We start from the raw sequence: 57,084 nt of genomic DNA on the forward strand, positions 1-57,084 counted from the left end.
GTAAGGATCAGTGACGGGACCATCGACGTTACGGATCAGCCATGCCGGTCGTGCAAAGACGACAATTCATTGCATTGCTCGGCGCGACCGGGCTGGCCGGCGCCCTGCCGCGTCCGGCGATGGCCGCCGCCCCTGCCCTGCGGATCGGGCTGAAGGCCCTGCCCGGCGCGATCAACCCGCTGACCGTCAATGATCTGGTCGCGCGTCAGGTCCTCGGCTCGATGTATGAGAGCCTGACCACGGTCGATCCCCAGGGCCGCATCCTCCCCGGCCTCGCCACCGCCTGGGAGGGGTCGGAGGATGCCCGCCGCTGGCGCTTGACCATCCGCGACAACGTCACCTTCCACACCGGCCGCCCCCTGACCGCCGCCGACGTCAAGCGCAGCTTCGAGGCGGCCCTGGCCGGTGATGGCGCCAACTTCGCGGTGCTGGCCCTGTCCAAGGTGCGGGGCTTTCGCGAGTTGCGGGCGAAGACCGCCACCGGGCTGTCGGGCATCACCGTGGTCGACGACCGGACGCTGGAGGTGGTCTGCGACGAACCCTGCGCCGTCTTCCCCTTCGCCCGGCTGAACATCGTCGATGTGGAAGCGGCGGAAAAGGCCGGCCCGGACTGGTTCCGCACCATGTCGGCCGGTACCGGACCCTACCGGCTGGTGCGGTCGAACGACGGCATCCGCATGGATGTGGAGGCCAATCCCGGTTGGCGCGGCGGTGCGGTGCCGTTCGAGCGGGTGTCCTTCCTCGCCACCGGCATCGGCAACGACGGCATCACGCTGTTCAACGACAGCCAGATCGACTTCACCTTCGTCGACACCGACGCGCTGCGCGGGGTGATGGACGATCCCGGCTTCAAACGCTGGCTGTCGAACGTGCCGCGCATGCAGACGCGTGTGGTCGCGCTCGATCCCCGCCGGGTGAAGGCCTTCGCCGATCTGCGGGTGCGCCGGGCGATGTCGCTGCTGATCGACCGCACCGCGATGGCGGAGCGCTTCTTCCGCGGGGTGGCGACCGTCCACAACGGCATCGTTCCGCCGGCGCTGCTGTCGAACGAAAGGCTGGAGCCGCTGGCCTACCATCCGATGCTGGCGAAGCAGCTGCTGGAGGAGGCGGGATATCCGGAGGGCCGCGGCATGGATCCCTTCCAGGTCGCGGTCATTCCGGAATACCGGCGGGAGTTCGTCTATTACGTCTCGCAATGGAACAACGCCGGCATTCCGGCGAAGCTGGTGATCTCTCCGCGCCAGGAGTTCATCTCGCGGTCCCGCCGACGCGACTATGATTCCTTCCTGTTCGGCTGGACCGCCACCTACCCCGACCCGATGAACTTCCTGGACGAGCTGTTCAGCAGCCGCAGCCGCTTCAATCCGGTCGGCTGGTCGAATCCGAAGTTCGATGCTCTGATCGAACAGGCGATGGCCATCCCCGATCCCAGCCGCCGTGCCGAGGTCTACAAGGACGCCGAATGTCTGGTGATGAACGAACTGCCGGTGATTCCGCTGGTGGTGCCGGACTATGTCGCGCTGCGCGGCAATGTGCTGAGCGAGAATTTCATCACCCCGTTCGGCGGCCTGAACTTCGGCTGAGCCGGCGCGGGGCAGGGCAGGGTGACCGCATGAAAAAAGCCCCTGTCCGCTGCCGGACAGGGGCTTTTCGTTGAAGCCGGTGCCGCGTCAGGCGGCGCCCTGCGACCGTGCTTCGCGCAGACAGTCGGCCGGCTTGGCCTCACGGAGACAATCGGCCTTCGCAGCTTCGCGGAGACAGTCCGCAGTCTTCGCTTCCCGCAGGCAATCAGCCTTCGCAGCCTCACGGAGGCAGTCTGCGGTCTTCGCCTCACGCAGGCAATCGGCCGGCTTGGCTTCACGCAGGCAGTCGGCTTGCGCAGCTTCGCGCAGACAATCCGCAGCCTTCGCCTCACGCAGGCAGTCGACCGTCGCCGCCTCGCGCAGGCAGTCAGCCTTCGCGGCTTCCCGCAGGCAGTCAGCACCGGCGAACAGGCGGGCGCTGTCGGTGCGGGCGGCGGCCATCCGCTCGGCCGGAACGGCGACGCCGTTGTGATGCAGGTATTCGCCATAGACCGCCTCGCAGAAGCGGAAATAGGCGCGGGTGTCGGCGACGATGAACTCGTGCCACAGATCGTCGCAGGCGGCGGACTGCGGGACGATGTCGCGGTCCGGATGCTCGGCGCAGGCCAGCAGGAAGTCCTTCAGCTGGGCCAATGCGATCCCGGACGTGCTGCGGGTCATGCCTGAGGCGACGGCGCGTTCGACCACATAGCCGAAGTCGAAGCCGGCGATGATGTCACGGGCACGGGTGATGTCGGTCGTGGTGGCGCCGCGCATGGGATCCTCCGAGGTTGCTTCTTTTTCCGCCCTTGGACAGGGTTGCAGGACTGTCCTCGGGCGCAGCCCGATTGTTGTGCCACAGCACAGCGGGATATGTGAGATAATTTTGGTACTAAACATCCGGCTCCCGGCCGATGCCGTCATTCGCTCAGGGTCTTATGCGGAGTGGCGGTGCCGAGCGGAAGCGCCGCCGCCGGCCGCCCGGCGGTCATCTGCTCCACCAGGGTCGACAGCCGGTCCGGCATGATCGGTTTGGCGGCCACGGTGACGCCCATCTCCGCCGCGCGCGCCGCCACCGCGCCGTCCAGCCGTCCGGAGATCAGCACCGCCGGAATGCGCAGCCCCAGCCGCCGCCACACCGTCTCGATGAAGTCCAGGCCATTCTCGGTGGCCGACAGGTGGTAATCGGCGATCACCGCGTCGGGCCGGACGGTGCCGTCCTCCACCGAGCGCAGTCCCTGGGCGACCGTGGAGGCGCCGACGACGCGGTGGCCCGCCGTGGTGAGGAACATCGAAATGGCGGACAGCACGAACTGGTCGTCGTCGATCACCAGGATCGCGATCTCGCCGTCCTTCGCCGGCGCGTCGGCCAGCGTCGCCACCACCGCGCCATTGGCGGCAGCCGGGGCAGGGGCGGGAGCCGGAGCGAGGGACAGGGCAGGGGACACCGGCTCGTCCGCCGTCCCATCCGCAAGGGCCCGCTCCACCGGCGCCAGCGGCACGGTGACCGAGAAGACCGAGCCCTTCCCCGGCGTGGAACGCACCTTGACCGGGTGGTCCAGCACCGTGGCCAGCCGCTGGACGATCGACAGGCCGAGCCCGATGCCGTTGTCGCGGTTGCGCTCCGGGTTGCCGATCTGGTGGAACTCCTCCCAGATGGCGTCCAGCCGGTCCGCGGGAATGCCGATGCCGGTGTCGCGCACCTCGACGATCAGGCAGCCGCCGGATTCCAGGCAGGCGACCTGCACCTGTCCGGAATTCGTGTAGCGGATCGCGTTGTCGATCAGGTTGCCCAGCAGCCGCAGCAGCAGCACCCGGTCGGTCAGCACCGCCGCGCGGTGTTGCGGCACGGCGAAGGCCAGTCCCTTGCCGCGGGCGACCGGGCCATATTGCGAATCCAGCGCCTCGAACAGGTCGGCGACCTCGTGCACCGCCTTGTTGGCGGTGACGCCGCCGGCATCCAGCCGCGACACCTCCAGCAGCTCGTCGAGCAGCTGCTTCAGCGTCATCACCACCTGTTCGATCTTGCGCGCGGAATCCTCCACCTTCGGATCGGGGGCGGTGGCGCGCAGCATGGCGGTCAGCATCAGCAGCGACTGGGCCGGCTGGCGCAGGTCGTGGCTGGCGGCGGCCATGAACTTGGCCTTCGACGCGACCGCCTGCTCCGCCCGCTCCTTGGCGGCGCGCAGATCGATGGCGTTCTGGCGAAAGGTGCCGAGCGCCCTGGCCATGCGGCCGATCTCGTCGTCGCGGTGGCGCACCGGCACGGTCACCGTCACGTCGCCGGCCGCCAGATCGTCCATGGCGCGGGTCATGCCGGCGATAGGCAGCGTCATGCCGCGCGTCGCCCAGATCACGCCCAGCACCACCAGCAGAAGCGTCACGGCGCCGATCCCGCCCAGCACCAGCACATGGTGGCGGATGGCGTCGTCGGTCGGCCCGGTGTCCAGCCTGACCAGCAGGGTGCCGATGCTGCGGGTGCCGCCGCCGCGGTCCTGGTGGGTCAGCGGCACCGCCGCCACGGTGGCGGCGTCCTCCGCACCGATGGTGGTGCCCGGCTTGCGGTAGACGGCGAAGCGTTCGCCATGGGTGCCCAGGATCACCGCCTCGGCGAAGCTGTCGATCGAGCGCAGCGGGTTCAGCGCCGTCGCCGCCTCTTCGGGGTCGAGGTCCCACAGGGCGTTGGTCACATCTTCCAGCACGATGCGGGTCGCCATCTCCGCCCGGATGGCCAGCTCGGCGCGGGTGTTCCGCACATCGGCCTGGATCAGCACGATCATCGGCACGGCGACCAGCACCGACACCAGCAACACCGCCGATGCCGTCGTTCGGGCGACCAGGCTCCGTGAGAAGATCTTCAAGAACATGCCGAAGCCACCGAGAACAAGACGACCACGAACAACTCGCCGGGCCATCCTAGCCGAACCGCCGGGCAAACACGACATCCACGTAACGCCGCCGGTCAAGCCACCATCATCGGTAGTAGTAGGAAAAAAGGCGGTATGACTGTTTCGAATCGTTTCTTCTTCTTGTTTGATTGCCTGTGTAAAAGTTCGCGTCAAGCTTTGCGGGCGCGGGGGAGGGCGGAAGCATGGGAACGGGCATCGTCATCGCCCTGACGCACGGCGTCGGCCTGCTGGCGCTGGTTCTGCTGGCCTACCGCCATGTGCTGCGCCGGTTCGGCGCCCGCCGACGCCGTGCCTTCGCGCTCCTCTCCGGCCTGCTGTTCGGCGCGGCCGCCGCCATTTCGATGCTGGACGCCTATCCGGTGGCGGGTGGGGTGCTGATCGACCTGCGCAACGCGATGGTCGGGCTGGCCGGGCTGTTCGGCGGCCTGCCGGCGGCCCTGCTGTCGGCCGCCATCGCCGGCGCGGTGCGGCTGTGGCTGGGCGGCGTCGGCGCGCTGTCCGGCCTCGGCGGCATCCTGCTGACCGCGCTGGCCGCGCCGCTGCTGGCCCGTCCGATGGAGCGCCGCGCCGCCGGGCAGGGCGGAAGCGGCCAGGGAAGGGGGAAGGGCGCCCTCGGCTTCGGCCTCCTGTCGCTGTTCGGTCTGGCGATGACGCCGCTGACCCTGCTGGCCTTCCTGCTGCTGCCCGACCTCGACCTCGCCATGCGGGTGATGGAGGAGGCGGCGCTGCCGCTGGTCGCCTTCACCACGCTGGGTATCGGCCTGCTCGGCACCATGCTGGCGCGGGAGCACCGCCGCATCACCGACGAGGACGCGCTGACCGAGAGCGCCGCCCTGTTCCGCGCCGTCTTCGACAGCTCCGCCGACAGCCTCGCCATCGTCCGCGTCAACCCCGACGGCAGCTTCACCCTGCACTGCGCCAACGCCGCCGCCCTTGCCATGATGGGCGACCGCGCCCAGCAGGCGGAGGGCCAGCCGCTCGACCGCCTGCTGCCGCCGGACCTCGCCGCCAAGGTGATGGCCGACCTGCAATCCTGCATCGACGCCGGCGCCCCCACCCGCTTCGAGGAGCAGCACACCCACAACGGCGTCACCCGCTGGTGGGAGGTGTCGCAGGTGCCGATCCGCGACGAGAGCGGCGCCATCGTCATGCTGTCGGTCGGCGCCCGCGACATCACCCGCCGCCACGAGGCCGAACGCGCGATCCGCGCCAGCGAGGCGCGCTATCGCCTGCTGGCCCGCAGCGTCACCGACATCATCGGCCGCATCGGCCTGGACGGCGTGCGCCGTTTCTGTTCGGAGGCGACGCGCGACAGCCTGGGCAGCCCGCCGGCCGAGCTGATCGGCCGCCCGCTGGTGGAGCGCGTTCACCCCGACGACCGCGACGCCCTCGCCGCCGGCCTCGCCCGCCTGACCCCCGACCGCCCGACCCTGAAGACCACTTATCGCCTGCGCCATGCCGATGGCCGCTGGGTGTGGATCGAGGCGGCGGTGCGGCTGGTCACCGACGACTGGGGCGCCCCGCAGGATTACGTCAGCGTCGAGCGCGACGTCACCGCCCGCAAGATCATGGAGGCCGAACTTCAGGACGCCCGCCACGCCGCCGAATCGGCCAGCCGCAGCAAGACCGAGTTCCTGGCGAGCCTGAGCCACGAGCTGCGCACGCCGATGAACGCCGTCATCGGCTTCGCCGACCTGATCGCGCGGGAGTCGGAGGGGCCGGTCGGCACCGCCCATTACCGCGACTTCGCCGTCAACATCCGCGACAGCGGCCAGCATCTGCTGGAGCTGATCAACGAGATCCTCGACCATGTCCGCGCCGAATCCGGCCAGCTGACCCTTGACGACGATCCGGTCGACCTCGACGCCGCCGCCACCTTCGCCATCCGCCTGCTGACCCCGCGCGCCGCCCGCGCCGGCATCGCCCTCTCGGCAAGTGTGGAGCCCGCCGCCCGCCACATGCGCGGCGACGAGCGCCGCATCCGCCAGATCCTGCTGAACCTGCTGTCGAACGCGGTGAAATACACCCCCTCCGGCGGCACGGTGTCGCTGACCGCCGCCCCGGCCCCGGACGGCGGCCTGCTGCTGGAGGTGCGCGACAACGGCGTCGGCATCCCCGAACAGGATCTGGGCCGCGTCCTGCTGGCCTACGCCCGCGTCGCCAGCCCGGAGAACCGCCAGACCGAGGGCGCCGGTCTCGGCCTGCCGCTGACCCGCCGTCTGGTGGAGCTGCATGGCGGCACGCTGACCCTGGCCAGCCGGGTGGGGCAGGGCACCACCGTCACCATCCATTTCCCGCCCGCCCGCGCGGCCCCCGAGGGCGCCCCCCCGCCTGCCGGCGCCCCTCTGCCCGCCGCCCAGCGTCCCGCCCCCCGGCCCAGCCTGTCGATCCTGATGGTGGAGGACGACCACAACATCCGGGAGCACGGCTGCGCCCTGCTGCGCAGCTGGGGCCACCGGGTGACCGCCGCGTCGGGGGCCGGCGAGGCCCTGCTGGTGCTGCGCGGGCCGGAGCCGCTGGACCTGCTGTTCAGCGACATCGTGATGCCGCCGGGCATGAACGGCGCCGAGCTGGCGCGCGAGGCGCGGCGCCTGCGCCCCGACCTGCCGGTCCTGCTGGCCTCCGGCTTCGCCGCCCATGCGGTGGTGGCCGACGACGTGGCGATGGGCGGCTACGACCTGATCGCCAAGCCCTATGACCCGGCGGAGCTGCGCGAGCGCCTGGACCGCCTGCGCCCGCCGCCCCCGCCCGCCGCCCTCCCGTCCTCCATCCCGTCCCCGGCGCCGGCCCCGGAGTTGCCGGCGGAGCCGCCCGCCGGATCGGCCACCCGCTCGGCCCCCCAGTCGGCAGCCGAGCCGCCCCCGCCCACGCCGTCACCCGCGGCCCCGGCGGCCCCGGCGGCCCCGGCGGCCCCGGCGACGGAGTCCCTGCGCATCCTGGTGGTGGAGGATGTGGAGATGAACCGCCTTCTGGCCGTCACCCTGCTGAAACAGGCCGGCCACAGCGTCGCGGCGGTGGCGGACGGCGCCCAGGCGGTGGAGGCGGTTGGCCGCGAGCGGTTCGACGCCATCCTGATGGACATCAACATGCCGGTGATGAACGGCCTGGAGGCGACGCGGGCCATCCGCGCCATGCCCGGCCCGGAGTCCCGCGTCGCCATCGTGGCGCTGACCGCCAACACCTTCCCGGACGACATCGCCCAATGCTACGAGGCTGGCATGGACTGCCATGTGCCGAAGCCCATCGACCGCGTGCAACTGCTGACCGAAGTCACCCGCTGCGTCGCGTCGCGGAGGGCGGTGGAGGCGATGGGGTAGCGGCTGGGGAATAAACCTCTGCGGGTGACAGGGAATTTGCCAAATGGTGAACTGTCGGTGAGGTTTGCTTTGAGCCGGGAGCGGATTTTGTTTGGGGAAGAAAACTCATTGGGAAATTGGGTGTACTGGCACTCTTAGCAGACGCTTGCTGTTAGTAGTACGCAGATATCATCCCGTGGGGTAAGTATCGTGGTGCGAGATTTTGCGCGTGTAATGCTTACTCGAAAGTTTTGGCGCGCGTGACTCATTGAACCGACTTGAGAATTGGCAGTTACGATCCGATCGGGATTGGCAACAATTTCTCCTCTAGCACGCTTAGGCCAGCCTTCAAAAATAATGACCTCATCAAACTGCTTTCCTTTGGCCTTGTGCATGTTCATTACGACAACACCAGATTCCGGTTTGTGCGCCGCAGCAAAATGTTCCTGCAAAAAAGACTGCCGAGTTATCGCTAGTGCATCATGATATTTGCCATAGTCACGCCAATTCTGGGCCAAGCTCTGTCGAAGCACGGTTCCCCGTTGGAGCAAACGGACGTTCCGCACGTCATTTGCAACGTCTTTCAGACGGGAACAGGTACCGGTTTCAAGAACCCTCCGTACCGCCATCCAGTCATTGTCGGGATCGCCCGTTAACGTTAATGATGTTGCCGCTGTGTAAACTGCAAAGGTTGTTTTCAGCACACTATTAGCGGGCGTCGGCCTTTCTAGAGTTCTGCATTCGTTCCACTTCGCCAGTGCAGCTTGGAATCGAGTTGCCTCATTCATATCTCCCTTAGTCGGAACAGCGCCACCTCGCCCGTGGAAATAGCTGCAAAGAAGATGAATAAATTCATTAAAGAAATTGGTGTCGGTGCCTTGTTCTAGCAGGAATGCGATAATCTCTGCGGCAAGTATTGGCCCTTCCATATCGACAGCAGCCGTATGGTTGATCGCCGGTAAAGAGCCATATGGCTCTCGAAGAACGTCAGATACAATACGTGTCATCCGTTTTGTTGGAACAAGGATAGCGATAGACCAATCTTTATTACCGCTATCAATTAGGCGCTTTCGAGCCTGCAGCACCTGCGTTACCAAAGTCGCGAATGCTTGGTTCGGGTTTGATTCAAAGATCTTGAATTCGACTCCTTGATAAATATTCTGGCGAAACTTCCCGGCAAGAATATCATTGCCGAACAACGCTATTTCTGTGCCTTTGCTACGATGATTATCGCTGGCGAGATCGTGAACCGTTGGATTGAAGGCTGCCTTGAAATGATCTAGGCGCTTAGGATCAGCTCCGATAAAATCGAAGATGCGTTGGTCTGGATCGGCGAGCGCTATTAGTGTGCTCCCCATCCCTAAAGCCTGCACAACTGACCACTGATGGGCGCTCGTGTCTTGGAATTCATCGAGAATGATAAAGGGATACATTATCGAGACCAAGTTTCGCACATTCCGAGATCCGTGCAGAAGAGCACCCACACAGCCGGCAAAAAGATCAAAGCAAACCTTTCCCTCCTGCGTCGCTAGCCGAATACGCTCGGCTTCTTCGCGCCCTCGCTTTTCGGCCCTTTCCTCTTCGGAGAGTTTTTTCTCTGACTTATACTCACTACGAATGCCCGACAATGCAATCGCTTCATTCGGCGGGGTTAGAATTGATATTCGTCGAGGGAAGCCAATGAGGTAGCCATGCGTCTTTAAAATTCTCCAGAAGAATGAGTGATAGGTGTCGACTTCAATACGCTTCTTTTCTTGTGGTGTGATCTGGCGTTCCTCGTCGATTGCCTCTAGCACGCGTGAAACCGTCGCACGCGCAAAACTCAAAAAGAGAATCCGTTGTTCTGGACCTAGATTTTCTTGTGCAATCTTCGCAGCTTTCAGGATAGAGACAGTTGTCTTGCCCGAACCAGGGCCACCCGTTACGAGTTGGTGGCCATTGGTGCGAATGACATCTATTTGTGCGTCAGTTAGATCCACCATTCTCACCTCCAGCTATGAGACCGCCTCAGTCAACTCCAATGTTGGTTCTGCAACCGGAGGCGGAGGAGGTGGCGGATCACACAGAACCTTCAGTGTCGCGCAGGATTCGCGCAGTCACTCTGGTATTTCGTCTTCACTACATTGAGCTATGAAGTCAGCAATGCCCCAGTTTCCCTTCGACCACCCAAAATAATCGGTCAGCGCGGCAATTGCCTGTGATTTCGGAACCGGATATTTTTCTATAAGATGCGGTGGCCACTCGAGACTATCAGCAAAACGTTCTAAGGCCTCTTGGGTTGTATTCTTGAGAACAAGATTTTCAATGCCTTTTTCCCCGTGCATAAAAAGTTGTTCAACTTGATTTTCAATAGCAGCTTTTGCTGCATCTGTTTGCTTATCGCAGAGTGCAAAAATTCTCTTGCCAAGACTCCTGTAGAGACTGGCGAGGTCCGCAATCTGGCTTTCTGTTCCTGCATTAATCACACAGATACCTAGCGCTTCAAGTGATGCATAGGTAGCAGGATTCAGCTCTGCTAATCTTCGAGCGGCAATCGGGAAAGAAGTTGCTTCTGTCGCACCTTCGGCGATCAGTACGCGTCGTGACAGAAGCCCCTCGCAAAATCGCGTCCGGAATTCTTGCCGATAGCGTTTATGCTTCACACTTTCCGGAAGTGTGACCTTTCCTTGTCTTAGTACGCCGTCGTCTGACCGCGAAAGGATGACTGTTTCATCGAGACTGAATTCCTCCAGCACGTAAGGCGAGTGCGAGGTAAAAATCGACTGAGCTGAAAGTTTGCGGAGTTCATGAACAATGCGCTTTTGCGCATACGGCGGAATTGCCGTCTCCACTTCCTCCATGGCAAATATTACGTTCTGCTTGTCTTCGGCAATTTGGGAAAGCATTGCTAATACCAGCATGTTAATCGTGCCTGTCCCTTGTCGAAAGAACGGAGCGGCATGATCGCCGTTGCCTGTAACAATGAACGCAGTTACTACCTTGCGAAGATGTTCTCGTGTTAAGCTTGATACCTTGAGATGTGGCTTCATTCCCCATTCTCGAGGCACATACTTTTTTAGCGACTTGTTGATGCTGTCGAGCACACCCGAAATGCCTAACTTCGGATCGCTCGCCACGTCCAAACCAGAAAGCGTAGAAATCGTATCCTCCCACATCTGCGGGCGGATTTCTTTTAGACGAAGTATCAAGTCAAGTAGACTGCCATGCTCGAGGCTTAGCGCTCGGGATCCTGTGCGCAGTGATCGTAAAAAAAGGAAGCCGCAGTGCTGCTTGTCCTTCTTTGAGAATATGGTTGGTGTGTCTGATTCTACGATGCTGCGGCTAAAGTAGGTTGCGCCCTCAAAATCATCTTCTTCGGAATCATAAGCGCCTATAAATGTTACGCGCAGCGCCGCAGCGATATCGGCCGCATCTACTCCATTCGGATTTGGGTCATCATAAAAATCGCCCGTTCCTGTTTTCAGCCACTCTACATAGTCGCCAAATCGGGCTTTTTGCTCGATTGACAAGTCAATGATTGTCAGTTTGATAATGATCTTGGGCGCTTCGGTGGGCGTTGCGCCTTCGGCGGGAACTGCGAGATATTTACCTTGATAAAAATCGTGTTCGTCGATTGGCGGACGTCGATTCAATCGATCCGGGCCGAGGACAAGGTCAATCGCTTCTAGCAGTGAAGATTTTCCAGTGTTGTTATCCCCAATGATAACCGCATGGCTAGGCAAGACTAGCTTCGCGGAACGAATGCCTCGGAAGTTTTCAACCTCTACAGAATATATTTTCATAATTTTCGTCCCGATCGTGCCTGCGCAACGGCGGAGGCATATTGTCTATAATTCGCCTACCGATGGATGATTCTTATTATCATGTATCAATGAAAAAGGGAATCCAAGCTTGATCTTGGCATTTGACTCTTCATGATGTCTGTTTTGAACCACAAGCTGTCATTCTCATCTCCGCCCACCCCCCTTTTCCCAAAATCTCCCCACTACAGGACAAAAATCCCATACCCTCTCCGCAATGCCCACTCATTCGCGGAGCCACCCCATGCCCCTCGACAGCCGCACCCTCGCCCCCAACGCTCTTGGTGACCGTTTCCCCTGCTGGGCCGAGGAGCCGCCGGTGCCCGCCGAAGGCTCGCTGGTCCCTGGGTCGCAGTTCCACGAGGAGCAATGGATCATGGCCGCCGGCATGCTGGCGCGCGGCAGCAGCTTCCTCCATGTCTCCCGCGCCATGGGCTGCAGCCGCACCACGCTGTGGCGCGCCTATTACGGCTCCAAGGATTTCCGTCACAGGGTGTGGTGGGAACGGCAGGCGTTGAACCGCGAGGCCGAGCTGCGCCTGTCCTCGCTGCGCATCCTGGTCGCCGAGCAGATCGAGCGGCTGGTCTCCTCCGGCGATCCGGCGACGGTGCGCTGGCTGGCCGAACGGCTCGGCCTCTTCGCCGGCCTCGACATGGCCGCACCCAAGCGGCAAGCCCCGCAAGCCGACCCCCGGCCCGATCCTCAGCCCGCCGCCAAACCCGCTCCCAAACCTGAGGATCCCCCCGCCGTCACCGTCCCCGAACTGGACGACGACCTCCCCGGCGCGTTGCGCGAGCGCATGCCGCCCGACCCGCGCGCCGTCGCCGCCATCCTGGCCCGGCCGGAGGGTGAGGGGCCCCAGGGCGTCTTCCCCTGGACCGTCAACCAGCATGAGCCTTACCCCAACCTCACCCCCGGCCCGGTCAGCCGCCGCGCCGCCGGTCCCTTCTCCCCGCGCCGGTAGCGGCCCCGCCGGCCGATGGAACATCCGCCGGATCCTGTTCCACGCTGTTCCATCCCGCCGCCCACCGGCGCCCCCACCGGCGGGCTTGATCGGGCGGCCGATCTGTCCGACCCTGCGGGTCCGTTGGAACAGTGAGGATCACGCGATGACCGCCTTCACCTGCGTGCTCGACGCCCGTGCCAAGCTGGGGGAGGGGCCGGTCTGGTCGGTGGACGAACAGGCGCTCTATTGGGTCGACATCAAGGGCCGGGCGCTGAACCGCTTCGATCCCGCCACCGGCGCCAACCGCGTTACCCAATTGCCGGAGGAGATCGGCTGCGTCGCCCCGCGCAAGGGCGGCGGCTTCATCGCCGGCCTGCGCTCCGGCCTGTGGCAGCTGGACGGGGAGGGGCGGCCGGTGACCCGTCTCGCCGCCAATCCGGAGGACCAGGGCGCCAGCCGCTTCAACGACGGCAAGACCGATCCCGCCGGCCGCTATCTCGCCGGCACGCTGGACGAGCCGAAGGCCGGCGGCAAGGCGCATCTCTACCGCTATGACCGGCGCGGGCTGGCGGTGCTGGCCGGCGGGCTGCTGACCTCCAACGGCCTCGCCTTCAGCCCGGACGGGCGGACGCTCTACCACGCCGACACGCCGACCTTCACCGTCCGCCGCTACCGCTACGACCCGGCCACCGGCGCGATCTCCGACGGCGAGGTCTTCATCCGGCTGGAGCCGAAGGAGGGCGACCGCGGCCGGCCGGACGGCGCGGCGGTGGATGCGGAGGGCTGCTATTGGACGGCGCTCTATGAGGGCGGGCGGGTCGCGCGCTTCTCCCCCGATGGCCGCCTGCTGTCGGAACACCCGCTGCCGGCGCGCTGCCCGACCATGGTCGCCTTCGGCGGTCCCGACCTGCGCACGCTCTACGTCACCACCGCCAGCGCCGGCCGCCCGGCCGACGAGCTGGAGCGCTTCCAGCAGTCCGGCGGCCTGTTCGCCATGGCGGTGGAGGTTCCGGGCCTGCCGGTGCCGCCCTTCGACCCGGCGGCCTGAGCATGTTCCGCAAGTTCGTCTATCTGCTGGCTCTGTCGCGCGAAAAGCATTTCGGCCGTGCGGCGGAAAGCTGCCACGTCTCGCAGCCCACCCTCTCCAACGCCATCCGCCAGCTGGAGGAGGAGCTTCAGGTCCCCATCGTCGAGCGCGGCCAGAAGTTCGAAGGCTTCACGCCCGAGGGGATGAAGGTGCTGGAATATGCCCGCCGCATCGTCGGCGAGCGCGACAACCTGCGCCACGAGCTGCTGGCCCTGGCCCAGGGCGTCACCGGCCATCTGCGGCTCGGCGCCATTCCCACGGCTCTGCCGGCGGTGCCGCATGTGCTGACGCCCTTCGCCACGCGCTTCCCGCACATCCGCTCCAGCATCGTCTCGCTTAGTTCGCGCGAGATCCAGCGCGGTCTCGACGAATTCGAACTCGACGCCGCCATCACCTATCTCGACAACGAACCGCTGAACAACGTCCGCACCCTGCCGCTCTACACCGAGCGCTATTACCTGCTGGCGCGGCGCGACGAGTTGCCGGAGGAGCTGGTCGCGCAGGGGGCGGTCGCCTGGGAAAAGGCCGCCGACCTGCGGCTCTGCCTGCTGACGCCCGACATGCAGAACCGCCGCATCGCCGACACCGCCTTTCGCATGACCGGGCGGACGGTGCAGGCGGCGATGGAGACCAACTCCATCGTCAGCCTCTACATCATCGTGCGCACCGGCACCTGCGCCAGCATCGTCCCCGGCCAGCTGCTGACCGTCGTCCCGCCGAATGCCGACATCATCGCCCTGCCGCTGGTCGATCCGGAACTGAGCCACGTCGTCGGCCTCGCCTATGCCGACCGCGACCCGCCGCCGCCGCTGGCCAGGGCTCTGGCGGTGGCGGCATCCGACGCCGACATCGCCCACCGGATCGCGATCAGCGTCGCCGAGGCGATGATCCCCTGGCGGGTGGCGATCCGCTGACGGGCCGTTCCTGATAGCCAAAAGCTATCAGCCCATCGGAAAATACAATTTGCTGGCATACCGTATCCTCCGACACTCTGACGGTGCCGGGCGCTGAGAGACGCCTGGAAAAAGCCAACAGAGCCAAGCCAGAACGACGCCGACCTCAAGTGCGGCGCGGACGATCGCAAGGAGGGACACCCGTGAACGCAAGCCATCCGTGGAGCGCTGAGCGCGCCATGACGATTGTCGAAAGCAATCGGCATCTGCGCGGCGCCCTGCTGCCGATCCTTCACGCGCTGCAGGAAGAGTTCGGCTATATCGACGAACAGGCCATCCCCCTTCTGGCGACGGAGCTGAACCTCTCGCGCGCCGACGTGCATGGCGTCGTCTCCTTCTACCACGAATTCCGCCGCGAAAAGCCCGGCCGCCACATCATCAAGGTCTGCCGGGCCGAGGCCTGCCAGTCGATGGGCGCCAACGCGCTGGTCGACCACATCAAGAAGAGCCTGCAGGTCGATTTCCACGGCACCACCGCCGACGGCGCCTTCACCCTGGAACCGGTCTTCTGCCTCGGCAACTGCGCCCTCTCGCCCGCCGTCATGATCGACGAGAACCTGCACGGCCGGGTCTCGCCCGACCGCTTCGACGAACTGGCGGCCGAGACGCGGACCAACCCGCAGGCTCACCAGCAGATTCCCCGCGCCCTCAGCCACAAGGGTCACGCGCAATGAGCGGCCATCTGATCACCGTCTTCGTCCCGCGCGACTCCGCCGCCCTCTCGGTCGGCGCCGACGCCGTGGCCGCCGCTATCCGGACCGAGGCCACCAAGCGCGACCTGCCGTTGCGCATCGTCCGCAACGGCTCGCGCGGCATGCTCTACCTGGAACCGCTGGTCGAAGTCGAAACTCCGGAAGGCCGCGTGGCCTACGGCCCGGTCACCCCGACCGACGTGCCCGGCCTGTTCGACGCCGGCTTCCTGACCGGGGGTGAGCACGCGCTGGGCCACGGCCTGACCGAGGAAATCCCCTATTTCAAGAACCAGGAGCGGCTGACCTTCGCCCGCTGCGGCATCATTGATCCGCTGTCGGTCGAGGACTACCGCGCCCATGGCGGTTTCCGGGGCCTTGAGAACGCGCTGGCGATGTCCCAGGCGGAGATCGTCCAGGTGGTGACCGACAGCGGCCTGCGCGGCCGTGGCGGCGCCGGCTTCCCCACCGGCATCAAGTGGAACACGGTGATGCAGGCCAAGGCGGACGAGAAGTTCGTCTGCTGCAATGCCGATGAGGGCGACAGCGGCACCTTCGCCGACCGCATGATCATCGAAGGCGATCCCTTCTGTCTGATCGAGGGCATGACCATCGCCGCCATCGCGGTGGGGGCAACCTCAGGCTACGTCTACATGCGGTCGGAATACCCGCACGCCACCGCGACCCTGCGCCATGCCATCAAGCTGGCCTATGACGAGGGCTGGCTCGGCGACAACATCCACGGCACCGACCGCAGCTTCCACCTCGACGTCCGCGTCGGCGCCGGCGCCTACATCTGCGGCGAGGAAACCGCGATGCTGGAAAGCCTGGAGGGCAAGCGCGGCATGGTCCGCGCCAAGCCGCCGCTGCCGGCGCTGGAAGGCCTGTTCGGCAAGCCGACGGTGGTCAACAACGTGCTGTCGCTCTGCTCGGTGCCGATCATCCTCGACAAGGGCGGCGAGTATTACCGCGATTTTGGCGTCGGCCGGTCGCGCGGCACGCTGCCCTTCCAGCTCGCCGGCAACATCAAGAATGGCGGCATCGTCGAGAAGGCCTTCGGCATCACCCTGCACGAGCTGCTGTACGAGTATGGCGGCGGCACCATCACCGGCCGGCCGATCCGCGCGGTGCAGGTCGGCGGTCCGCTCGGCGCCTACCTCCCGCCCTCGCAGTTCGACCTGCCCAAGGATTACGAGGCCTTCGCGGCGCAGGACGCGATGGTCGGCCACGGCGGCATCGTCGTCTTCGACGACAGCGTCGACATGGCCCAGCAGGCGCGCTTCGCCATGGAATTCTGCGTGGCGGAATCCTGCGGCAAATGCACCCCCTGCCGCATCGGCTCGACCCGCGGGATGGAGACGCTGGACAAGATCATCGCCGGCAAGAACGTCGATGCGAACCTCGAACTGCTCGCCGACCTTTGCGACGTGATGGTGGACGGCTCGCTCTGCGCCATGGGTGGCATGACGCCCTATCCGGTGCGCAGCGCGGTGAAGCACTTCCCGGAAGACTTCCGCAAAAAAGCCCCGGCCGTCCGCGTCACCCACATCGCCGCCGAATAACGAGCGACCCAGGAGCACCCGAGATGACCCTCATCCACGAGACCGACTACGGCACACCCGCCCGCGTCTCCGAGACCCTGGTGACGCTGGAGATCGACGGCCGCGCCATCACCGTTCCCGAAGGCACCTCCGTGATGCGAGCCGCGATGGACGCCGGCATCACCGTGCCGAAGCTGTGCGCCACCGACAGCCTGGAGCCCTTCGGCTCCTGCCGCCTCTGCGCGGTGGAGATCGAGGGGCGCCGCGGCACCCCGGCCTCCTGCACCACCCCCGTCGCCCCCGGCATGAAGGTCCACACCCAGACCGACAAGCTGGCTAAGCTGCGCCGCGGCGTGATGGAGCTGTACATCTCCGACCATCCGCTCGACTGCCTGACCTGCGCCGCCAACGGTGATTGCGAGTTGCAGGACATGGCCGGCGCAGTGGGCTTGCGCAACGTCCGGTACGGTTTCGACGGCGAAAACCATCGCGCCGCCGCGAAGGACGAGAGCAACCCCTACTTCACCTTCGATGCCTCCAAGTGCATCGTCTGCTCGCGCTGCGTCCGTGCCTGCCAGGAGACCCAGGGCACCTTCGCGCTGACCATCGACAGCCGCGGCTTCGCCTCCACGGTGTCGGCGGGTGCCAAGGAAAGCTTCATGGACAGCGAGTGCGTGTCCTGCGGCGCCTGCGTCCAGGCCTGCCCGACCGCGACCCTGACCGAGAAGTCGATCATCGAGCACGGCCAACCCGAACACAGCGTCATCACCACCTGCGCCTATTGCGGCGTCGGCTGCTCCTTCAAGGCCGAGCTTCAGGGCACCACGGTGGTCCGCATGACGCCGTGGAAGAACGGCGGCGCCAACGAGGGCCACTCCTGCGTCAAGGGCCGCTTCGCCTGGGGCTACGCCACCCACAAGGACCGCATCATGAAGCCCATGGTGCGCGAGAAGATCACCGACCCGTGGCGCGAGGTGTCGTGGGAGGAGGCGATCGCCTACGCCGCCGAGCGTCTGAAGGCGGTGCAGGCCAGGTATGGCCGTGGCTCCATCGGCGGCATCACCTCGTCGCGCTGCACCAACGAGGAGGTCTATGTCGTCCAGAAGATGATCCGGGCCGCCTTCGGCACCAACAACATCGACACCTGCGCCCGCGTCTGCCATTCGCCGACCGGCTACGGCCTGTCGCAGACCTTCGGCACTTCGGCCGGCACCCAGGACTTCAAGAGCGTCGACAAGTCCGACGTCATCCTGGTCATCGGCGCCAACCCGACCGACGGCCACCCGGTGTTCGGGTCGCGCATGAAGAAGCGCCTGCGCGCCGGAGCCAAGCTGATCGTCATCGACCCGCGCCGCATCGATCTGGTGCGCAGCCCGCACGTCCAGGCCGAGTACCACCTCCAGCTCCAGCCCGGCACCAACGTCGCCGTGGTCAACGCCATCGCCCACACCATCGTCACCGAGGGGCTGGTGAACCGCGCCTTCGTCGAGGAGCGCTGCGATCCCAAGGAGTTCGCGAAGTGGGAGGCGTTCATCGCCGAGCACCGCAACTCGCCGGAATATCTGGAATCGCGCACCGGCGTTCCCGCCGATCGGGTCCGCGCCGCCGCTCGCCTCTACGCCACCGGCGGCAACGCCGCGATCTACTACGGCCTGGGCGTGACCGAGCACAGCCAGGGCTCCAGCACGGTGATGGCGATCGCCAACCTCGCGATGGCGACCGGCAACATCGGCCGCGAGGGCGTCGGCGTGAACCCGTTGCGCGGCCAGAACAACGTGCAGGGCTCCTGCGACATGGGCTCCTTCCCGCACGAGCTGCCGGGCTACCGCCACGTGTCGGACGACATCGTCCGCCAGGAGTTCGAGGCCGCCTGGGGCGTCACGCTGGATCCGGAACCCGGCCTGCGCATCCCCAACATGTTCGACAGCGCGCATGACGGCAGCTTCCGCGGCCTGTTCGTGCAGGGCGAGGACATCGTCCAGTCCGATCCCAACACCACCCACGTCACCTCGGCGCTGGAATCGCTGGACATCGTCATCGTCCAGGACCTGTTCCTGAACGAGACGGCCGCCTTCGCCCACGTCTTCTTCCCCGGCACCTCCTTCCTGGAGAAGGACGGCACCTTCACCAACGCCGAGCGCCGCATCAACCGCGTCCGCAAGGCGATGCCGTCCAAGGTCGGCAAGGACGAGCATTGGGTCGCCTGCGCGCTGGCGACGGCGATGGGCTACCCGATGCACTACGAGACCACGTCGGAAATCATGGACGAGATCGCCCGGCTGACCCCGACCTTCCGCGGCGTCAGCTTCGAGAAGCTCGACCGCGTCGGCAGCGTGCAGTGGCCCTGCACCGGCTTCGAGGACGACGACACCGGCATGGCGATCATGCATGGCGAGAGCTTCGCCCGCGGTCTCGGCCGCTTCGTGGTCACCGAATATGTGCCGACCGACGAGCGGACGACGCGGATGTACCCGTTGGTGCTGACCACTGGCCGCATCCTCGCCCACTACAATGTCGGCGCCCAGACCCGGCGCACCGCCAATGTGGCCTGGCATCCGGAGGACGTGCTGGAGATCAACGCGGTGGATGCCGAGATCCGGGGCGTCAAGGATGGCGACATGGTGTCGCTCGCCAGCCGCATGGGGGCGACGACGCTGCGCGCCGTCATCTCCGACCGCATGCCGGCCGGCGTCGTCTACACCACCTTCCACCACCCGGTGACCGGCGCCAACGTCATCACCACGGAAAATTCGGACTGGGCGACCAACTGCCCCGAATACAAGGTGACGGCGGTGCAGGTCACCCGCAGCAACCAGCCGTCCGACTGGCAGGTCGACTACGCGAAGAACGACGTCGAGCGCAAGCGCATCGCCGCCGCCAACGTCATCGCCGCCGAATAATGGCCTGAGGAGTGGGAAGCATGACCGCGATGCCTTCTGGTTCCATCCGTCCCGACGACAGCCTCATGTGCTCCATTGCCGTCACCGGCACCGGCTTTTCCGCCGGTGTCGGGATGGAGGACGGCGCGGATGTCGAATGGCAGGTGCCGGAGGAAACCGCGGTCGCTTTCGAATACAACGGCCGGTCCCATGCCGTGATGATGGCGACCCCCGCCGATCTGGAAGACTTCGCGCTGGGCTTCAGCCTTGCCGAGGAGATCGTCGGGACCGCCGCTGATATCGAGAAAATCGCCGTGCGGGAAACGCCGCTGGGCTTCGTCGTCAACCTGACGGTCGACCCGCTGCGTCTCCTGCGCGGAAGCCTGCGCAGCCGCTCCATGGAGGGGCGGAGCGGCTGTGGCCTGTGCGGCGTGGACAGTCTTGTCCACGCCGTTCGGGAGCCCCGCAAGATCGAAACCGCGCTGGAGGTCGACCCGGCCGCCGTGGCCGCCGCCTTCCGCGCCCTGCCGGACCATCAGCCGATGAACCGGGCCAACCGATCGGTCCATGCGGCGGCATGGTGCGCGCCCGACGGCAGCATCCGGCTGGCCCGCGAGGATGTCGGCCGCCACAACGCGCTGGACAAGCTGATCGGCGCCATTGCCGGTTCAGGTGCCGACCCGGCCGGCGGCTTCGTGGTGATGACCAGCCGCTGCAGCTTCGAACTGGTGCAGAAGACCGCCGCGGTGGGCATCCCGCTGCTGGCGACCATCTCGGCCCCGACGGCGCTGGCGCTTGAACTGGCGCGCAACGCCAACTTGACCCTGGGCGCGCTGTCGCGCCGCGACACCGTCATCCTGTTCCGCTGATACCAACCCATTCCGGAGACACCGATGAGCCACACGAACCACGCCAAGGATCTGGTCCGGATGGCGAACCAGATCGCCGTCCATTTCGCCACCTACCCCCATGAGGAGGCTGTGACGGAGACGGCGACCCACATCCGCAAATTCTGGGATCCGCGCATGCGCGCCGGCCTGTTCGCCCATGTCCAGTCCGGCGGCGAAGCCGACCTGCACGAGGTCGCGCGCGGCGCGGTGGGGATGCTGCAGGCACGCTGAGGACGGAGCAACGCCTTCAGACGTAATTGGCGATCTCGACCAGATTGTCGTCGGGGTCGCGGAAATAGACGGAACGGATCGGCCCGGTGGCGCCCGTGCGGCTCACCGGGCCTTCCTCTATGGTGATGTCGCGAGCCTTGAGTTCGGCGATCACTTCGTCCAGCGGCGTGTCGGCGATCAGGCAGAAGTCGCCGCTGCCGGCGGTGGGGCGGGCGGCCTTCGGTTCGTACTCCCGCCCGACCTCGTGCAGGTTGATCTTCTGCGCGCCGAAAGACAGGGCGCGGCGGCCGCCGGCGAAGGTGACGACCTCCATCCCCAGCACGTCGCGGTAGAAGGCGCAAGTCGCCTCGATGGAGGCGACCGTCAGCACGAAATGGTCGATCCGGGCGATCCGCATCCCGGCCTCACATGCCGGTCGGTGTCGGCAGCGGCTTGGCCGGAGCAGGGGTGGAGGCGGAGGACAGCGGCGTCGGCGCATGGGCGGTCGGGACCGGCAGCGGCGCCGGCTTCGACAGCGGACGCGGCGTCGAGGCCGGCGTCACCGGATTTGCCGCCGCCGGATTTGCCGACATGGCCGGAGCCGCCGAACCCGATTGGCCGGACGGAGTCGCCAGCGTGGGCGGATCCTCGTAGATGTCCGGGTGGACGCGCACCACGCCGGCGGTGTCGACCGACGCATTCCAGTAGACGAAGCGCACGGGGATGGCGTTCGGCAGCCGGATCGTCTTGGTCTCCCCGGTGTCGAGCTGCTGGCTGATGACGGCCGGCGTCACCTTGGCCGCACCCAGCAGCGTTTCCGCCATCATCCGGGCATCCTCCAGCCGTACGCAGCCGGAGCTGGCGGCGCGCAGGTCGCGGCTGAACAGCCTGGGGTCGTTGGTGCCGTGCAGGAAGATGCCGTCGCCGTTGGTCAGGTTGAAGCGGAAGCGGCCCAGCGCGTTGTCGTCGCCCGGCTTCTGGACGATGCGCACGCGGCCGGGATCGACCGACCACCAGTTGACCGACTGCGTGTTGACCACCTCCGATCCGTCCAGATAGACGGCGGCGTTCTTGATGCCGGTGGTGCCCTTCTTGCGCAGGGCCGGCAGCTTGTCCTCGCTCAGCACCGTCGGCGGGACGGTCCAGGTCGGGTTGATGGTGACGCTGGTGATCTTGTCCTGCAGCAGCGGCGTCTTGCGCGACGGCCGGCCGACCACCGCCCGCATGGTGAAGGCGGGGCGGCCATGTTCGATGAGGGTGACGGACTGGCCGGGCAGGTTGACCAGCACCGTGGTGTCGGGGATGGAGGCCTGCTGCGCCCGCATCGCCGCGGCGGCGCGGCGCAGCAGCGCCACCGTCTGCGCCGGGGTGCGGTCCAGCGCCTGGCGCGTCACCTCGCCCACCTTGCCGTCAGGCTGCAGCCCCTCGGCGAGCTGGAAGGCGCGCACGGCAGCCTCGACATCGTCGTTGAAGCTGTCGGTCCATTTGTCGGCGGGCAGATAGCCCAGCTCGATCAGGCGGCGGGAAATCCGGCCGACGCGGTCGGCCAGCGGCGAGCGCACGGAGATCACCACCGGCGGCGCCGGCTCGACCGGGGCTAGTCCTGGCAGGGTGGGGGCCTGCGCCTGCACCTCGGCGGGGGGCACGTCCATCGCCGGGGCGACGCCCTCGATCATGCCGCCGTCGCCCAGCTTCACCACCGCGCCATAGCCGATGCGGGTGGCAGGCGCCTTGGGCGCGTTCTGAATTTCCTGCGCGCGCTGGTCCAGCGCCGCGGCCCAGCCCGCGACCAGCGGCGGCTTGGCGGCGTACGCCGCCTCCTTCGCCGCTGCGGTCAGCGCCGGACCGCTCAGGACGACGCCGACCAGCCCGCCGACCAGGCAGAAGGCGGCGGAGCGGCGGGAGATCGGGCGGCGGAGATCATGCATGGCGATGGGACCGGAACGTGAACGGAAAGGATCGAGCGTTGTATCCTTCGATGAGCCTTCCACAATCCGCAAGCGACATTTGGTGTCGGCAGCTCTGCTGTTCACACTGTTGCTCCCTTGCATCGCCGTCCCACTCGCCGGCGGCTGTCTCCGTTACACGCGCTCATCCAGCAGTTGGACGCTGAGGCGGCGGTTTTATTCCGAACCTTCGCCGGTGGTACGGCAATGGAGGCGCTGGCGTGGCCGTATGTGTCATTTGACGTAGATACCGCCTTTCGCATGCGCGGTAGCTTTTCCCCCGACGATGTGGCGAAGCCCCGGAGCAACCGGGGCGCCAAAGGAAGGGGGCAACTTCATGCGGACCAAGCAACTGACGTCCAGCTTCGGGATCAGCGCGCTGGCCGGTCTGGCCATGGGCGCGATGGCGTCCTTCGCGATGCCGGCCCAGGCGGCGGACGACACCATCAAGGTGGGCATCCTGCATTCCCTGTCCGGCACGATGGCGATCAGCGAGACGACGTTGAAGGACGTCATGCTGATGCTGATCGACGAGCAGAACAAGAAGGGCGGCCTGCTGGGCAAGAAGCTGGAGCCGGTGGTGGTCGATCCGGCCTCCAACTGGCCGCTGTTCGCCGAAAAGGCGCGCGAGCTGATCAGCAAGGACAAGGTGTCGGCCGTGTTCGGCTGCTGGACCTCGGTCAGCCGCAAGTCGGTGCTGCCGGTGTTCGAGGAGCTGAACAACATCCTCTTCTACCCGGTCCAGTATGAGGGCGAGGAGTCCTCCCGCAACGTCTTCTACACCGGCGCCGCGCCGAACCAGCAGGCGATCCCGGCCGTCGACTACCTGATGCAGAAGGAAAAGGTCCAGCGCTGGGTGCTGGCCGGTACCGACTACGTCTATCCGCGCACGACCAACAAGATCCTCGAAGCCTACCTGAAGGGCAAGGGCGTCAAGCCCGAGGACATCATGATCAACTACACGCCGTTCGGTCATTCCGACTGGCAGTCGATCGTGGCGGACATCAAGAAGTTCGGGTCGGCCGGCAAGAAGACCGCCGTCGTCTCCACCATCAACGGCGACGCCAACGTTCCCTTCTACAAGGAACTGGGCAACCAGGGCGTGAAGGCGCAGGACATTCCGGTCGTCGCCTTCTCCGTCGGCGAAGAAGAGCTGGCCGGCATCGACACCAAGCCGCTGCTCGGCCATCTGGCCGCCTGGAACTACTTCCAGTCCGTGGAGACCCCGGCGAACGCCGAGTTCATCAAGGAATGGAAGGCCTATACCAAGAACGACAAGCGCGTCACCAACGACCCGATGGAAGCCCACTATATCGGCTTCAACATGTGGGTGAAGGCGGTCGAGGCGGCCGGCACCACCGAGCCGGACAAGGTCATCGACGCCATGGTCGGCGTGTCGGTCCCCAACCTGACCGGCGGCTATTCGGCGATGCTGCCGAACCACCACATCACCAAGCCGGTGCTGATCGGCGAAGTGCAGGAGAACGGCCAGTTCGACGTCGTCTCCAAGACCTCGGGCCTCGTCCCGGGCGACGAGTGGTCGGACTATCTGCCGGACAGCAAGGACCTGATCGCCGACTGGCGCAAGCCGATGTCCTGCGGCAACTTCAACGTGAAGACCGGCAAGTGCGGCGGCAAGGGGTCGTGAGGGTAGCGTTTGCTGACCTGATCGTCTGAGTGGTCGCGACGCTTGCCCCCACCCTAACCCTCCCCCGCTCTCGGCCGACCGAAGGTCGGTCCGATGCGGAGGAGGGGATCTCTCCCTCCCCTGCGAAGCGGGGGAGGGGCGGGGTGGGGGCAAGCGTCGCACGTCTTTAAGCCCCCCGCACCGAAGGACCCGCGATGCGACGCGCTCTCCGCTGGCTGATGGCCGTCTGTGTGGTGGTCGCCACATCGACCGCCGCCTATGCCGCCGATCTCCGCCCGCTTGTCCAGGCCCTGGGCAGCGGCGGCTATTCCGGAACCGAAAAGGCCCTGGCGCAACTGTCGGAGGCCGGCGACCCGGCCGCCGTGCCGGTGATCGAGGCGCTGCAGGCCGGCGACCTCTATGTGCGCAAGGCCGATGGGACCGTGGTCGTCGCCCGCAAGGCCGGCGACGCCTTCACCCTGACCGACCCGCTGACCCGTGCCGCGCTGGGCGATGCGCCGGCCGCCGCGGTCGAGAAGATCCGCATCAACAATTCGCTGCGCCGCGCCATCAGCGCTTCGCTGGGCGCCCTCACCCTGATGAGCCCCGATGCCGGCGTCCGCCGCTCCGCCGCCGATGCGGTGTTCAAGAGCCGCGACGCCGCTGCGCTGGAGACGCTGAATGCCGCCATCGCCAAGGAGCAGGACAAGGGCGTGCGCGCCGCCATGGAGCAGGCACGCGCCGCCATCCTGCTGACCGGCGAGGCCGCGTCGAAGATGAGCGATGCCGAAATCCAGTCGGCGACCGACACGCTGGCCGCCCGCGGCGACCGCGACGCGCTGGTGCTGCTGAACATGGTCGCCGGTTCCGGCGCGTCCGACGTCACCAAGCGCTCTGCCGCCGCCGCCGTCTCCACCCTGGAACAGAAGCTGGCCTTCTGGGCCGCCTTGCAGAATCTCTGGTACGGGCTGTCGCTGGGGTCGGTGCTGCTGCTGGCCGCCATCGGCCTCGCCGTCACCTTCGGCGTGATGGGTGTCATCAACATGGCCCATGGCGAGATGGTGATGATCGGCGCCTACACCACCTTCCTGGTGCAGGAGTTCTTCCGCGCCCATGCCCCCGGCCTGTTCGACCTGTCGATCCTGGTGGCGCTGCCCGCCGCCTTCATCGTGTCGGGCGGCGTCGGCATCATCATCGAGCGCAGCGTGATCCGCTGGCTCTACGGTCGTCCCTTGGAAACGCTGCTCGCCACCTGGGGCCTGTCTCTCGCGCTCCAACAGGCGGTGCGCTCCATCTTCGGCCCGACCAACCGCGAGGTGGGGGCGCCGAGCTGGATGTCCGGCGCCTTCGAACTGGGCGGCCTGACCATCACCTATGGCCGGCTGTGGATCGTCATCTTCGCCTTCACCGTCTTCGCCGCGCTGCTGGTGGCGCTGAAGCGCACCTGGTTCGGCCTGTCGATCCGCGCGGTGACGCAGAACCGGCCGATGGCCAACGCCATGGGCATCCGCACCGCGCGGGTGGACGCGCTGACCTTCGGTCTCGGCTCCGGCATCGCCGGTCTGGCCGGGGTGGCCCTGAGCCAGATCGACAATGTCAGCCCGAACCTCGGCCAGGGCTACATCATCGACAGCTTCATGGTCGTGGTGTTCGGCGGAGTGGGCAACCTTTGGGGCACGCTGGTCGGCGCGCTGACGCTGGGGTCCATCAACAAGTTCCTGGAGCCTTACGCCGGTGCGGTGCTGGGCAAGATCCTGGTGCTGATCTTCATCATCCTGTTCATCCAACGGCGTCCGCGCGGCCTGTTCGCGCTGAAGGGCCGCGCGGTGGAGGCCTGATCCGATGCTGCTGCGCTTTTTCCTGATGGGGCTGGACCGCAAGGCTGGGATCGTCCTGACGATCCTGGCATTCCTGGCGGTGGCGGTCCCGGTGATGACGCTGTGGGTGCCGGCGGACTCGCCCTTCCACCTGTCGGTCTTCACCGTCTCGCTGCTGGGCAAATACCTGTGCTTCGCGCTGCTGGCGCTGGCGCTGGACCTTGTCTGGGGCTATTGCGGCATCCTGTCGCTCGGCCATGCCGCCTTCTTCGCGCTCGGCGGCTATGCCATGGGCATGTACCTGATGCGGCAGATCGGCCCGCGTGGAGTCTACGGCAACCCGGTCCTGCCCGACTTCATGGTCTTCCTGAACTGGAAGGAGCTGCCCTGGTACTGGCTCGGCTTCGACCAGTTCTGGTTCGCCGCGATCATGGTGCTGGTGGTGCCGGGCGCGTTGGCCTTCGCCTTCGGCTGGTTCGCCTTCCGCAGCCGCGTCACCGGCGTCTACCTGTCGATCATCACCCAGGCGCTGACCTTCGCCCTGCTGCTGGCCTTCTTCCGCAACGACATGGGCTTCGGCGGCAACAACGGCCTGACCGACTTCAAGGACATCCTCGGTTACGACATCCAGGCCGACACCACCCGCGTCGCGCTGTTCGTGGCGACCGTCGCTGCGCTCGCGCTCTCCTACATGATCGCGTCGGGCGTCATCGGGTCGAAGCTGGGCAAGGTGCTGGTGGCGCTGCGCGACGCCGAAAGCCGCGTCCGCTTCATGGGCTACGACACCGAAAGCTACAAGCTGTTCGCCTGGACCCTGTCGGCCTGCATGGCCGGCGTCGCGGGCGCCCTCTACGTCCCGCAGGTCGGCATCATCAACCCGTCGGAATTCGCCCCGGCCAGCTCGATCGAGGCGGTGATCTGGGTCGCGGTCGGCGGACGCGGCACGCTGGCCGGCGGCATCCTCGGCGCGGTGCTGGTCAACATGGGCAAGAGCTACTTCACCGGCGCGCTGCCGGAGCTGTGGCTGTTCGCGCTCGGCGGCCTGTTCGTGGCGGTCACCCTGTTCCTGCCCAAGGGCCTGCTGGGGCTGGGCGCGCAGTTGAAGGCCAAGCTGCCCGGCCGCAAGACCCCCGCCCTCCCCAACGCCCAAACCGCAAACCAGACCGCTGGCCAAAAGGGGGCCTGACCCATGAGCGCGGAATCGACCCTTCTCTATCTCGACGGCGTGTCGGTCAGCTTCGACGGCTTCAAGGCGCTGAACAGCCTGTCACTGGTGATGATGCCCGGCGAGATGCGGGCGATCATCGGCCCCAACGGCGCCGGCAAGACGACGATGATGGACGTCATCACCGGCAAGACCCGCCCCGACACCGGCACCATCCTGTTCGAGGGCGACACCGACCTGACCCGCCTGCGCGAGGCGGCGATCGCCAATCTCGGCATCGGCCGCAAGTTCCAGCGTCCGACGGTGTTCGAGCCGCACACGGTGTGGGACAACCTTGAACTGGCGTTGAAGGCGCCGCGCCGGCCGCTGAAGACGCTGACCTACGCCATCAGCCGCGACGACCGCAGCCGGATTGAGGAAATCCTCGACATCACGCGCCTGTCGGCCCTGCGCAACCGTCAGGCCGGCAGCCTGTCGCATGGGCAGAAGCAGTGGCTGGAGATCGGCATGCTGCTGGCGCAGGACCCCAAGCTTCTGCTGGTCGACGAGCCGGTTGCCGGCATGACCGACGCCGAAACCGAACAGACGGCGGAACTGCTGTGCAGCATCGCCGGCAAGCATTCGGTGATCGTGGTGGAGCATGACATGAGCTTCGTCCGTGCGCTCGGCGTCAAGGTGACGGTGCTGGCCGAAGGCTCCGTCCTGGCCGAAGGCTCGCTGGACGCGGTGAGTTCGAATCAACAGGTCATCGACACCTATCTCGGCCGCTGACCGGAGATCCCAAGATGCTGGACGTTCGCTCCCTCGATCTGCATTACGGCGCCGCCCAGGCCCTGCGCAGCGTTTCCATGAAGGCCGAAATCGGCAAGGTCACGTGCTTGGTCGGCCGCAACGGCGTCGGCAAGTCCAGCCTGCTGCGCGCCATCGTCGGGCTGAAGCCGGTGTCCGGCGGCTCCATCGGCTGGGACGGCGCCGACGTGACCAAGATGGCGCCGGCCGACCGGGCGCGCCGCGGCATCGCCTATGTGCCGCAGGGGCGCGAGATCTTCCCGCTGTTGACGGTGCGGGAAAATCTGCTGACCGGCTACGCCCCGCTGCCGCGCTCGCAACGCTCGATTCCCGACGAGGTGTTCGAGCTGTTCCCGGTGCTGAAATCCATGCTGGAGCGCCGCGGCGGCGACCTGTCGGGCGGCCAGCAGCAGCAGCTCGCCATCGGCCGCGCCCTGGTGACCCGCCCGCGCCTGCTGGTGCTGGACGAGCCGACCGAGGGCATCCAGCCCTCCATCATCAAGGACATCGGCCGCGCCATCTCCTATCTGCGCGACAAGGGCACCATGGCGATCCTGCTCGTGGAGCAGTATTTCGACTTTGCCCGCGACCTTGCCGACGATTGGGTGGTGATGGAACGCGGCGAGGTGATGCTGTCCGGCCCGCGCAGCGGCCTCGACGAGCAGGAGGTTCGCAAATACCTGACGGTGTGATGCCTGCGGAATAACCGCGCCTCCAGGTGCGTCCTTCATCCATCGGGTCCGTCGTCCGGCGGGCCGGTTTTGGGGAGGAACCGCAGAATGACGTCCGCACTCCGTGTCACCGCCGCCGCCATCGGCCTGGGAGCCGTCCTGTTCGGCGCGCCCGCCTTCGTTCAGGACGCCTTCGCCCAGGACAAGGAACCGGCCATGACGGGCAAGACCGCGATGGGTCCCGTCCTGACCGACGCGAAGGGCATGACGCTCTACGTCTTCGACAAGGACAGCGCCGGCAAGTCGGCCTGCAATGGGCCTTGCGCAACCAACTGGCCGCCGCTGATGGCTCCCGCCTCCGCCAAGCCGATGGGCAAATACACGGTGGTCACCCGCGACGACGGCAGCCACCAATGGGCCTATAACGGCAAGCCGCTCTACACCTGGGCCAAGGACATGAAGCCCGGCGACGCCACGGGTGACGGCGTGAACAATGTCTGGCATGTGGCGAAGCCGTAAGACCCCGTCCCGCGGTGTCGTGGTGGTCAATCCGCCCCACGGCGCCGCGCTCTTTTGAGGTATTCCTAGCCTGTCGAGGTAATGCGCAAACGCCGACTTCGCAGGCGGCGCTCTTTAATGGTCGTTAAGGATCGAAACCGCAAGATGTCCTCACCGTCATCTTGCTCATGGAGCAGCAGGCCATGTCGATCTACAACGCCGCCTCGTTCGAAGCCACCCCCTCCGCCGAACCGAAGGTCCGCAAGATGCAGGGTCTGCCGCGACTGGCGGTGTGGGCGGTGATGATCGGCACGCCGTGGGTGGTGATCGTGCAGGCGGTGCGCCTGATCTTTTAAATCTGGCGCACCACCGTCACACCCTTACTGGGTTGGCGCCACCCAGGGTTCCAGCGCGCCGATCTTCTTGGCCCGCTTTTCGTCCGCCGACAGTTTGAAATTATGCCCATAGGGCGCGCTCTCGAACGAGCCGTATCCGGGATTGGCCAGCATCAGCCAGTCGCGCCCGAAATGCTCCTTCACCGTCTCATAGGCCTTCATCCGCTCCGCCTCGCTGCCGTTGGCGGAATCGGTGAAGTCGTTGAAATTGTCGCCGAACAGCAGGACGATCCGGTAATCCTTGGCAATGGCGGCGCGGCGTGCGCTCTTCGCCGAACCCCACTCCTGCTTTTCCTTCGACATCAGGAAGGTATCGACGTTCCCGCCCATCGGGAAGCCCAGCGCCTGCGCGTTGCGGCGGGTCGGCTCCTCCTGGTCGGCGCTGCGGTTGGTGACGTAGAAGACCTTGACGCCCTTCGACTCGGCATATTGGGTGAACTCCACCGCACCCGGCACCGCCGTCGCCTTCTCCGCCTTCACCCAGGCGTCCCAGGTCTTGGGCGAGAAGTCGGTGCCGCTGGTCACCAGACCGGTCTGATAGGCGGAGTTGTCCATCGCCGTCTCGTCCAGGTCCAGCACCACGGCCGGCGGCAGCTCCTGGTAATTGCCGGTCTGCTCGGTCGCCGCGGTCCAGTTCTTGTCGGCCAGCGCCTTGTCCAGCTGGACCTTGCCCAGCGCATAGACCGCCAGCGCGTTGGCCTTGTATTCGACCGACCGCTGCATCCACAGCTCGGCGTTCAGCAGGTCGCTCTGAGGCACCGAGCCTTGAGGCGCCGGATCAGCCGCCAGGGCGGGCCCGGCGAGAAGGGATAGGACAACCGCACCGGACAGCAGCGACCAGCGCCCGGAACAGGCGGAATTGCGCATCGACACACCCATCCATCAAGTGTCATGGAACCGTCATCGAAGCACAGATCCGGACGCTTGGCGACGGTTGCGTGACCCATGCGTCACGGTACCCCGATACGCTCCCCCGGTTCCTTCCAACGCAGCGGGATCGCCGCCTTCCGCCGCCATCCGCGCTCCACCTGCAGGCTCCAGCTGCGCTGGGCATTGGGCAGGGCAGGGTCGGGTTCCCAATCGATGCCGACCGCCCCGGTCAGGTGCAGCACGTCGCCGCTGGCGACATCGACCAGCAGCAACCCGGCGCGCGGGTTCAACAGCATGTTGCCCAGCGTGTTGAAATAGCGGTTGCCGGAATAGTCGGGCACGATCAGCCGGTCGCCGTCGATCCGGATGAAACCCGCCGGCCCGCCCCGGTGCGACACGTCCAGCCGGCCGTCACGCCCCGCCGACGAGGCGGAGGCGACGAAGGCGGTGTCGGCCGCACCGATCAGCCGCCGGGCCTCGCCGTCCAGTCCGGCCAACGCTTCCACGGCTCCGGCGGGGGAGGGGGCTTCATCCTCCGCCCGGCGAACATGGATGTATTGCGGGCAGTTGCCGAAGCTCTCCTCCACCGCCATGGCGAAGGCCAGCCCGTCGCGGGCCGCCACCCGGCCGTTCACCCGGTTGCGTCGCCGGGTGGCGAGGTCGATGCCCAGCGCCGCCACCGGTTCCCCCACCGCCGGTCCGGCCGGCCAGGGCTGCCACGCGCCATGGTCGGGCCGCACCCACAGCGTCTGCGGGTCGGCGGCGGAGACGAAGCCGGGGGCGCCGGTCAGCACGCCGGCCGCCGGGTCGCCGGCCTCGTCACGCGCGGCGACCAGCAGCCAGGGCAGCAGCGGAAAGAACTGCTGATGCTGAGGGATCAGCCGGTCGCGGATCGGCGCCGACGGCACGCGGAACCCGGCCCGCGCCTGCGCCTCCCGCTCGCCGGGATGGAAGGGGTCGGGGATGCGGTCCTGGTCCATGGCCGTGCTCCTACGTTTGCAGTGGCGGGCGTTCAGGCGGATTGCGGAATCGCGCTCTGCGGCATCGGGATCAGCGCCGGGATCGCCTCCACCCGCTCCAGCCAGCGGCGGATCGCCGGATAGGGATCGAGCGGGATGTGGCCTTCCGGCGCGCGGGCGACATAGGCGTAGCAGGCGATGTCGGCGATGGTCGGCCGTTCCGCCGCCAGCCAGTCGCGGCTTGCCAGATGACCGTCCATGAAGCGCAGGACGCGCCCGGCGACCGCCTGCGCGTCGGTCAGCGAAGCGGCTCCGCCCCACAGCGTCAGGATGCGCGCCAGGGCCGGCCCGAAGCGCAAATCGCCGGCGGCGATCGACAGCCAGCGCTGCACCCGCGCCGCGTCCTCCGGCGCCTTCGGATTCCACAGGCCGGAAGCGTCATAGCGGTCGGCGAGATAGACCAGGATGGCGACGGAGTCCGGCAGGACGAGGTCGCCGTCGACCAGCACCGGAATTTGTCCGAATGGGTTCAGGGCGAGGAAGCTTTCCGACCGCCGCAGCTCGGCGCCGGCCTCGACATAGCGGTAGGGCAGGCCGAGGATGTTCAGAAAGGCTTCCACCCGATGGCTGTGCCCCGACAGCGGCGTGCCGTAGAGCGTGATTGCGGGCTCGGTGGTGGTGCTCATCGGACGGTTCCCCTGGATGACTGTTTCGCGGATGCCCACAGCCAACCACTTGCGCGCGTCGGCAGGAATGCGCTTTCATCAAAAGGGACTCTTTCAGAATTCGGAAGAATTGTGGACCGGCTGGACGAACTGACGATCTTCGTGGCGATCCTGGAGGCCGGCAGCCTCGCCGGCGCGGCGAAGCGGCTGCGGCGGTCGGCGCCCGCGGTCACCCGCGCGCTGTCGGGACTGGAGGAGCGGCTGGGCCTGCGGCTGATCGAGCGGACCACCCGCAACCTCGCACCCACCGACGCCGGCCGGCGGCTGGCCGAGCAGGCGCGCCGGCTTCTCGCCGACTATGACGAGGCGCTGGCCGCCACCGGCACCGACCGGCCGCTGCGCGGGCGGCTGCGTGTCACCGCGCCGGTGATGTTCGGGCGCAAGCATGTGACGCCGCTGGTCCTCGACTTCATGCGGGCCTTTCCCGACCTCCGGGTCGAACTGGTGCTGTCCGACGGCAACCTCGACCTGATCGAGGAGGAGCTGGACGTCGCGATCCGCATCGGCCCCTTGCCCGATTCCGGCCTCGTCGCCCGGCGGGTGGGGCAGGTCGGGCGCTATCTGGTCGCCGGCCCCACCTATCTGGCGCGGCGCGGCACTCCGTCGGCGCCGGAGGATCTGGCCGGCCACGACATCATCCTGTCGACCGCCCGGCCGCGGCCGCCCGACTGGCGCTTTCTGGTCGACGGGCGGGAGCGGGTGGTCCGGGTCACCCCGCGGCTGTCGGTCAGCCACATCGAGCCGGCGCTGCTTGCCGCCCGCGACGGGCATGGCATCGCCCGGCCGCTGTCCTATCAGGTGGCCGACGATCTCGCCGCCGGCACGCTGGTGCGCCTGATGCCGCACACCGAGCCGGCGCCGCTGCCCGTCCATGTCGTGGTGCCGACGGCGCGGCTGATGCCGGGCCGGGTTCGTGCCTTCCTCGACCATGCGGTGGAGGGGCTGTCGGCGCTGGCCGTCCTGCGTGGCTGATTCTGCTTGGCCGAAGGGGCCGTAGCGGGGCCTCAGGGATCGCGGGCGACGCGGATGCCGTAGGCGGCATAGCCGATCTCCGCCCCGTCAATCCGGCGGACCGCCGACCGGACATAGCGCGGATTGCTGTGCCACGATCCGCCCCGCATCACCCGTTGCGGGCATGTCCCGCCGCCATCCGCCGCGCAGTCCTCCACCCACTGCCAGACATTGCCGAGCATGTCGTAGAGGCCGAAGCCGTTGGGCCGATAGCTGCCGACCGGCGCGGTGAACAGGGCGCCGTCGCGGCAGTTCGCGACCTCCCAGTCGGTGAAGCGGTCCTTGGCGCTCAGGTCGGCCTCGTTCGCCGCATCGCACCCCTTGGCCGGATCGTCGCCCCACCAGCGGGCGGTCCGGGTGCCGGCGCGGGCCGCATATTCCCACTCCGCCTCCGTCGGCAGGCGGTAGGGCTTGCCGGTCCGCCGGCTGAGCCAGTCCACATAGGCCTTGGCGTCGTACCAGCTGATGCAGACCACCGGGTCCCGGTTCGTCTGGTCGAAGCCCGGCCGGCGCCAGGAGAAATGCCAGCGCGGCAGCAGCTCCGTCTCGCCGGCATAGCCGCGGCAGATCGTCCGCGGCTTGTAACCGCTGTCCTGGATGAACCGGGCATATTCGCCGCGGGTCACCGGGTATTTGCCGATGGCGACGGGGTGCCGGATCGACACCGGCCGTTGCAGCGGCTCGTCGGGAAAGCGCTCCTGTTCCGATTCGGGCGAGCCCTGGAGAAAGCTGCCGGGGGGAAGGGCCACAAGGACCGGGGCGTCGGGATGGTCCCAGATCTCGCGGGCCGGGTTGGCCGCCTGCCAGACCTGGAAGGCCGCCAGCCGTTCGGCGCGCCAGCCGGTCAGGTCCTCCGGCTCCGCCCGGCGCCAGCCGGCGAGAGCGGCCAGCACGAGGATGAGGACGACCACCGCGCCCACGGAGCCGGGCAGGGTGACTGGCATGGCGGGGATGCCTCTTGCGGGGGCGCCTTTGGCGGGGATGCGGATCATGCCCAGCATTTCCCCGCGATCCCTTGCGTCCGGCAACCGCGCGTCCGTGTCCCGGTCGTGGCACTTCCCCGCCGGTGCCGGACACGGGTGGCCGAAGCTCTGCCCTTTTGAATTATGGCGGAAGCGGTAAGCGTCGAAGACGGTGTCCCGCTGTTGGTGCGGGCAGACGTTCAACGGAGCGTTGATACCACAGGAGCACACACATGGCCGCCTATCCCGCGGATCTCACGCGCGCGCTGTTCGTCACCGGCCTGCGCAACGCCCATGCGGTGGAACAGCAGGCGCTGGCCCTGATGGACCGCCAGCTGGACCGCCTCGTGAATTATCCGGAAGTCTCGGACCACCTGCGCATGCACCGTGGCGAGACCGAATCTCAGATCACCCGCATCGAGCAGATCCTGGACCAGCTGCAGGAAAGCCATTCCGGGCTGAAGGACACCGCCCTGTCGATCATGGGCAATCTCGCCGCGCTCGGCCATACCTTCGCCGAGGACGAGATCCTCAAGAACTCCTTCGCCAACTACGCCTTCGAGAATTTCGAGGTGGCGAGCTACCGCTCGCTGCTGACCGTGGCGGAGGCCGGCAACTTCGCCTTCGCCACGCCGCTGCTGCAGACCTCGCTGCGCGAGGAGGAGGCAATGGCCACCTGGGTGATCGAGAATGTGCCGAAGCTGACACTGAAATACCTGTCGCTGAAGGCCAGCAACCAGACCGCCGGCCGCTGACGCCGGGCGGCCATCGCTGCACTGCAACGCAGCCTTCCGGCCGTGTCCGGATTTTGCCCGGTGACGAGCCGGGGGGCTTTGCCGTAAGAAACTCGGCGGGTTTCAAAACGGATGGCTACCCCGTGCTCCGATCGGTCTCCTTCTGCCTGTTCATCGCCGCGGCCGGCGGTCTTGCGGGCTGCACCTCCGACTATTCCCCCAACACCTACGCCTCCAATGCGGTCCAGCAGGCCAACAAGGTGGAGCCGGGCGTCGTCGTCGGATTCCGTCAGGTGGCGATCAGCGCCAACGGCACGGTCGGCGCGGTCAGCGGCGGGGCGGCCGGCGGCATCCTGGGTGCGCAGGTGGGGACGGGCGGCATGAACGCCGCGCTGGGCACCGTCGGCGGCACGGCGATCGGCGGCCTGCTGGGCACGGCGATGGAGCACATCGCCGGCGACACCACCGGCTGGGAATACATCGTCCGCAAGTCGAACGGCGATCTGCTGTCGCTGACCCAGAAGGAGCCGCAGCCGCTGCCGATCGGCCAGAAGGTTCTGGTCATCACCGGCAGTCAGGCCCGCATCGTCCCCGACTATTCCACCCCGGCCGATCCCGCGCCCGCCAAGGCTGATTCGCCCAAGGCTGATTCGCCCAAGGCGGACGCCCCCAGGCCCGATGCGCCGAAATCGGAGACGCCGAAATCGGACATCAAGGCGGTCCCGCTCGCCCCGCCCGCCGAACCGGTCGCGCCGGCGGCACCCGCTCCGGCGGAGCAGTCCGCCGCCGAACCGGCTCCGCCCGCCACTGGCGGCGGCCCGATCCGCCTGACCGCCCCCACCGACACCGCACCCACCGCACCCACCGCACCCGCGGCGGCTCCGGAACCCGCAAGCCCGACCCCGCCAGAGCCGCCCCGCGCAGAGCCGAAGCCGGCCGAATAGCGGCACCATACTTGTCCGAATGGCCGGGATGGCGCACAGTCCGGAGGTCCAACCGAGATCACCGGCCGAGGGTCCATGTCCGCCGTCGATACCGCACAAAGCGCCGCCCCCGTCTCCGCTCCCGCCATGACGAAGGAAGAGCTGGAGGAACTGATCCGCGAGGGGGTTCCCCTGGTCGGGAATTTCGGCATCGTCGTGGAAAGCCTGAGCGCCGGGACGATTCGCCTGCGCCTGCCCTACAAGGACGATTTCGTCCGTCCCGGCGGCACCGTCACCGGCCCGGCGATGTTCGGACTGGCCGACGTGGCGCTCTATGGCGCGGTGCTGAGCCTGATCGGCCGGGTCGAGCTGGCGGTGACCACCAGCATGACCATCAACTTCCTGCGCCGCCCGCCGCCCGTCGCCATCATCGCCGAGGCGCGCGTCCTGAAGCTGGGCAAGCGGCTGGCCTATGGCGAGATCCTGCTGTTCTCCGAAGGCGATCCAGAGCCGGTCGCCCATGTCACCGGAACCTACTCCATCCCGCCGCACGCCCCCGTCACCGTTGCGGTATCTCATTACCGCATGGATGGGGCGTCATAAAAAATCGTTTAAGATCAATGGGTTTGCCTGCGCGGTATCTTATTACCGCGTCCGTAAGTCATTGAAAGGAAATGGAAATTTTTCCGTTGACAGAGGCCTGTTCCGGCCCGTAGAAAGCCGTCCGCTTCGGCGCCCCGGAATCGGCGGCCTGCCGATCCGTATTCGAAGAAACGAGTGTGGCGATGAAGACCTTCAATCTGAAGCCGACCGAAATCGAGAAGAAGTGGTACGTCGTTGACGCCGACGGCCTCGTTCTCGGACGGCTTGCCAGCATCCTGGCGAACATCCTGCGTGGCAAGAACAAGCCGACCTACACCCCCCACATGGATTGCGGCGACAACATCGTCGTGATCAATGCGGAGAAGGTGAAGCTGACCGGCAACAAGCGCGACGCCGACATCTTCTACTGGCACACCGGCTATCCGGGTGGGATCAAGGGCCGCTCCAAGGGCCAGATCCTGGACGGCAAGTATCCGGAGCGCGTGATCGAGAAGGCCGTGGAGCGCATGGTTCCGCGCGGTCCGCTCGGCCGCCAGCAGATGACCCATCTCAAGGTCTACAAGGGCGCCACGCATCCGCACGATGCGCAGCAGCCGGTCGCCCTCGATATCGGCGCCCTGAACCCGAAGAATAAGCGGAGCGCGTAACAATGGCTCAGGTCACCACCACCCTCTCCAGCTTGAAGGAACTGACGGGCGCCGCCGCCACCGCGACCGTCACCGAAGAGCTGGCCGCTCCGAAGCTGGACGCCCAGGGCCGCGCCTATGCCACCGGCAAGCGCAAGGACGCCGTCGCCCGTGTGTGGATCAAGCCGGGCTCCGGCAAGGTCACCGTCAACGGCCGCGACCAGTCGGTCTATTTCGCCCGTCCGGTTCTGCGCATGATGATCGCCCAGCCGTTCGGCGTGACCGAGCGTTCTGAGCAGTTCGACGTGGTCGCCACCGTCGCCGGCGGCGGTCTGTCGGGCCAGGCCGGTGCCGTCCGTCACGGCATCTCCAAGGCGCTGACCTACTTCGAGCCGGCCCTGCGCCCGCCGTTGAAGGCCGCCGGCTTCCTGACCCGCGACGCCCGTACGGTCGAGCGTAAGAAGTACGGCCGCGCCAAGGCCCGCCGCAGCTTCCAGTTCTCGAAGCGCTAATCCCTACACGGGCCTGCTGCTTTACGGTACAAGCGAGGGGCGTCCCGAAAGGGGCGCCCCTTTCTTTTTGCCCTCACCGTCACGCCTACCCAAACCTCAACGTTCCTCCCGTCAAGCGAAGGACATCGGTTCCATGGCCTCCATCAGCATTCCGGGCACCACTCCCGGCGGTTCGAAAATCCGCGTCGGCATCCTGGGCGCTTCCGGTTACACCGGCGCCGAACTGGTGCGCATGCTGCTGCGCCACCCGAACGTGGAGATCGCCGCGCTGACCGCCGAACGACAGGCCGGCAAGCCGATGGCGGAGGTGTTCCCGCATCTGGGCGGCTATGGCCTGCCCGATCTGGTGAAGATCGAAGAGCTGAAGTGGGACAACCTGGACTTCATCTTCTGCGCCCTGCCGCACGGCACCACGCAGGAGGTTGTCGCCGGCCTGCCCAGCGGCCTGAAGGTGGTCGACCTGTCCGCCGATTTCCGCCTGAGCGACCCGGCCGAATACGCCACCTGGTACGGGCATGAGCACCGTGCCGTCGGCCTGCAGAAGGAGGTCGCCTACGGCCTGACCGAGTTCAACCGCCAGGGCGTGCGCAAGGCGCGGGTGGTGGCGAATCCGGGCTGCTACCCGACCTGCTCGCTGCTGCCGCTGCTGCCGCTGCTGATGGAGAACCAGATCGAGCCGGGCGGCATCATCATCGACGCCAAGTCCGGCGTGTCCGGGGCCGGCCGCGACGCCAAGCAGGCCAACCTCTTCACCGAGGTGTCGGAAGGCTTCAACGCCTATGGCGTCGGCCACCACCGCCACATGCCCGAGATCGAGCAGGAGCTGCGGCTGGCCGCCGGCCGTCCGGTCACCGTCTCCTTCACCCCGCATCTGGTGCCGATGAACCGCGGCATGATGGCGACCATCTACGTCCGCATGGCCGACGGCGTCACCGCCGACGACCTGCGCGCGACGCTGGCCGCCCGCTATGCCGACGAGCCCTTCGTCGGCGTGACCCCGGCCGGCGTGGTGCCGGCGACGCGCCATGTCCGCGCCTCCAACCACAACCTGATCGGCGTGGTCGCCGACCGCACCCCGCGCGGCGCCATCATCGTGTCGGTGATCGACAATCTGGTGAAGGGCGCGTCGGGTCAGGCGATCCAGAACATGAACGTCATGATGGGGCTGGGCGAGACGACCGGCATCGATCAGGCGCCGCTTTTCCCGTAATCGGGTACCGCGGCAGGATGGGGCGGGGGCTGTGACAGCGTTGTGGCCCCCTGTCCGCACTGTTGCACAGAGGCACCAATCGGGATTTGCTTTGGCCTGTCAATGCGAAATCAGGTGGTGCCTTAAGCCTTACGGTGCTTCAATCCCGCCCGTCATGCACGACTTCGGTACGACCTGATGACCGGCCTTGTTCGCGCCTTCAACGGCATCCTGCCCACCGTCGACCCGACTGCGTTCATCGCGGAAACGGCGGCGGTGATCGGTGATGTCGTGATCGGGGCGAACAGCAGCATCTGGTACGGCTGCACCGTGCGTGGAGACGTCAACGAGGTCCGAATCGGCGCTCGCACCAACATTCAGGACGGCACCGTGATCCACGTGGCCTCTGAAGGGCAGGGCACCTACATCGGCGACGACATCACCGTCGGCCATATGGCGTTGCTGCACGCCTGCACGCTGGAAGACGGCTGCTTCATCGGCATGAAGGCCTGCATCCTGGATGGGGCCTATGTCGAGTCGCGGGCGATGGTCGCGGCCGGTGCTCTGGTGACGCCCGGAAAGCGGGTGACATCCGGATTCTTGTGGGCCGGCAGCCCTGCTAGACCGGTTCGCGAGCTGACGGAGCGCGATCTCGCGGTTTTTCCGGTTCTCAGCCACCGTTACACGGATTTGGCGGAAACCTACCGGAAAAGCTGCTATGGAAGTGGAGCATAGGTCCAAGAACGGGTACGGTTCGGCCAATCGGCTGGGGTGTCGGAACACCACCGCGCACCACATGTTGGGAAGGTCGCTGCCGCGCTTGAACTCGGGCGGATGCTTCGATTGATAGGTTCATCCCCCGCAGGCACTCTGATGGGGAAGGGTTCTGGAAGGGAGTGAAGACAATGAAGACTATTGTTCGCGCGGGTCTGGCTGCCATCCCGGCCGCCATCGTCGCTTTCGGTCTGTCGGCGGCCGCCAATGCCCAGGACGCGAGCCTGGTCGGCAAGGGCACCGAGTGGTGCAACCCGGTCATCGGCTGGGGCAACGTCGCCGCCCGCACCGCTGACGGCGGCTATGTCATCCATCAGGGCAGCTATCCGTGCCCGCCGGCCGCCGCTGCTCCGGCTCCGGCCGCCGTCGCCGCGGTCCAGAGCGAATATCTGGTGTTCTTCGACTGGGATAAGTCGAACATCACCCCGGCCGCCGATCGCGTGATCGGTGACGCGGTGTCGGCCATCCTGAAGAACGGTGGCGCCAAGATCAACGTCGTCGGCCACACCGATACCTCGGGGTCGCCGGCTTACAACCAGAAGCTGTCGGTGCGTCGTGCCGACGCGGTCAAGAAGGCCCTGGTCGCCAAGGGCATCCCGGCCGCCAACATCACGACCCAGGGCAAGGGCGAGAGCCAGCTGCTGGTTCAGACCGGTCCGAACGTCCGCGAGCCGTCCAACCGTCGTGCGCAGATCCTGCCGCGCCTGCTGAACGCTCCGTCGTCCTAAGGACGGTTGGCAGGGGGGCGTTCCGGGGGTATCGGACCGGCCTTCCCGCCAGCGGGAGAAACCGCAAGAAAAAGGCCGCGCCGGGCTTCCCGGTCGCGGCCTTTTTCTGTTTCAGACTGCTGTCAGCCCCCGATTATCACCCCTTGATCTGGGCCGGGTCCTGTTCCGGTTCGCCGGCGGTCAGCCGCAAGGGCACCACGCCCGCCCACACCGGGTGGTCCATATCCTCCGGATCGTCGCCGGGCGGGCCGGAGCGGCGCTTGGCCGACGCCTCGGCGATGGGGAAGGCCAGCACGGATGTGGCCTTCAGCTCCTGCGCATTGGGCGCCCGCACCTTGGCGCTGCGGCCGGGTTCGATCTTCTCCATCAGCGCGTCGAGCGCCGCGCGCTTTTCAGTCTCCTCCGCCACCAGCCGCGGCCGGCCGAACAGCATGACCGAGCGGTAGTTGACGGAGTGATGGAAGGCCGAGCGCGCCAGCACCCAACCGTCGATCAGCGACAGGGTGATGCAGGCCTCGCCCCCCTCCTGCAGCCGCCGGATCATCCGGCTGGAGGACGCGCCGTGGATCATCAACTCGTCCCCCACCCGCCAGGGGACCGTCGGGATCACCATGGGGGACGGAGCGCCCTGGCCCTTGATGGCGTCGTCGACGAAGCCGACGTGGCAGATCGGCGCCTCGTCGATGATGGAATGGATCAGGGCGACGTCATGGCTGCCGCGGTCGCCCAGCCGCACCGGACGGGTGCGCGGGGTCTGGGCCAAGGCGGCGGGAGAATCGGCCGCAGGGGGCTCGGTGAGAAGGCTGGTCATGGTCGTGCTCAAGGCCGGAACTGTTGCGATGGCCCAGAATGGGCGGCAGAATGGCCCCTTCGAAAGGTCCGGAATGTCGATTCCATAGGGACCAATTTACTATCCTCCTGAAAGGCTCGCCATGGCCCGCTCGGCACGTCCGGTTCTGTCCAGCCTCGGGCCGGTGGCGCTCGACCGCGACGGGGCGGAGCCGCTGCACCGCCAGCTCTACCGCGCGCTGCGTCAGGCGGTGTTGGATGGCCGGCTGCGTCCGGGCGAGCGTCTGCCGCCCAGCCGGGCGCTCGCCACCGAGTGGGGGCTGTCGCGCAACACGGTGGTCACCGCCTACGACACGCTGCTGGCGGAGGGCTATGTCAGCGGCCGGGTGGGGGCCGGCACCTTCGTTGCCCCCTCGCTTCCCGATGCGGCGCCCGGCGGCGTTCCGGCCCGCGACGAGGCCCGGCGCGGCGTCGGCCTGTCCGCCCGCGGCCGGGCGCTGGCCGAGGCGCCGGCCATCGCCCGCGACCGGGTGGGGCGGCCCTTCGCGCTCGGCACGCCGGACCTCGGTGCCTTTCCCGTCGAGCTGTGGGCGCAGCTGCTCGGCCGCTGCTGGCGCCACGGCGGACGGACGCTGGCGACGGATCCGGACCCGCTCGGCTACGCCCCGCTGCGGGCGGAGATCGCTGCCTATCTGCGAGCGGTCCGCGCCGTGCGCTGCGAGGCGGAGCAGGTGGTCATCGTTTCCGGCGCGCAGCAGGGCTTGGCGCTGATGGCGCAACTGCTTCTCGACCCCGGAGACGAGGCCTGGGTGGAGGAACCCGGCTGGCCCGGCAACCGCGCCGCCCTGCTGGGGGCCGGGGCGCGGCTGGTCCCGGTGCCGGTGGACGGCGAGGGCATCGACGTCGCCGCCGGCATGGCCCGTGGGTCCGGCGCCCGGCTGGCTCTGGTCACCCCCTCCCACCAATTCCCCCTGGGCGTGACCATGAGCCTGGCGCGGCGCCTGCGCCTGCTCGACTGGGCGGCGGCCCGCGACGCCTGGATCGTCGAGGATGATTACGACAGCGAGTTCCGCTATGCCGGTCCGCCGCTGGCCGCCCTCCAGGGTCTGGACGGCGCCGGCCGCGTCATCTATGTCGGCAGCTTCAGCAAGGTGATGTTCCCGGCGCTGCGGCTCGGCTATGTCGTGGTTCCGCCCGATCTGGTCGATCCGGTGCGCGCCGCGCGCCGCCATTTCGACGGCGGGACCAGCGTGGTGCCGCAGGCGGCGCTGCACCGCTTCCTGGCCGACGGCCATTTCGCCTCGCACCTGCGGGCCATGCGCTCCCTCTACGCCGCCAAGCGCGCCGCCATCCTGGCGTCGATCGCCGACGCCTTCGCCGGCTTCGCCAGCGCCGAGGCGGGGGAAGCCGGCATGCATGTCCTGCTCCGCCTGCCGCCCGACTGCCCCGACCATCTCCTGGCCGAGCGCGCCGCCCGCATCGGCCTGACCGCGCCGCCGCTGTCCAGCTACCACCGTTCCGACGCCGGGACCGCCGGCAACGGCCTCCTCCTCGGCTTCGCCGCCCACGACCCGGCGACGCTCGACCGCGCGGTGCGCGATCTGGCGCGGCTGGCGTTGCCGAACCGCTAGACCGCCTCCGCCACCCGCTCCACCGCCGGCACTTCCCAGGCCGGATAGCGCAGGCTCAGCTGGTGCGTGCGGTCCTGCATGTCCAGCACCGGGCGCAGCACCGACGGGTCGGCGCGCATGGCGTCCTCGCCGGCCATGTGGACGATGCCCAGGCGGCGATTGGGCAGGTAATACTCCACCAACTCCCGCCGCTCCGGGTCGAAGCGCCAGGGTCCGATATAGTTGCACCATTCCGGCAGAAGCTCGACCGGCAGCCCGTCCAGATAGATCGCCCCCGCCATCGCCAACTGGTCGGAGGTGAACAGCCGGCCCTTGCGCAGCACCCGCTTCTGCCAGCGCTGGAAGGCCTCCCAATGCGGCGCGTCGGACTTCAGCGCATAGGCGCCGGCATTCAAGGTCGGGCGGGTCGCCAGCGCCCGGCATTCCGCCGTGGTCAGTCCGGCGCGGCTGGAGTTCTTGTACAGGATCGACCGCACCCGGGCGAAGGGCCCAAACAACCAAGCGAGCCGCAACTCCGTCTCCGAAAAGCGGCCGAATTGGGCGACGATGGCGAAGCGGTTCAGCGCCGCCCCCCGCCGCAGCATCTCCACCGCCTCCCAATCCTGCACCCAGGCGTCGGCGTCGATCCAGATCACCGTGTCGTAGCCGGGGAAATATGTCGGCAGGTGCAGTTTGGCGAGGTTGGCCTTCAAATGGATGCGGTTGCGCAGCTTGTGCGCCGGAATGCTGACCGGCCAGGGCGGCGTCACCACCGCGGCCCCCTGCGCCTTCAACTCCAGGATCTGCCCGTCCGTCAGGCCCGCGTCGATCACGCCGATGGGGCAGTCTGCCGCCGGCTTCAACGCCCGCAGCGACGCGATCAGCTCGCTGATCAACGGATGATAGCGGCTGTCGCCGCCGGTGACGACGATGAAGGAGCCCAGCATGATTTATCCGATACGCCATAGGCGTAAAGTTGTGCGTAGAGCCACCCTGCCTGGATAACCCTTCGGCGTCAATCGATGTCCAGTTTGGATTGCTACGCTTTCGAACGGTTGCCCGGAACCTCCGGCCGGCCCCTTCTGAACGCGGTACGCCCAGGTTCTCGCCGTCCTGCCTATCCGGAAGTCAGGGGTTGTCTGACGGCTGGTGGGGTGAAACCTTCGCTCCCGTGGCTTGTTTCCGTCCCGTGTTCCCGCGACACGTGTTCCGTCAAACGCTTCTCGAAAGTGCTCGACCCATGATCGATCGGCAGGACCGGCTTTGGTACAAGGACGCCGTCATTTACCAACTGCACCTCAAGGCGTTCTTCGACGCCGACAATGATGGCATCGGCGACTTCGCCGGCCTGACCCAGAAGCTGGATTATATCCAGGAACTGGGGGTGACGGCGGTGTGGCTTCTGCCCTTCTATCCATCGCCGCTGCGCGACGACGGCTATGACATCGCCGACTACACCTCGGTCAACCCGACCTACGGGAACCTGGATGACTTCCGGCACTTCATGGAGGAATGCCACAACCGCGGCCTGCGGGTGATCACCGAACTGGTCATCAACCACACCTCCGACCAGCATCCCTGGTTCCAGCGCGCGCGCGAGGCGCCTCCCGGCTCCAACCACCGCGACTATTATGTCTGGTCCGACAGCGACCAGAAATACCAGGGCACGCGCATCATCTTCTGCGACACGGAGAAATCCAACTGGACCTGGGATCCGGTCGCCAACGCCTATTACTGGCACCGCTTCTATTCGCACCAGCCCGACCTGAACTTCGACAATCCGGAGGTTCTGGAGGAGGTGCTGAAGGTCATGCGCTTCTGGCTGGACATGGGGGTCGACGGGCTGCGGCTCGACGCCATCCCCTACCTGAAGGAGCGCGAGGGCACCAACAACGAGAATTTGCCGGAAACCCACGACGTCCTGAAGGCGATCCGCGCCGCGCTGGATGCCGAATATCCCGACCGCATGCTGCTGGCCGAGGCCAACCAGTGGCCGGAGGACGTGCTGCCCTATTTCGGCGATCCGGAAAAGGGCGGCGACGAATGCCACATGTCCTTCCACTTCCCGCTGATGCCGCGCATCTACATGGCGGTGGCGATGGAGGACCGGCATCCCATCGCCGATATCATGCGTCAGACGCCCGACATTCCGGCCGACTGCCAGTGGGCTATCTTCCTGCGCAATCACGATGAATTGACGCTGGAGATGGTCACCGACAGCGAGCGCGACTATCTCTGGAACTTCTACGCCGCCGACCGGCGCATGAGGATCAACCTCGGCATCCGCCGCCGCCTCGCCCCGCTGCTGGAAAACGACCGCCGCAAGATCGAGTTGCTGAACAGCCTCTTGATGTCGATGCCCGGCACGCCGGTGCTGTATTACGGCGACGAGATCGGCATGGGCGACAACATCTATCTCGGCGACCGCGACGGCGTGCGCACGCCGATGCAGTGGTCGATCGACCGCAACGGCGGCTTCTCGCGCGCCGACCCGGCGCGGCTCTACCTGCCGGCGGTGCTCGACCCGATCTACGGCTTCATGGCGGTCAATGTCGAGGCGCAGGCGCGCAATCCGTCGTCGCTGCTGAACTGGATGAAGCGGCTGGTGGCGGTGCGCAAGCAGCGCCAGAGCTTCGGCCGCGGCAGCTTCTCGCTGCTCTATCCCGGCAACCGCAAGGTCCTGGCCTATATCCGCTGCATGGAGACGGAAAACGGGTCGGAGATCGCGCTGTGCGTCGCCAACCTGTCGCGCTCGGCCCAGGCGGTGGAGCTGGACCTGAAGACTTGGAAGGGCCGCATCCCGGTCGAACTGCTGGGCCGCACCGTCTTCCCGCCGATCGGCGACCTTCCCTATCTGCTGACCCTGCCGGCCTACGGCTTCTACTGGTTCGCCCTGACGGCGGAGGCGGAGCTGCCGACCTGGCACGAGACCCCGCCGGAACCGGTGCCGGACCTGCTGACCGTCGTCATGCGCGACGGCTGGCACAGCCTGACCAGCGGCAAGGCGGCGGACGAGCTTGGCCGCGACATCCTGCAGGCCTTCCTGCCCAAGCAGCGCTGGTTCTCCGCCAAGGACCGCCGCATCACCCGCTCGCACGTCACCATGGCCGCCCAATTGCCGGGCCCCGGCGACGGCTTCATGCTGGTCAGGACGCAGGTAGGGCTGGATGGCGACGCCGCCGACCAGAGCTATTTCCTGCCGCTGGCGATGAGTTGGGAGAGCGGGGCCGGCGGCACCGGCTGGCCGCTGCTGCCCTACACGCTGGGCAAGGTGCGGCGCGGTCCCAGGACCGGCGCCATCTATGACGCCGTGCAGGCCGACGGCTTCGCCCTGGCGCTGATCGAGGCGCTGCGCCGCGGCGACACGCTGAAGGCCGCCGCCGGTGACGACGTCGTCCGCTTCACCGCGACCGAGGCGTTGAACGCCATCGAGCTGTCGGAAGAGCCCGAGGTGCGGCGTCTGGGCGTGGAGCAGAGCAACACCTCCGTCCTGGTCGACAGCCAGATCGTGCTGAAGGTGCTGCGCCGTCTGGTGGAGGGCGAGCATCCCGAAGTCGAGATGGGCCGCTTCCTGACCGAGGTCGGCTTCGCCAACACCCCCGCCCTGCTGGGCACGGTCGAACAGGTCGCCGCCGACGGCACGCCGACGGCGCTGGCGGTGGCCCAGGCCTTCGTCCGCAACCAGGGCGACGGCTGGGCCAGCACGGTCGAGGAGCTGGAGCGCCAGCTGGAGGACATCCGCCTTGGCGTCGCCGGCACCACCGAGGACGCCGCCGAATCGGGCGAGCCCTTCGGCATGCATCTGGTGATGATGACCACGCTGGGGCAGCGCACCGCCGAACTGCACCGGGCGCTGGCGCAAGGCCCCGGCAAGCAAGGCACCGCCAATCCGGCCTTCGACCCGGAGCCGATCACCGCCGAGGATCTGGCGCGCTGGGCCGATGCCGCTCGCGTCCAGGCGGAGGCTGCCTTCGCCGTCCTGCCGGGAACGCTGGACCGCCTGCCGGCCGACGTGCGGGCCGATGCCGAACAGCTTCTGGCCCGCCGGGCGGAGGCGATGGACCGGCTGTCGGCGCTGGCGTCGATGCCGGCCGACGGCGTCAAGACCCGCATCCATGGCGACTATCACCTGGGTCAGGTCGTGCGGGCGCAGAACGACTGGTACATCCTGGACTTCGAAGGGGAGCCGGCCAAGACGCTGGAGGAACGCCGCGCCAAGTCCAGCCCGCTGCGTGACGTGGCCGGCATGCTGCGCTCCTTCAACTATGCCGCCTGGGCGGCGTTGTTCCGGCTGGACAGCGCCGGCGAGGGGTCCAACAGCGGCGACAGCCCGGCGCTGGCCGCCGCCCGCGACTGGGAGCGCCGCAGCGTCGAGTCCTTCCTCGACGGCTATCGCACGGTGATCGAGGGCTGCCCGGCCTGGCCGTCGGAGGGCGGCACCGCGCGCGGCCTGCTGACCCTGTTCCTGCTGGAAAAGGCCTTCTACGAGATCGGCTACGAGGCGGCGAACCGGCCCAACTGGATCGGCATCCCGGTCAAGGGCGTGCTGGGCCTTCTCGACGACGCCAACGAGGCGGGCGCGAAGGAGTAACCGGGCAAATCCGCGGCGGGCATGGTGTGACGAAACCGCCGCGGGTATGTTCACCTCCGGAGAAGGCGTTCCGGCGGGGCTTTGCACCATGCAGCGCCTCGTTCGCCGTCATTCCCGCGAAGGCGGGAATCCAGGGCTCCCCAAAACGGGGTTTAGCGCGTAAGCCTGGATCCCCGCCTTCGCGGGGATGACGGGGATGGAACGGTTATGGTCCATGAAGACGATGGGGCCTCCACGAAGAAGGGCACTTGGCCAATGGCGAGCGACATGACGACGGATACCCGCAAGGACCAGGCGCAGACCGGCGTCTCCGAAAGCCGTAACCCCGGCCCCACCGACCACCGGGCCGAGGCCCTGCGCGCGGCGGCGGACGCCATCGCGCGGGCCGACCATGGCGATCCCTTCGCCGTGCTCGGCATGCAGCAGGAGGCGCCCGGCCGCCCGGTGGAGGTCCGCGCCTTCGTGCCCGGCGCCGAGCGGCTGTGGGTGATCGACAGCGCCACCGGCGAGCCAGCGGGCGAGGCCGAGCGCATCCATCAGGACGGTTTCTTCCTGGCCGTGCTGCCCGACCGGACGGAGCGTTTCCGCTACCGCCTGCGCGCGCAATACCCGCTGGCGACCCAGGAGTTCGAGGACGCCTATCGCTTCGGCAACATGCTGGGCGAACTGGACGTCCATCTGCTGGCCGAAGGCACCCACCTGCGGACCTACGAGAAGCTCGGCGCCCATCCGCGCGAGGTCGACGGCGTCGCCGGCGTGTCCTTCGCCGTCTGGGCTCCCAGCGCCCGCAGCGTCAGCGTTGTCGGCGACTTCAACAACTGGGACGGCCGCCGCCTGCCGATGCGCCGGCGTGTCGAGGTCGGGGTGTGGGAAATCTTCGTTCCCGGCGCCCGTCCCGGCCAGCGCTACAAGTTCGAGATCCGAGGGCCCAACGGCAACCTGATGCCGGCTAAGGCCGACCCCTACGCTTTCCAGGCGGAGATGCGCCCGGCCACCGCCTCGGTGGTCCATGGCCTGCCATCCTACGAATGGCGCGACCAGGACTGGCAGAGCCGCAAGCTCGCCACCTCCGACCGCACCGCGCCGATCTCGATCTACGAGGTGCATCTCGGCTCCTGGGCGCGGGTGCCGGAGGAGGACAACCGCTTCCTGACCTATCAGGAACTGGCGGAGCGGCTGATCCCCTACGCCAAGGACATGGGCTTCACCCACATCGAGCTGCTGCCGATCACCGAGCATCCGTTCGATGGCTCCTGGGGCTATCAGCCGATCGGCCTCTATGCGCCCACCGCCCGTCATGGCTCGCCGGAGGACTTCAAGGACTTCGTCAACGCCTGCCACCGCGCCGGGCTGGGTGTGCTGCTCGACTGGGTGCCCGGCCATTTCCCGACCGACCCGCATGGGCTGGGCGATTTCGACGGCACGCATCTCTACGAGCATGCCGACCCGCGCCAGGGCTTCCACCAGGACTGGAACACCCTGATCTACAATTTCGGCCGGACGGAGGTGCAGAATTTCCTGCTCGGCAACGCGCTGTTCTGGCTCGACCAGTACAAGCTGGACGGCCTGCGCGTCGATGCCGTCGCCTCCATGCTCTATCTCGACTACAGCCGCAAGGAAGGGGAGTGGGTCCCCAACAAGTTCGGCGGTCGCGAGAACCTGGAATCCATCGCCTTCCTGAAGCGGATGAACGAGCTGGTCTATGGCCAGCAGCCGGGCGCGATGACGGTGGCGGAGGAATCGACCTCCTGGCCGATGGTGTCGAAGCCGACCTACCTCGGCGGTCTCGGCTTCGGCTACAAATGGAACATGGGGTGGATGCACGACACGCTGCATTACATGCAGAACGACCCGATCCACCGCCGCTATCATCACCACCAGATGACCTTCGGGCTGATCTATCAGTTCTCCGAGAACTTCGTGCTGCCGCTCAGCCATGACGAGGTGGTGCATGGCAAGGGCTCGCTCATCAACAAGATGCCGGGCGACGACTGGCAGAAATTCGCCAACCTGCGCGCCTATTACGGCTTCATGTTCGCCCATCCCGGCAAGAAGCTGCTGTTCATGGGCGGCGAGTTCGCCCAGTGGAACGAGTGGAGCGAAGCGCGCAGCCTGGATTGGCACCTGCTGGACCAGCCGATGCACCGCGGCATGCGCGACCTCGTCCGCGACCTGAACGGCCTCTACCGCGAGTTGGAGCCGCTGCACAAGACCGACTGCGACCCGTCCGGTTTCGAGTGGATCGAATCGAACGACAACGAGAACTCGGTCTACAGCTTCCTGCGCAAGGCCGACGATCCCGAGCACATCGTCATCGCCGTCTGCAATTTCACCCCTGTCCCGCGCCAGGGCTATCGCGTCGGCGTTCCGCTGCCCGGCCGCTATGTCGAGCGGATGAACACCGACGACGGCAAATACGGAGGCAGCGGCGTCGGCAACCCCGGCGGTGGCGTCTATGCCGAGGAAATGCCCTGGCACGGCCGCACCCACTCGCTGGACCTGACCATCCCGCCGCTGTCGACGCTGATCCTGGAGAGGAAAGCGGATTAAGGAAAGTCCCCTCTCCCCCCCGGGGAGAGGGTTAGGGTGAGGGGGACGCATTGCGGCCCTCTACCGAGAATCCATTCCGTGAGTCCCCCCTCACCCTTCGCTCTCCCGCGACGGGAGAGGGAGACGCACGCGACAACCCGCTCCACTTTCCCAACCTCCCTTGACGCCGCCGGGGGGAGGCTTTCTTATTGGATCCCTTGTGTCTTTTCGGGGAACCGGTGAGGCGTGCGCTGGCTGATGGTCGATAGGAACCCTGTTCCCTCCAATGATGACGCGATGCGGACCCGGCGGATAAACCGCGAGGTGCTGTACCGTCGGCGGAGTCGGTACGCGGTCGCGGCGAGGCAGCGAGGACGTGGAACAATGGAACAAGCCCCGGAAACTGTTTCATACTGTTCCAAACGTTCCATTCGCCGCCCCGCCGGATCGGCGGCCCTGACGATCGCCTCAAAGAAGTCCACCACACAGGCCGCCCGCTGATGCCTTCCACCCCCGCCCGCACCCCGGTCTGGCCCGGCAAGCCCCATCCGCTCGGCGCCACCTGGGACGGGTTCGGCGTCAATTTCGCGATCTTTTCCGCCCATGCCGAACGGGTGGAGCTTTGCCTGTTCGACAAGACCGGCCAGCGCGAGGTCGAACGGGTCACCCTGCCGGAACACACCGACGAGGTCTGGCACGGCTACCTGCCCGACGCCCGCCCCGGCCTGCTCTACGGCTACCGCGTCCATGGGCCGTACGAGCCGGAGGAGGGGCACCGCTTCAACCCGAACAAGCTGCTGATCGACCCCTATGCCCGGGCGCTGTTCGGCGGCTTCAAATGGTCGGACGCCCATTACGGCTACCGGGTCGGCTCGACGCGCGAGGACTTATCGTTCGACCGGCGCGACAACGCCCGCGGCATGCCGAAATGCCGGGTGGTGGACGGCGCCTTCACCTGGGGCCATGACCGCCACCGCCGCGTTCCCTGGATCGACACGGTCCTCTACGAGACCCATGTCCGCGGCTTCACCATGCGCCATCCGGAAGTGCCGGCCCATCTGCGCGGCACCTTCTCCGGCATGTCGACCCAGACGGTCATAGAGTATCTGCGCGCGCTCGGCATCACCTCGGTGGAGTTCCTGCCGGTCCAGGCCATCGCCGACGAGCAGCATCTCGTCACCCGCGGGCTGACGAACTACTGGGGCTACAACACCATCGGCTTCTTCGCGCCGGAGCCGCGCTACATGAACACCGGCGTCCTGTCGGAGTTCAAGACGATGGTCGCCCGCCTGCACGAGGCGGGGATCGAGGTCATCCTCGACGTCGTCTACAACCACACGGCCGAGGGCAACCATCTGGGACCGACCCTGTCCTTCAAGGGCATCGACAATCTCAGCTACTACCGGCTGATGCCGGACAGCCCGCGCTATTACATCAACGACACCGGCACCGGGAACACACTGGATTTCAGCCATCCGCGGGTGGTCCAGATGGTGATGGACAGCCTCCGCTACTGGGTGACGGAGATGCATGTCGACGGCTTCCGCTTCGACCTCGCCACCGTGCTGGCACGGGAGCCCTATGGCTACGACCCCGGCTCGGGCTTCCTCGACGCGGTGCGGCAGGATCCGGTGCTGGCCGACGTCAAGCTGATCGCCGAGCCGTGGGATGTCGGACCCGGCGGCTATCAGGTCGGCAATTTCCCGCCGGGCTGGGCGGAGTGGAACGACCGCTACCGCGACACCGTGCGCCGCTACTGGCGCGGCGACGACGGCATGCTGCCGGAACTGGCCGGCCGCATCGCCGGCTCCGCCGACCTGTTCGAGAAGCGCGGGCGCCGCCCCTGGGCGAGCGTGAACTTCATCACCGCCCATGACGGATTTACCCTGCACGATCTCGTCTCCTACAACGACAAGCACAATTGGGCAAACGGCGAGGAGAACCGCGACGGCCATTCCTCCAACTGCTCCTGGAACCATGGGGTGGAGGGGCCGAGCGACGATCCGGCGGTAAACGAACTGCGGGCACGGCAGAAGCGCAACATGCTGGCGACGCTGATGCTGTCGCAGGGCACGCCGATGATGCTGGCCGGCGACGAGCTGGACCACAGCCAGGACGGCAACAACAACGCCTACTGCCAGGACAACGACATCACGTGGCTCGACTGGTCCAGGCGTGACGGGTCGCTGGTGTCCTTCGTCCGCCGGCTGGTCGCATTGCGGCGCGCCCATCCGGTGTTGCGCCGCCCCCTCTTCCTGCATGGGCGGGAGGTGGCGGCGAACGGGCTGAAGGACATCGTCTGGTACAACGCCCAGGGGGTGGAAAAGACGGCGGAGCATTGGCGCAACACCCAGGCGCGCTGCATCGTCCTGCTGCTGAACGGCCGCGCCGGCGCCCATGTCGGCCCGGACGGGCAGCCGCTGTCCGACGGCGTCCTGCTGATCGTGCTGAACGCCCATGCCGATATCCTGACCGTGACCCTGCCCGACGTGCCGGGCGGCCGCGGCTGGCGCTGCGTGCTCGACACCCGCGTCGCCGACGGGGCGGGGGACGAGCGCATCCATCTGGCCGGGCGCTCGGCCCTGGTCGATGGGCGGACCGTCCTGGTTTTCACCTTGGTGGAGCAGCCGGGCATGTGAGTGGCGGCATGAAACCGATGGCGCGTTGCCCTGCGATCCTTTGCCCACTGTCCATCCCCCCGGCGGAGATGCTACCGCGACGGGCGGAGACAAAGCGTGTTACGCTGCGCCGCGCGTTCCCGTCACAGCGGCAGCGGAGCTTCGGGTAGGACGATGCCGGATTACGATTTCTCGCAGGTCGACGCCGCGATCATCGACAGCCAGCTCAACACCGCGCGCGTGTTCCGCGACGTGCTGATCCGGCTGGGCTTCCGCCGGGTGGAGCTGTTCGATTCGGTGAAGGCCGCCGCCGGCCTGCTGGCCGCGGCCATGCCCGATCTGGTGCTGGTCGATGCCGACGGCGAGGATTCGGAGGCCTTCCGCTTCATCCGCTCCCTGCGCAACGAACCGGCGGTGCCCAACCCGTTTGCCTGCGTCATCGTCACCACCTGGGCGCCGACCCCGGCGCTGCTGACCCGCGTCACAAATGCCGGCGGCGACGACCTGCTGATGAAGCCGGTGTCGCCCAAGCAGGTGCGCGAGCGCATCGTCAGCCTGATCGAGGCGCGCAAGGGCTTCGTCGTCACCGCCGACTACACCGGCCCCGACCGCCGCAAATCCCCGCGCGAGGGGGCGCAGGTGCCGGTGCTGGACGCGCCCAACACGCTGCGGCTGAAGGCGACCGGCCAATGGACCCAGTCCGGCGCCCGCATGCGGCTGAATGAAGCGATCGCCACCGTTACCACCCAGAAGCGGCTGCGTGCCAGCATCCAGGTCGCCTTCCTGATCGAATTCGCCCTGGCCGGGCTGGCACGGCCGGTTCCGGACCGCATGTCCATCGACCATGTCGGCCGCATCGGCGGCTTCCTCGACGATCTGCTGCGCCGGCTGGGCGACGACGGCGACCATGCCCCGGTGGAGGCGGTCGCCCGCGCCATCAAGTCCCTCGCCGACAAGGTGCGGGCCGCCGCCGAAGCCGGTCCCGTCTCCGCCGACGACCGCGACCAACTGCAGGCCCTGTCCCGTGCCCTGATGCAGGCCGTCGATCCCGACCGCCCGCTTGAGGCGATGACGCGGGAGGTGGCCTCCGCCGTCGACGGTTATCGCAGCCGGCTGGAGCAGATCGCCCAAGCCAAGGCCGCCGCTGCCGCTTCGGCGCTGGCGGCGTCATCCGCCGATGCGGCGGGCGAGACCACGAACGACTCCATCGCTTCCTCCGCTCTGCCGCCGACCGCGGCCGGGCCGGCGAGCACCGCCCTGTCGGCTGGTTGATGGGGGAGTGCCGATGGCATAGGCCGCCGGGCGACATTGACGCCACGAGCCGCGCCCCCAATCCCTAAGCCCCACCCTCTTTCCGTACAACCCGCGGGGACCCTGCATGAGTGATCTCGACCGGCTGGCCGATCTGCTTGGACTAGAACCCCACTATCACGACATCTGGGGCAACCGGCGGGAGACCTCCGCCGCCACCAAGCGGGCGCTGATCGCCGCCATGGGGTTGCAGGCCGCCACCGACGATCAGGTCGCCGACAGCCTGCGCACGGTCGAGCGCCGGTCCTGGAGTCGCCCGCTGCCGCCGGTGTTGGTGGTTGGGGAAGGGCAGGGGATCGATCTGAGCGTCGCTCTGCCGGCCGGCCTGGACGATGCCACCCTGGCGTGGGACCTGACGCCGGAGGGCGGCACGGCCCAGGGTGGCCGCATCCCGGTCCGCGACCTGCCCATCACCGACCGCGCCACCCTGGACGGCACGGCCTACGAGCGCCGCGCGCTGGGCGCCCTGCTGCCCGTATCGCTGCCCATCGGCTATCACCGGCTGGACCTGCATGTGGAGGCTGCCGGCGGGGCGGCAGGGCCGTCCGGCTCCACCACCCTGATCGTGGCGCCGGACCGCTGCGTGACGGTGGAGGAGATGGTGCCGGCCGGCCGCAGCTGGGGCATCGGCCTGCAGGTCTATTCGCTGCGGTCGGAGCATGACTGGGGCATGGGCGATTTCGGCGACCTCGCCGGCTTTGCCGAGATCGCCGGTCGACTGGGCGCCGGGCTGGTCGGCCTGAACCCGCTGCACGCCCTGTTTCCGGCCGACCCCAACCACATCGGTCCCTATTCCCCGTCCAGCCGCCAGTTCCTCAACATCCTCTACATCGACCCGGCCTCCGTACCCGAATTCGCCGGAGCCGACGATCTGCGCGACCGCATCGGGGACCCCGCCTTTCAGACGGCCCTGGCAACGGCCCGTCAGGCTGAGCTGGTCGACTACCCCGCCGTCGCCGCGCTGAAGCTGCCGCTCCTGGAAGCTCTGCACGCCCGATTCCGTGCCCTTCCCGACGACCACCCACGCAAGGCCGCCTATGCCGCCTTCCGGCAGGACATGGGCGCGGCGCTGGACCGCCATGCCATGTTCGATGCCCTGCACGAGCATTTCTTCTGCGAAGATTCCTCGCAGTGGATGTGGCGGAGTTGGCCAACCGCCTTCCAGGACCCGCGAAGCGCCGAGGTCGCGGCTTTCGCCACCGAGCATGCCGACCGCGTCGATTTCTTCGCCTGGACCCAGTTCGAGGCCGACCGACAGTTGGGCGAGGCCGCTGCGCGCGGGCGTTCCGCCGGGCTTGCCATGGGCTTCTACCGCGACCTTGCCGTTGCCGCCCATCCCGGCGGTGGCTCCGCCTGGGCCGATCCGTCGATGCTGGTGCAGGGCGCCAATGTCGGGGCGCCGCCCGACCAGTTCAACATGAACGGCCAGAACTGGGGCCTTGCCCCTCTGTCGCCGCTGGGCCTGCGTGAGTCCGCCTACGGCCCCTTCATCGAGCTTCTGCGCGCCAACATGCGCCATGCCGCCGCGCTCCGCATCGACCATGTGATGGCGCTGCAGCACCTGTTCTGGATTCCGGAGGACGGCAGCCCCGGCGCCTATGTCGCCTATCCCTTCCACGATCTGCTGCGCATCGTGGCGCTGGAGAGCCGCCGCAACCGCTGCGTCGTGATCGGCGAGGATCTGGGCACCGTGCCGGAGGGTTTCCGTCCGGCGCTGGAGCAGGCCGGCATCCTCAGCTACCGCGTGCTCTATTTCGAGCGCACCGTCGACGGCGGCTTCAAGTCCCCCGGCGACTATCCCGCCGGGTCGATGGCGACGGTCAGCACCCATGATCTGGCGCCTTTCAAAGGCTTCTGGACCGGCCGCGACCTGGACTGGCGCCGGCGTCTCGGCCTTTATCCGGACGATGCCAGCCGCGACAAGGACATCTGGGATCGTGGAGTCGACCGCTGGCGCCTGCTGCAAGCGTTGTCGCGCGAGGGGCTGCGCCCGGACAGCTATCCCAGCGATGATGGCGACCAGCCTTTCCGCGTGGAACTGTCGGCCGCTGTTCACGCCTATCTGGCGCGCACTCCGTCCCGCATCGTGATGGTGCAGATTGAGGACGCGCTGGCCGACGACGAGCAGCCCAACCTGCCCGGCACGGTGGACCAGCACCCCAACTGGCGCCGCCGCCTTCCCCGCAAGCTGGAGGAACTGGAGTCCGACGACGACCTCCGCCACATCATCGCTCCGATCGCCGCCATCGCCCCGCGCTGACCACCATTCGCCACCGGCGGCCCTGGGGAAATCCGGGCCGCCGGTGGCCGTTGGAAAAAAATGCATCCCAGGCGAAAAAAGCTCTTCACAGCCCGGCACATGGTCGCTATAAACCCGCCCACACCACGGGGCACGGCAAACGAGCCGCCCCGGTGACGGTCTGGGGGATCGTCTAGCGGTAGGACAGCGGACTCTGACTCCGCCAGCCTAGGTTCGAATCCTAGTCCCCCAACCAACCTTTTCAATGACTTATCAACTGCGTTTGGGCTGGTTGGGTGCTCCAGTAAGCACCCAGTAAGCACGGTGCTTTCGTGCTGAGCAGGTCTTGCTGGTTGACCGCATTTACCGAACACACCCACTTTCAGGCTCATAACCTGAAGGTCGCAGGTTCAAATCCTGCCCCCGCAACCACCGACAGTTGACAGCCCGCCTCCAACGAGGCGGGCTGTCGGCGTTTGGGTTCCGCCTCGGCGCACGCCTCCAGGATCGCCAGCAGGTCGCCATGAAGCTGCGCCTCCAGCCCGGCGTCGGAGGGGCAGGGGGACAGCACGACGCGGTCGACCATCGACCGGATCATCTCCATCGCGGCCATCCCCTCGTCGCCGTCGCCGAGCACGGATTCCAGCTCCGCGATCTTCCGCCGGTACAGCTCCGGCAGGTTGGCCGGCAGCAGCATCTCCAGCGCCTCCGTCCCCAGGGCGTCGATCTCGGCGGCGAGCGTGGCACGCTCGGCCTCCAGGGCGGACAGCCGCTCCTTCAGGGACGGGCTGTACATCCCGTTCTCCACTGCCTCCAGGATCGACGCGATCTTCCGGTCGGTTCCGGCGAGGGCGCGCTCCCGATCCCCGCGCCGGTTCCGGGCCTCGGCCTGGTCACGCCGTTGCGCCACGACCATTTTCTCAATAATGGCGGCGACCACGTCGGCGCCGAGCAGGCGCTCCTTCAGCCCGGCAAGAACACGGCCCTCGATCGCTTGCCGGGTGATGGTGCGGTCGTTCGGGTAGGTGCCCGAATTCCGGTGGCCGGCGCAACCGTAGCGGTCCTTGCCCATGATGGTGTAGCGGCCGCCGCAGACGCCGCACACCAGCAC

The 57,084-nt window shown here is 67.1% G+C and carries 44 protein-coding genes, 1 tRNA gene and 1 pseudogene; 33 read left to right on the forward strand and 13 right to left on the reverse strand.

The window, feature by feature from the left end:
- Positions 1 to 41 precede the first annotated feature (41 nt).
- Positions 42 to 1,583 carry an ABC transporter substrate-binding protein gene (locus TSH20_RS13015; RefSeq protein WP_109075143.1) on the forward strand — a complete coding sequence of 514 codons (1,542 nt, stop codon included), beginning with the start codon at positions 42 to 44 and terminating at the stop codon, positions 1,581 to 1,583.
- A gap of 87 nt (positions 1,584 to 1,670) precedes the next feature.
- On the opposite strand, the gene TSH20_RS13020 is transcribed toward TSH20_RS13015, so the two are convergent.
- Together TSH20_RS13020 and TSH20_RS13025 are read right to left on the reverse strand one after the other, a co-directional pair.
- Positions 1,671 to 2,339: a hypothetical protein gene (locus tag TSH20_RS13020; RefSeq protein ID WP_247871575.1), complete on the reverse strand. Its 669-nt coding sequence runs from the start codon at positions 2,337 to 2,339 to the stop codon at positions 1,671 to 1,673.
- A 143-nt stretch (positions 2,340 to 2,482) separates the two neighbouring features.
- Entirely contained in the window at positions 2,483 to 4,429 is a 1,947-nt protein-coding gene (locus tag TSH20_RS13025; RefSeq protein ID WP_109075144.1) for an ATP-binding protein, read from the reverse strand.
- A 224-nt stretch (positions 4,430 to 4,653) separates the two neighbouring features.
- Here TSH20_RS13025 and TSH20_RS13030 point away from each other — a divergent pair, with 224 nt between their 5' ends.
- A complete protein-coding gene (locus TSH20_RS13030) occupies positions 4,654 to 7,788 on the forward strand; it encodes a response regulator (RefSeq protein WP_109075145.1) in 3,135 nt (1,044 codons plus the stop codon).
- 134 nt (positions 7,789 to 7,922) lie between these two features.
- Here TSH20_RS13030 and TSH20_RS13035 read toward each other — a convergent pair whose 3' ends face one another.
- Positions 7,923 to 9,749, reverse strand: coding sequence for an ATP-dependent helicase (locus TSH20_RS13035; protein ID WP_109075146.1), 1,827 nt, complete (start codon positions 9,747 to 9,749; stop codon positions 7,923 to 7,925).
- 114 nt (positions 9,750 to 9,863) lie between these two features.
- On the reverse strand, positions 9,864 to 11,549 hold the full coding sequence (locus TSH20_RS13040) for an AAA family ATPase (protein ID WP_109075147.1): 1,686 nt from the start codon (positions 11,547 to 11,549) through the stop codon (positions 9,864 to 9,866).
- Between the two features lie 262 nt (positions 11,550 to 11,811).
- On the opposite strand from TSH20_RS13040, the gene TSH20_RS13045 reads away from it, so the two are divergent.
- The 8 genes from TSH20_RS13045 (at position 11,812) to TSH20_RS13080 (ending at position 20,783) form a co-directional block, all read left to right on the forward strand.
- Positions 11,812 to 12,531 (forward strand): hypothetical protein, encoded by a 720-nt coding sequence (locus TSH20_RS13045; RefSeq protein WP_109075148.1) that lies wholly within the window; start codon positions 11,812 to 11,814, stop codon positions 12,529 to 12,531.
- Between the two features lie 145 nt (positions 12,532 to 12,676).
- A complete protein-coding gene (locus tag TSH20_RS13050; protein ID WP_109075149.1) occupies positions 12,677 to 13,561 on the forward strand; it encodes an SMP-30/gluconolactonase/LRE family protein in 885 nt (294 codons plus the stop codon).
- Between the two features lie 2 nt (positions 13,562 to 13,563).
- A complete protein-coding gene (locus TSH20_RS13055) occupies positions 13,564 to 14,514 on the forward strand; it encodes a LysR family transcriptional regulator (protein ID WP_109075150.1) in 951 nt (316 codons plus the stop codon).
- 182 nt (positions 14,515 to 14,696) lie between these two features.
- Entirely contained in the window at positions 14,697 to 15,227 is a 531-nt protein-coding gene (locus TSH20_RS13060; protein WP_109075151.1) for a formate dehydrogenase subunit gamma, read from the forward strand.
- Positions 15,224 to 16,804, forward strand: coding sequence for an NADH-quinone oxidoreductase subunit NuoF (locus TSH20_RS13065; RefSeq protein ID WP_109075152.1), 1,581 nt, complete (start codon positions 15,224 to 15,226; stop codon positions 16,802 to 16,804). Before TSH20_RS13060 ends, TSH20_RS13065 begins: the two co-directional genes overlap by 4 nt.
- 23 nt (positions 16,805 to 16,827) lie before the next feature.
- Positions 16,828 to 19,683: a formate dehydrogenase subunit alpha gene (gene fdhF, locus TSH20_RS13070; protein ID WP_109075153.1), complete on the forward strand. Its 2,856-nt coding sequence runs from the start codon at positions 16,828 to 16,830 to the stop codon at positions 19,681 to 19,683.
- A gap of 20 nt (positions 19,684 to 19,703) precedes the next feature.
- On the forward strand, positions 19,704 to 20,531 hold the full coding sequence (gene fdhD, locus TSH20_RS13075; RefSeq protein WP_109075154.1) for a formate dehydrogenase accessory sulfurtransferase FdhD: 828 nt from the start codon (positions 19,704 to 19,706) through the stop codon (positions 20,529 to 20,531).
- Positions 20,532 to 20,555: 24 nt separating this feature from the next.
- Entirely contained in the window at positions 20,556 to 20,783 is a 228-nt protein-coding gene (locus TSH20_RS13080) for a formate dehydrogenase subunit delta (RefSeq protein ID WP_109075155.1), read from the forward strand.
- Positions 20,784 to 20,799: 16 nt separating this feature from the next.
- Here the strand turns inward: TSH20_RS13080 and TSH20_RS13085 are convergent, their stop codons facing one another.
- Complete coding sequence (locus TSH20_RS13085; RefSeq protein WP_109075156.1) at positions 20,800 to 21,180, reverse strand: VOC family protein; 381 nt, start codon at positions 21,178 to 21,180, stop codon at positions 20,800 to 20,802.
- Positions 21,181 to 21,187: 7 nt separating this feature from the next.
- On the reverse strand, positions 21,188 to 22,690 hold the full coding sequence (locus tag TSH20_RS13090) for a L,D-transpeptidase family protein (RefSeq protein WP_109075157.1): 1,503 nt from the start codon (positions 22,688 to 22,690) through the stop codon (positions 21,188 to 21,190).
- A gap of 412 nt (positions 22,691 to 23,102) precedes the next feature.
- Between TSH20_RS13090 and urtA the strand changes: the two genes are divergently transcribed.
- The 7 genes from urtA (at position 23,103) to TSH20_RS35310 (ending at position 29,631) form a co-directional block, all read left to right on the forward strand.
- Positions 23,103 to 24,356, forward strand: coding sequence for an urea ABC transporter substrate-binding protein (gene urtA, locus TSH20_RS13095; protein ID WP_247871381.1), 1,254 nt, complete (start codon positions 23,103 to 23,105; stop codon positions 24,354 to 24,356).
- Between the two features lie 194 nt (positions 24,357 to 24,550).
- Positions 24,551 to 26,173 carry an urea ABC transporter permease subunit UrtB gene (gene urtB, locus TSH20_RS13100; RefSeq protein WP_109075159.1) on the forward strand — a complete coding sequence of 541 codons (1,623 nt, stop codon included), beginning with the start codon at positions 24,551 to 24,553 and terminating at the stop codon, positions 26,171 to 26,173.
- Between the two features lie 4 nt (positions 26,174 to 26,177).
- The gene (gene urtC, locus TSH20_RS13105) at positions 26,178 to 27,338 is read left to right on the forward strand and encodes an urea ABC transporter permease subunit UrtC (RefSeq protein WP_109075160.1); all 1,161 of its coding nucleotides are present in this window, start codon (positions 26,178 to 26,180) and stop codon (positions 27,336 to 27,338) included.
- Between the two features lie 3 nt (positions 27,339 to 27,341).
- Complete coding sequence (urtD, locus tag TSH20_RS13110; protein ID WP_085084212.1) at positions 27,342 to 28,088, forward strand: urea ABC transporter ATP-binding protein UrtD; 747 nt, start codon at positions 27,342 to 27,344, stop codon at positions 28,086 to 28,088.
- A gap of 14 nt (positions 28,089 to 28,102) precedes the next feature.
- On the forward strand, positions 28,103 to 28,798 hold the full coding sequence (gene urtE / locus TSH20_RS13115; RefSeq protein WP_109075161.1) for an urea ABC transporter ATP-binding subunit UrtE: 696 nt from the start codon (positions 28,103 to 28,105) through the stop codon (positions 28,796 to 28,798).
- Positions 28,799 to 28,885: 87 nt separating this feature from the next.
- Positions 28,886 to 29,296, forward strand: a complete 411-nt coding sequence (locus TSH20_RS13120; RefSeq protein ID WP_109075162.1) for a hypothetical protein — start codon at positions 28,886 to 28,888, stop codon at positions 29,294 to 29,296.
- A 182-nt stretch (positions 29,297 to 29,478) separates the two neighbouring features.
- The gene (locus tag TSH20_RS35310) at positions 29,479 to 29,631 is read left to right on the forward strand and encodes a hypothetical protein (protein WP_169054982.1); all 153 of its coding nucleotides are present in this window, start codon (positions 29,479 to 29,481) and stop codon (positions 29,629 to 29,631) included.
- A gap of 24 nt (positions 29,632 to 29,655) precedes the next feature.
- On the opposite strand, the gene TSH20_RS13125 is transcribed toward TSH20_RS35310, so the two are convergent.
- The 3 genes from TSH20_RS13125 to TSH20_RS13135 all read right to left on the reverse strand — a co-directional run bounded on the left by TSH20_RS13125 (position 29,656) and on the right by TSH20_RS13135 (position 32,185).
- A complete protein-coding gene (locus TSH20_RS13125; protein ID WP_109075163.1) occupies positions 29,656 to 30,537 on the reverse strand; it encodes a 5'-nucleotidase, lipoprotein e(P4) family in 882 nt (293 codons plus the stop codon).
- Positions 30,538 to 30,620: 83 nt separating this feature from the next.
- Positions 30,621 to 31,520: a pyridoxamine 5'-phosphate oxidase family protein gene (locus tag TSH20_RS13130; protein ID WP_109075164.1), complete on the reverse strand. Its 900-nt coding sequence runs from the start codon at positions 31,518 to 31,520 to the stop codon at positions 30,621 to 30,623.
- Positions 31,521 to 31,552: 32 nt separating this feature from the next.
- Positions 31,553 to 32,185, reverse strand: a complete 633-nt coding sequence (locus TSH20_RS13135; protein WP_109075165.1) for a glutathione S-transferase — start codon at positions 32,183 to 32,185, stop codon at positions 31,553 to 31,555.
- 111 nt (positions 32,186 to 32,296) lie between these two features.
- Here TSH20_RS13135 and TSH20_RS13140 point away from each other — a divergent pair, with 111 nt between their 5' ends.
- Positions 32,297 to 33,196, forward strand: a complete 900-nt coding sequence (locus TSH20_RS13140) for a LysR family transcriptional regulator (RefSeq protein WP_109075166.1) — start codon at positions 32,297 to 32,299, stop codon at positions 33,194 to 33,196.
- Positions 33,197 to 33,228: 32 nt separating this feature from the next.
- Here the strand turns inward: TSH20_RS13140 and TSH20_RS13145 are convergent, their stop codons facing one another.
- Positions 33,229 to 34,179, reverse strand: coding sequence for a formylglycine-generating enzyme family protein (locus TSH20_RS13145; RefSeq protein ID WP_109075186.1), 951 nt, complete (start codon positions 34,177 to 34,179; stop codon positions 33,229 to 33,231).
- A gap of 251 nt (positions 34,180 to 34,430) precedes the next feature.
- Between TSH20_RS13145 and TSH20_RS13150 the strand changes: the two genes are divergently transcribed.
- The 8 genes from TSH20_RS13150 (at position 34,431) to TSH20_RS13185 (ending at position 40,286) form a co-directional block, all read left to right on the forward strand.
- The gene (locus tag TSH20_RS13150; protein WP_109075167.1) at positions 34,431 to 34,952 is read left to right on the forward strand and encodes a ferritin-like domain-containing protein; all 522 of its coding nucleotides are present in this window, start codon (positions 34,431 to 34,433) and stop codon (positions 34,950 to 34,952) included.
- Positions 34,953 to 35,074: 122 nt separating this feature from the next.
- Positions 35,075 to 35,875 carry a hypothetical protein gene (locus TSH20_RS13155; RefSeq protein WP_109075168.1) on the forward strand — a complete coding sequence of 267 codons (801 nt, stop codon included), beginning with the start codon at positions 35,075 to 35,077 and terminating at the stop codon, positions 35,873 to 35,875.
- A 75-nt stretch (positions 35,876 to 35,950) separates the two neighbouring features.
- Positions 35,951 to 36,457: a PaaI family thioesterase gene (locus tag TSH20_RS13160; RefSeq protein WP_199232001.1), complete on the forward strand. Its 507-nt coding sequence runs from the start codon at positions 35,951 to 35,953 to the stop codon at positions 36,455 to 36,457.
- 182 nt (positions 36,458 to 36,639) lie between these two features.
- Positions 36,640 to 37,104: a 50S ribosomal protein L13 gene (gene rplM, locus TSH20_RS13165; protein WP_109075170.1), complete on the forward strand. Its 465-nt coding sequence runs from the start codon at positions 36,640 to 36,642 to the stop codon at positions 37,102 to 37,104.
- 2 nt (positions 37,105 to 37,106) lie between these two features.
- Positions 37,107 to 37,595 carry a 30S ribosomal protein S9 gene (gene rpsI / locus TSH20_RS13170; protein WP_109075171.1) on the forward strand — a complete coding sequence of 163 codons (489 nt, stop codon included), beginning with the start codon at positions 37,107 to 37,109 and terminating at the stop codon, positions 37,593 to 37,595.
- A 133-nt stretch (positions 37,596 to 37,728) separates the two neighbouring features.
- Positions 37,729 to 38,805, forward strand: a complete 1,077-nt coding sequence (gene argC / locus TSH20_RS13175; protein WP_109075172.1) for an N-acetyl-gamma-glutamyl-phosphate reductase — start codon at positions 37,729 to 37,731, stop codon at positions 38,803 to 38,805.
- A 177-nt stretch (positions 38,806 to 38,982) separates the two neighbouring features.
- Complete coding sequence (locus tag TSH20_RS13180; protein WP_109075173.1) at positions 38,983 to 39,519, forward strand: gamma carbonic anhydrase family protein; 537 nt, start codon at positions 38,983 to 38,985, stop codon at positions 39,517 to 39,519.
- Positions 39,520 to 39,689: 170 nt separating this feature from the next.
- Positions 39,690 to 40,286 carry an OmpA family protein gene (locus TSH20_RS13185; protein ID WP_109075174.1) on the forward strand — a complete coding sequence of 199 codons (597 nt, stop codon included), beginning with the start codon at positions 39,690 to 39,692 and terminating at the stop codon, positions 40,284 to 40,286.
- A 136-nt stretch (positions 40,287 to 40,422) separates the two neighbouring features.
- Here the strand turns inward: TSH20_RS13185 and TSH20_RS13190 are convergent, their stop codons facing one another.
- Complete coding sequence (locus TSH20_RS13190; RefSeq protein WP_109075175.1) at positions 40,423 to 41,097, reverse strand: pyridoxamine 5'-phosphate oxidase family protein; 675 nt, start codon at positions 41,095 to 41,097, stop codon at positions 40,423 to 40,425.
- A 121-nt stretch (positions 41,098 to 41,218) separates the two neighbouring features.
- Here TSH20_RS13190 and TSH20_RS13195 point away from each other — a divergent pair, with 121 nt between their 5' ends.
- Entirely contained in the window at positions 41,219 to 42,706 is a 1,488-nt protein-coding gene (locus tag TSH20_RS13195; RefSeq protein WP_109075176.1) for a PLP-dependent aminotransferase family protein, read from the forward strand.
- On the opposite strand, the gene TSH20_RS13200 is transcribed toward TSH20_RS13195, so the two are convergent.
- Complete coding sequence (locus tag TSH20_RS13200; protein ID WP_109075177.1) at positions 42,703 to 43,632, reverse strand: glycosyltransferase; 930 nt, start codon at positions 43,630 to 43,632, stop codon at positions 42,703 to 42,705. The genes TSH20_RS13195 and TSH20_RS13200 overlap by 4 nt on opposite strands.
- A 293-nt stretch (positions 43,633 to 43,925) precedes the next feature.
- Between TSH20_RS13200 and treS the strand changes: the two genes are divergently transcribed.
- The 6 genes from treS (at position 43,926) to TSH20_RS13230 (ending at position 56,229) form a co-directional block, all read left to right on the forward strand.
- Positions 43,926 to 47,276 carry a maltose alpha-D-glucosyltransferase gene (treS, locus tag TSH20_RS13205; RefSeq protein ID WP_109075178.1) on the forward strand — a complete coding sequence of 1,117 codons (3,351 nt, stop codon included), beginning with the start codon at positions 43,926 to 43,928 and terminating at the stop codon, positions 47,274 to 47,276.
- Positions 47,277 to 47,531: 255 nt separating this feature from the next.
- The gene (glgB, locus tag TSH20_RS13210; protein ID WP_109075179.1) at positions 47,532 to 49,826 is read left to right on the forward strand and encodes a 1,4-alpha-glucan branching protein GlgB; all 2,295 of its coding nucleotides are present in this window, start codon (positions 47,532 to 47,534) and stop codon (positions 49,824 to 49,826) included.
- Positions 49,827 to 50,305: 479 nt separating this feature from the next.
- Positions 50,306 to 52,444 carry a glycogen debranching protein GlgX gene (glgX, locus tag TSH20_RS13215; RefSeq protein ID WP_109075180.1) on the forward strand — a complete coding sequence of 713 codons (2,139 nt, stop codon included), beginning with the start codon at positions 50,306 to 50,308 and terminating at the stop codon, positions 52,442 to 52,444.
- A 153-nt stretch (positions 52,445 to 52,597) separates the two neighbouring features.
- Complete coding sequence (locus tag TSH20_RS13220; RefSeq protein WP_109075181.1) at positions 52,598 to 53,695, forward strand: response regulator; 1,098 nt, start codon at positions 52,598 to 52,600, stop codon at positions 53,693 to 53,695.
- Positions 53,696 to 53,801: 106 nt separating this feature from the next.
- The gene (malQ, locus tag TSH20_RS13225; RefSeq protein WP_109075182.1) at positions 53,802 to 55,994 is read left to right on the forward strand and encodes a 4-alpha-glucanotransferase; all 2,193 of its coding nucleotides are present in this window, start codon (positions 53,802 to 53,804) and stop codon (positions 55,992 to 55,994) included.
- Between the two features lie 161 nt (positions 55,995 to 56,155).
- Positions 56,156 to 56,229: transfer RNA gene (locus TSH20_RS13230), tRNA-Gln, on the forward strand.
- Between the two features lie 132 nt (positions 56,230 to 56,361).
- On the opposite strand, the pseudogene TSH20_RS13240 reads toward TSH20_RS13230, so the two are convergent.
- A pseudogene (locus TSH20_RS13240) lies at positions 56,362 to 57,084 on the reverse strand (recombinase family protein); the annotation flags it as partial.

Origin of the sequence: Azospirillum sp. TSH20, from assembly GCF_003115935.1 — a bacterium.
Taxonomy (GTDB): Bacteria; Pseudomonadota; Alphaproteobacteria; order Azospirillales; family Azospirillaceae; genus Azospirillum.

What these genes read in the sequence shown, in the direction of transcription:
- TSH20_RS13015 (WP_109075143.1), top strand. Translation starts at nt 42, where the DNA reads ATGCCGGTCGTGCAAAGACGACAATTCATTGCATTGCTCGGCGCGACC.
- TSH20_RS13020 (WP_247871575.1), bottom strand. Translation starts at nt 2,339, where the DNA reads ATGCGCGGCGCCACCACGACCGACATCACCCGTGCCCGTGACATCATC.
- TSH20_RS13025 (WP_109075144.1), bottom strand. Translation starts at nt 4,429, where the DNA reads ATGTTCTTGAAGATCTTCTCACGGAGCCTGGTCGCCCGAACGACGGCA.
- TSH20_RS13030 (WP_109075145.1), top strand. Translation starts at nt 4,654, where the DNA reads ATGGGAACGGGCATCGTCATCGCCCTGACGCACGGCGTCGGCCTGCTG.
- TSH20_RS13035 (WP_109075146.1), bottom strand. Translation starts at nt 9,749, where the DNA reads ATGGTGGATCTAACTGACGCACAAATAGATGTCATTCGCACCAATGGC.
- TSH20_RS13040 (WP_109075147.1), bottom strand. Translation starts at nt 11,549, where the DNA reads ATGAAAATATATTCTGTAGAGGTTGAAAACTTCCGAGGCATTCGTTCC.
- TSH20_RS13045 (WP_109075148.1), top strand. Translation starts at nt 11,812, where the DNA reads ATGCCCCTCGACAGCCGCACCCTCGCCCCCAACGCTCTTGGTGACCGT.
- TSH20_RS13050 (WP_109075149.1), top strand. Translation starts at nt 12,677, where the DNA reads ATGACCGCCTTCACCTGCGTGCTCGACGCCCGTGCCAAGCTGGGGGAG.
- TSH20_RS13055 (WP_109075150.1), top strand. Translation starts at nt 13,564, where the DNA reads ATGTTCCGCAAGTTCGTCTATCTGCTGGCTCTGTCGCGCGAAAAGCAT.
- TSH20_RS13065 (WP_109075152.1), top strand. Translation starts at nt 15,224, where the DNA reads ATGAGCGGCCATCTGATCACCGTCTTCGTCCCGCGCGACTCCGCCGCC.
- fdhF (WP_109075153.1), top strand. Translation starts at nt 16,828, where the DNA reads ATGACCCTCATCCACGAGACCGACTACGGCACACCCGCCCGCGTCTCC.
- fdhD (WP_109075154.1), top strand. Translation starts at nt 19,704, where the DNA reads ATGACCGCGATGCCTTCTGGTTCCATCCGTCCCGACGACAGCCTCATG.
- TSH20_RS13080 (WP_109075155.1), top strand. Translation starts at nt 20,556, where the DNA reads ATGAGCCACACGAACCACGCCAAGGATCTGGTCCGGATGGCGAACCAG.
- TSH20_RS13085 (WP_109075156.1), bottom strand. Translation starts at nt 21,180, where the DNA reads ATGCGGATCGCCCGGATCGACCATTTCGTGCTGACGGTCGCCTCCATC.
- TSH20_RS13090 (WP_109075157.1), bottom strand. Translation starts at nt 22,690, where the DNA reads ATGCATGATCTCCGCCGCCCGATCTCCCGCCGCTCCGCCGCCTTCTGC.
- urtA (WP_247871381.1), top strand. Translation starts at nt 23,103, where the DNA reads ATGGGCGCGATGGCGTCCTTCGCGATGCCGGCCCAGGCGGCGGACGAC.
- urtB (WP_109075159.1), top strand. Translation starts at nt 24,551, where the DNA reads ATGCGACGCGCTCTCCGCTGGCTGATGGCCGTCTGTGTGGTGGTCGCC.
- urtC (WP_109075160.1), top strand. Translation starts at nt 26,178, where the DNA reads ATGCTGCTGCGCTTTTTCCTGATGGGGCTGGACCGCAAGGCTGGGATC.
- urtD (WP_085084212.1), top strand. Translation starts at nt 27,342, where the DNA reads ATGAGCGCGGAATCGACCCTTCTCTATCTCGACGGCGTGTCGGTCAGC.
- urtE (WP_109075161.1), top strand. Translation starts at nt 28,103, where the DNA reads ATGCTGGACGTTCGCTCCCTCGATCTGCATTACGGCGCCGCCCAGGCC.
- TSH20_RS13120 (WP_109075162.1), top strand. Translation starts at nt 28,886, where the DNA reads ATGACGTCCGCACTCCGTGTCACCGCCGCCGCCATCGGCCTGGGAGCC.
- TSH20_RS35310 (WP_169054982.1), top strand. Translation starts at nt 29,479, where the DNA reads ATGTCGATCTACAACGCCGCCTCGTTCGAAGCCACCCCCTCCGCCGAA.
- TSH20_RS13125 (WP_109075163.1), bottom strand. Translation starts at nt 30,537, where the DNA reads ATGCGCAATTCCGCCTGTTCCGGGCGCTGGTCGCTGCTGTCCGGTGCG.
- TSH20_RS13130 (WP_109075164.1), bottom strand. Translation starts at nt 31,520, where the DNA reads ATGGACCAGGACCGCATCCCCGACCCCTTCCATCCCGGCGAGCGGGAG.
- TSH20_RS13135 (WP_109075165.1), bottom strand. Translation starts at nt 32,185, where the DNA reads ATGAGCACCACCACCGAGCCCGCAATCACGCTCTACGGCACGCCGCTG.
- TSH20_RS13145 (WP_109075186.1), bottom strand. Translation starts at nt 34,179, where the DNA reads ATGCCAGTCACCCTGCCCGGCTCCGTGGGCGCGGTGGTCGTCCTCATC.
- TSH20_RS13150 (WP_109075167.1), top strand. Translation starts at nt 34,431, where the DNA reads ATGGCCGCCTATCCCGCGGATCTCACGCGCGCGCTGTTCGTCACCGGC.
- TSH20_RS13160 (WP_199232001.1), top strand. Translation starts at nt 35,951, where the DNA reads ATGTCCGCCGTCGATACCGCACAAAGCGCCGCCCCCGTCTCCGCTCCC.
- rplM (WP_109075170.1), top strand. Translation starts at nt 36,640, where the DNA reads ATGAAGACCTTCAATCTGAAGCCGACCGAAATCGAGAAGAAGTGGTAC.
- rpsI (WP_109075171.1), top strand. Translation starts at nt 37,107, where the DNA reads ATGGCTCAGGTCACCACCACCCTCTCCAGCTTGAAGGAACTGACGGGC.
- argC (WP_109075172.1), top strand. Translation starts at nt 37,729, where the DNA reads ATGGCCTCCATCAGCATTCCGGGCACCACTCCCGGCGGTTCGAAAATC.
- TSH20_RS13180 (WP_109075173.1), top strand. Translation starts at nt 38,983, where the DNA reads ATGACCGGCCTTGTTCGCGCCTTCAACGGCATCCTGCCCACCGTCGAC.
- TSH20_RS13185 (WP_109075174.1), top strand. Translation starts at nt 39,690, where the DNA reads ATGAAGACTATTGTTCGCGCGGGTCTGGCTGCCATCCCGGCCGCCATC.
- TSH20_RS13190 (WP_109075175.1), bottom strand. Translation starts at nt 41,097, where the DNA reads ATGACCAGCCTTCTCACCGAGCCCCCTGCGGCCGATTCTCCCGCCGCC.
- TSH20_RS13195 (WP_109075176.1), top strand. Translation starts at nt 41,219, where the DNA reads ATGGCCCGCTCGGCACGTCCGGTTCTGTCCAGCCTCGGGCCGGTGGCG.
- TSH20_RS13200 (WP_109075177.1), bottom strand. Translation starts at nt 43,632, where the DNA reads ATGCTGGGCTCCTTCATCGTCGTCACCGGCGGCGACAGCCGCTATCAT.
- treS (WP_109075178.1), top strand. Translation starts at nt 43,926, where the DNA reads ATGATCGATCGGCAGGACCGGCTTTGGTACAAGGACGCCGTCATTTAC.
- glgB (WP_109075179.1), top strand. Translation starts at nt 47,532, where the DNA reads ATGGCGAGCGACATGACGACGGATACCCGCAAGGACCAGGCGCAGACC.
- glgX (WP_109075180.1), top strand. Translation starts at nt 50,306, where the DNA reads ATGCCTTCCACCCCCGCCCGCACCCCGGTCTGGCCCGGCAAGCCCCAT.
- TSH20_RS13220 (WP_109075181.1), top strand. Translation starts at nt 52,598, where the DNA reads ATGCCGGATTACGATTTCTCGCAGGTCGACGCCGCGATCATCGACAGC.
- malQ (WP_109075182.1), top strand. Translation starts at nt 53,802, where the DNA reads ATGAGTGATCTCGACCGGCTGGCCGATCTGCTTGGACTAGAACCCCAC.